Origin of the sequence: Photorhabdus kleinii, assembly GCF_025384885.1 — a bacterium.
Lineage (GTDB): Bacteria > Pseudomonadota > Gammaproteobacteria > Enterobacterales > Enterobacteriaceae > Photorhabdus > Photorhabdus kayaii.
Map to the genome: position 1 here is coordinate 1 of NZ_JAJAFY010000031.1, position 57,671 is coordinate 57,671.

Genomic DNA, 57,671 nt, shown 5'->3' on the forward strand with positions numbered 1-57,671 from the left:
ACGGTCAGCACCCCAGAGTTCATCTTGTTTTGTCATTTCTGACAGAACATTGTTCATTGCGCGCGTAGTTGAATAGTCAGTCATTTTTAACCCCTTAGCTCATCAAAATATTTTCTTTCGGCCTCTTCAGCCATGGCAGAGTAATGCCCTCCGGGATCATGAAAAATATCGTTAAGATTAATAGGGTTACCCAATTTATCATTTAACCTGTTCATGATTGCTTTTACGCTTTTTCTATGTTGTTTGGTTTCTTTCTGCAAATAACCAAACATAGATAAGCAATAACGTTCGTCATTGACGATAATATTTCCTCCATCAAGTAATGAGCGAGCTAAAAAATCGTCCATGTCGATGTTATTGAGTGCTGCCGACTCATAAATCCGTTTCACTTTTTCATCAAAATGCATTGTCGGGTAGTTTTGATGAAACTCATTCACCAACAAATCATCGTAATGTCTGTCAATTTCTCTCCTGTTGTTGTTTGAATTTTGAACCACCGGAGAGTTATTGACAGAACTCCAAGAAGAGATTAAACGCTTGTTGGATGCCTGCGATGATTCCAAAAATAAAGACCTAGGTCATGTTGTACGTATATGTCTTGCAACCGGGGCCCGATGGGGAGAGGCACAAAAATTAACTCAATCCCAAGTAATGAAATACAAAGTAACATTCACAAAAACAAAAAGTAGCAAAAATCGTACAGTGCCAATATCAAAACGCTTATACGATAGATTACCGAAGCGCCGAGGAATTCTGTTTTCGAACTGTTACGACGCCTTTGAAGGAGCATTATCAAGAGCGGGAATAAGCCTCCCGGATGGACAATTAACTCATGTGCTCCGTCATACATTTGCATCACATTTTATGACGCGGGGCGGTAATATTTTAGTGCTACAACAAATATTGGGTCACAGCACTATAAATATGACAATGCGCTATGCACACTTTGCTCCAGAGCATCTCGATTTGGCACTAACTCTCAACCCTTATGATCAGATTGAAGATGACTGATTTCAAGTGGCGACAACATCATATATAGCTCTACATTAATGCACATATATAAAATATAACTAACTGATTTAACTTAACTTATTGTTTCTTAAAATGCTGTGATGGTTTTTAAAATCCCTCGGCCTTAAGGCTGTGCGGGTTCAAGTCCCGCCCTGGGCACCAAATAAAAATTTGCTGTAAAACAGTGAGTTAGGGAAAAGAAAAGGCCACCGCAAGGTGGCTTTTTTTCGTGATGGAAATCACTATTCACTATATCCTTTCATTATACTCTTTACCTCGGCAGTTCCGGCCATTCAATATCGGGAGACAGCGAAATATTTACTCTATTGAGCATTACCCTGTATTTTTTCCATGTCAGTAAAGCGGATTTTTCTACTTCGGTAGCGATATTTAAATCAACAGCATCTTGCAGTAATGCAATGGATTCATTCGCGTGTCGCAACAGAATTACACGCTGCTGCCCCGCTTGTTCAATCTGATTTGCTTTTAGAGCTACATTATCAGTGACCCATTTTGTGCCATCCCATTTATCAAAATCGGTGGTCGGTTGCTTGAAGGTCAGAGTTTCAGGCAATTCACCCAGTTCAGTGATTTTCTGTTGAATTCGTGTTAACGTGCCGTAAGCTATTTTCCCCCGATAATCAGGGACGATTTCCCAACACTTACCGTCTTCACTGCGACAAACAGCCACATCATCAGAATCGGGAAAGTCTGGTGCATCTAAATAAGAATTCGCTGACAAACTGACACCGAGCATGACATATTCAATATCAGCGTGAGTAAATTCTCTTGTTATTTGATCCGTGTGATAAACTTTTATCCAGCCAGCTTGAATTGCTAATCCGTCTTCACCCAATACGGCGGTTTCATGTTCTAAAGCGTATTTTTGTTCTGTCATTATGCTGCATGCTGCTGCTCTCACTATGTAGTTAAATGCTATATTACGGGGCCTCGATACCCCTATAAATGCGGAATTTGCAATCCAATCTGCCTGAGCTTTATAATATACAGCTTTTACCGAAGTATTTTTATTTTGGGGAATATCCCACTGCAATTTTGCAAACTCATTACGTGAGAGAGTAATCATAAAATTATTAGCCCGATCAACATTCTGTAGCAAATAAGCCCCTTCCTGCCATGACAATATTGAACGAGATGGATCCACATTTCGACCACTGTCCCAGCCACGGATAAATTCTCCCCTTAGATCGGGCAATCTGCCGTCAGGATAAGCTTCTGCTAACTTTGGGTACTGTAATTTATTGAAAAATGCACCGTTACAAACGAGATAGTTGATAGGTGGATAGGGTAACGGCCACGGAATGGGGGAACCCACAGGGATATTAATTTCTTCACGTAATGAATTTATTATTTCCTGAGCAAGTTTTTGTGTAACAGCCAATGTATTGCTATTGCCAACCTCATTTGTAAGTTGAACAATACCTTTCTGTGTTAATGAGGCATCAGGAACCTTTGTTTTTTGTTCCAGTGCTCTATTTAATTGAGCGTTGAGTTTCTCTATATTCCCATCATCCAGAACATCATTGCCAGAGTGTGTGGCGATAAAATTAGCGACTACAGAAGATATCGTGGACGACTGACGTAATGCCTTATTTAGCATATCAGTAGTAATACCATCTTGTGGAAACCCAGTCTGCAAATTCTGATTTTCTTCATATTTTTCTTGGCTAATTACATTAGCATTATCACCAATAGAAAAAGCTTTAAAATCATTTTTTTTACTCATGTATTTACTCCTTAAACAAAAAATATCTTTTATAATCAATATACTTAATTACTGTAAAAATAATCTGTCTGCAATTCATTTAAATTAAAGTCTAGTTCAGAAAGGAGAGTAATACAGCATTCCTATTTATTAGGAGATTGACTGTTTTTATATAATTAGCAACAATAAGTAATTAAATATTTTAGAATGAAAAACATGCCCAAACCATTTATATTTAACATCTGAAAACCATTTTGTTCTTATAATATTAATCAACATTGACCTTCCTTATTCTATGACAATTAGTCTATTATTGATGCATACTCCCAAAAATTATCCATAATTAATATTATATTTCTACTCGGAAAAACTCTTAATACAACGCTTCAATTCTATAGCCCATTTCCTGATCATTGGCAGTTTTTAATAATATTTAAAATTTCCTCTAATACATTATTAACCTTGCTAACTATTAGCATTGTTATTTTTCAAAACCAGTATGCTCATAAAGGTTTTCTTTTTTTACTAAAAACAACAAACAAAATACAATAAATACTTTAAAAATAAAGTTTTGCTTGCTATAAAAATAAAAGCCTCGCTTATATATTTAAGGCATGAAAACAATGCACGAAAGAATCAAGCAAGCTCGGCTTGCAAAAAAATTAACTCAAGCTGAACTAGCAGATATGCTTGGCGTTACTCCACAGTCTGTACAACAGTGGGAATCAAACACAGAACCAAGAAAATCGAGGCTAACAACATTAGCATCTATCCTTGGCGCTGATGTGAACTGGCTTTTATTTGGCGAAACACTCAAAAAGGGTGCGGACCAAGTTCCACCTGATAGCGAGGCGCAATGGGACAACAACATGCTACTAGATGGCGATGAGGTGAAGGTGCCGTTCTTAAAGGATATTGAATTCTCATGCAGCAATGGTGGGTGTATTGATGCGGATTATAACAGCTTTAAGTTAAGATTTTCCAAAGCAACATTAAGAAAAATTGGCGCCCCAACTGACGGCTCTACAATTATTTGTTTTCCTGCCAAGGGCGACAGCATGGAGCCAGTTATCCCGGATGGAACAACAATAGCAGTAGATATCTCTAATAAGAAAATTATTGATGGAAAAGTGTATGCGATTGAACAGGATGGATTAAAGCGTCTTAAATGTCTTTACAGACGCCCGAGAGGAAAATTACTTATCAGAAGTTATAACCGTGATGAATACGAAGATGAAGTTGCAGATGAAGATCAAGTGAACATCATCGGGAGAATGTTCTGGTATTCCGTTTTAGATTATTAAGGTTATGGAATGGACAATTTTAAGATAAAAATAAAACATCATGTTGACCACGTTAAGAGTGCGGGCCAACACTGCACCACCGAAGAAACAACTAAGCAAGCATTAATATTACCTTTTTTAGATATTCTTGGGTTCAGTCCGTATGACCCTCAAAAAGTTAAAGCCGAATACGGAGCGGATTTCCCCGGGTTAAAAGCAAATGAGCGGGTTGATTATGCCTTGTTTTGCCAAGGTGTCCCAGTTATGTTTATTGAAGCAAAGGGATACAGCGAAAAGCTAGATAACCACTGTCCTCAGTTATCCAGATACTTTAATTCTACTCCAGAAGTGACTATTTCAGCAATTACAAATGGATTAGAGTGGCGTTTCTTTACCGATTTAAAACAAAAAAACGTAATGGACCCTACCCCATTCTTACGCATTAAAATGGATGAAGTTAGCGATGCGGATGTAGGCCAGCTCTATCGATTTAGACACGATAAATTCAAACCGGAAGCACTAAGAACGCTTGCAGAGGAAAGTGTTTACTTATCCGCTTTTACTAAAACCATCAGCACTAGCTTAAGAGATGTTGATAGTGAATTTGTGAGATACGTTGCCAATCGATCTAATGTCGAACGCCAACTAAATCAGCGCTTTATTGAATCAATCACCCCGTTGGTAAAACAAGCTGTTGAGAAATCTGTCAGCGCAATGGTGGTTTCCGGTCTTTCAAATAAACATGTTCCAATTGATGGAGTTCAAGACGAGATAGAACCTCAAGAGAATCCGAAAGAACCAGATGAGATAGTAGATCTAGATAACCCTAATATTGTCACCACTAAAAACGAATTAACTCTATATGAAAAAGCAAAATCAATAGTCGGGGATTCTGTTGATTTGCAATACAAGGATACAGAATCTTACTTTGGTATCCTTTATCAAGGAAAATCAAATAGATGGATAATAAGATACTTTGACAAGAAGAATAAACCTTATATCCAAATACCTATTGAGCTAACTGATATATTAGCCAACGAAGTTAATAGAGCTGGATTATCTGCTAATAACTCAAGAATATTTATAGAAGCTCCAGAAGATATATTGAGGATAACAGGTATTATCCTTGATGCTTTTGAGTTTGTTAAAAACGACGATAACTTTAGAAAGAAAGCATAATAATTATACCAGCCACCACTCGGTGGCTTTTCTGTCCCATATCCTTCACTATCATCTAAGAATGTCTAAGCAGTCACATTTCTAACAATCAATAAAAATAAACCCACCTTAAAAACAAGTATTACTTGTTTTCATAAACCAATACTTGTATACCCTAATCATCTTAATGACTCGCCACCATTTAGAAGAGCATATCCACAAGTCTGAGGAAAACAACGTAGCATTGTTTTTCTAAGCTGCCTGTATGGCAGTGCACTGTTACATATTAACTCCAACTCACTGACTATCAAAGAATATATTTATCAAAAGCAAAAAAACCCTTTTTTATGAGAGAAATTAAATTTCATTAAAAATCAATGAATTATAGTTGGTCATTAAAAAAGGGTAAAATTTAGGTTCGGGGAAATATCATTTTTTCAGTTACATTTTACCCTTTGCAGCCAACATGCTTGTCCATCAACAAGCAAAATTCCCATATCCTAGGATGCTTCTATATTCTGGCTATCAAGCGTATTTTCAGCCATTACTCTGCTCTCACTATGTAGCTAAATGCGATATTGCGAGGTCTTGATACCCCTATATAAGTTGCAGTGGTGGTCCAAGTCCCAGGGCCTGCTGTAGCAGCCCTAGCCCTTAATGAAATGGTTTTATTTTGCGGAATATCCCACTGTAATGCCACACGATCATTACGTGAAAAATTAACAACATTATCAGCTCCACCAGCTTCCTGTAGTAAATAAGACCCCTCCTGCAACTTCAATAATGAACGTTCTGGATCTATCCCTCGACCATCATCCCATCCGCGGATAAATTCGCCCCTTAAATCAGGTAATCTACCGTCAGGATAAGCTTCCGCCAACTTCGGATACTGCAATCTATTAAATGCTGAACCATTACAAGCGAAATAACCAAACGGTGGATGAGGTAACGGCCACGGAATAGGAGAACCAACAGGAATTTCATTGGCTGTTTTAATCCGATTATCTATCTCTTCGCGGGTATATTCACGTAATGAATTTATGACTTCCTGAACAAGCTTTTGTGTAACCGCCAATGTGTTGCTATCGCCAATCACATTTGTAAGCTGAACAACGCCCTTTTGTGTTAATGAAGCACTGGGAATGTCTGTTGTAATTTTTTGCTCTAGCGCTTTATTTAATTGATCGGTGAGTTTGGCTATATTTCCATCATCCAGAACATCATTGCCAGATCGTGTCGCGATAAAATCAGCCACGACAGATGATATGGTTGACGCTTGACGTAATACCTTATTTAACAAGTGAGTGGGAACATTATCTGGTGTAAATCCACTCTTCAAACTTTGGTTTTCTTCATATTTTCCTTGATTTACCACATTCGCATTATCACCAATAGAAAAAGCCTTAAAATCATTCTTATAACTCATGTACTTTCTCCTAAAATTAAATAATATTATTTTATAATCAATATATTAAATTATTGTAAAAGCAATCCCTCTTGCAATTCGCGCCAATCAAGTCTAGTTCAGAAAAATAATAATGCAGTGTTTTTATTACTTACAAGGTTAATTATTTTTATATAATTGCTAGCAATCAGTAATTCAACATTAGAAACTACATCCAGAAATTTATCTATTAATACCAATTCAGTATCACTATTGACACTTTAATTACTGATAATTTAAAAAATTTCCAACTTTAATTAATACGATTTGAGCAAGAGCAATACCAAACTTATGATCTTTCCAGTACGTTGCTGTTCCTACCGCAATATCAGCGTTGGCAACAATTGAAATTGTGCCTGTGTTTACTGAATTTACGTCATTTGCACTTGACGGTGGTTTTTTCTTGGGATTCACTTGTATTTCGTCAACAAAAATTCACATAGCTAGGTTTGCCAAATCGATTTATTTGGCTAAATTCAACATTTTTAATATAATCCATGTCTGAAAAATGATACGGCTAATCAGTGCAAGGTATTGATAAAAAAATGAACACGGTGTTATCACATAAAGAAGAGCTAAGCCATTTAAAAGCATGTTTACTCAGCGAAGTTATCTGTTCACGGACATCGTTTTCATGGTTCAAAACAATCCATCGAGTCCTTAAATGCCCAGACCGCAGGTTCTATTTCTGGTGGAGAATTGCTAATTATTTATACAGGACAAATAAAGCCAAGAAAATCTCAATTCGTATCAATAGAAATTTAAGAAATAAATATGGATGTGATTTAGGATTAGGCTCCTATATAGGAAAAAATTTACGTATATCTCATTATGTTGGCATTGTTATTTCCCGCACTTGCGTTATTGGTGATAACTTTCATATTTTACAAAATACAACCATTGGCGTTCTTAATGAAGATACTCAAGGGAAAATAAGTATAGGTGATAATGTAAAAATAGGTGCAAACTCTTGTATTATAAGTGATAATATAACAATTGGAGATAATGTCTACATAGGCGCAATGTCATTTGTTAATAAAGATATCCCTGCTAATTGTATTGCATATACACCTAAATCTCAAAATGAGATAAAGATAAAAAAGCAAAAAATAAATAATTGAATATTCCAATTTAAAATGAACAATGGGACTACAATATGTTTTTTAAATATAAATATCTTTTAAAACTAGGTATGCTCTGTAAGCAGAATATAACAAAATCAATATACAGAAATGTATCCAGTAAAAAAATGAAACACAATATGAACTTTTGGCCTCACATAAAGATCTCAAGAAACATTAATGGCAAAATCGACTCCGTTTCATTCAATAAGAAAAATATAAACATCAATGAATTCCCAAAAAAATCAGAAAAACCCTTAATCATTATTGCATCTGGACCGTCGGTATCTACCATCAAAACAGATTTTTTTGATGATACCACATTTGATATTATGGGTGTTAACGGCTCGTATGAATTATCACCAGAAGTGAAATTCAAATACCATGTTATAATTGACCGCACATTCATTCTAAATAGGAAGAATATCGTTTTAAATATATTAAAAGACGATGAATTGATACTCTTCACAACAATGGATTGTCTCAATGATATCTTAATTCATTACGGCTATCTTAAATTAACATGTAAAGTCATTATTATTGAGAACATTGACCAGCCAGTTTATCAAGAGGAAAAAGAACTTTTTGAAATAAAGAGTGATGAAATAATAATACAGAATAGTGTAGCATTCTCATTAAACTTAAATCTCGGATTCTACAACGGAACAACAGTTGCATATTCCGCTCTGCAAATAGCATTGTTTTTGGACTATAAAAAAATATATTTCGCAGGTCTAGATATGAACAATTTTTCGAAACCAAGATTTTATGAAGCCCAAAATGATCAGCTAGATACCAAATTAAATAATAACTTACATGATTTCATCATTCCTTGTTTCAACCTAGCTCATGAAATAGCAATAAAAAGAGGAGTTAAAATTTATAATCTATCGAAAAATAGCGCTATAAATTCATTTGAAAAGTTAGATTATAGGGAAATTTAAGTAATTATACCCGTCATCTTTCAAGTTGCCTCTTTGTTGGCTGCATTCACTCACCCCGGTCACATAGTTTGCTATGCTCCCGGGGATTCACTCCCTTGCCGTCGCGATGCATCTTGAAATCCATAGGGTATATAACCATTCATCAATAATTACCATCGAAAAAAAATAAGTATTACCAGCTATCATTGAACATTCATAAAAAACACCCTTATTAAATAATTTTTCTGTAAAATAATACCCATAAATATATTTTTTTATTTAAAGTTTTTCTATTAAATAATAAAGAATTTAATTAATAGTTATTTTCCCTTGAAAAACAAATTGTTGTTCTATGCTATAGAATCAAATCATGTTAAGTAGAGTTATTACTTAAATCATTCAGATAATGTCTTAAGTAATCACCAAGGATTTACTATGCAAAATATAAAAAGTAAACTAAACAGTATCACTTTAATCTTAACTTGTACGAAGAATAAAAATAGAGTCATTTAAACATATAAATTATATTTGATAATCTTAAAATATGAACAAGAATTCCTCCACTAAGATAAAACATACTTTGAAACGATGCAGAGTCACTTTGCTAGAAACTCACTCATTTGGAGACCACTACAAGAAAAATAACTACCCTCTTTTACACCCTATATACCCAATGGATTTCAAGATGCATCGCGACGGCAAGGGAGTGAATCCCCGGGAGCATAGCAAACTATGTGACCGGGGTGAGCGAGTGCAGCCAACAAAAAGGCAACTTGAAGGATAACGGGTATAAATATTGATCACTTAGGGTTGCCGAGTATTATAAATTTATCATCACTATAATAGGTCTTAATCATGAAAAAAATTAATGGAACATATATTTCATCACAAATAATAAACACGATGGAAGCAAGCAATGAACCGTGGGGAATCAAAGATAAAAATTCACGCTTTATTTATGCTAACCTGGCCCTAAGATCTATTCAAAACATTCCAACGTCATTTGATTATGAAGGGCTTTTTGATGACGAACTTCCCTGGAGTGGAGCGGAGTTTGCGAAAGAATTTATTGATCATGATAAAATTGTAATAACAAAAGGGAAAAGAATCTGTTCACTTGAAACATATACATATGGAAAAGGAAAAATCTTATCGTCTTACTTCCAAGAAAAATTACCACTATATAACGATGCAAAGGAATGTATAGGCATATTTTTTCATGGATGGAAAGCCAAAGATTTTTCATTAATTAACTTACATCAATATTATAACGAGCTGCCCACTTCTATTATATTTCACCCACCAACAGATTCTTTTACCCAACGTGAATGGGATATTATTTTCTTCTTTTTACAAAAATACACCAGGAAACAGATTGGAAAAATATTAAATATCTCTTATCATACAGTTGAATCCCATATGACCAATATATATCACAAGATAGGTGTTGACTCCAACCAACAACTGGAAGAATACTGTCTCATCAACAATTTTAAACGCTATGTACCCGAAAAATTTTTACTATCTTAATGATTTTATTTACTATTTTTTAATCATAAAAAACATGATTAAATAGTTTATCGCTGTCGGTATAATACAATCTTACCATCAATGGATGGTAAGATTATTTCAAATTATACCGGCATAATTTTCATATATTAAAAATATCAGTTACATAAACAGCTTAATGCCTATTTAATTTTTAGAAAAAATAATTATTTCCTGTTACATTTCCTCATATTTGAAATTCACATCTTAAATAAATTTAAATTTAATTAAAAGAAAGAATTAGCCATTTCTCTCTATTATAAAACACAGCTATTTTAAATATCATAAACAAATAAATCATTTAAATAATCACCTAAATAATAAAATGTCATATTAACTATAAATTACAACAAAAATAATACCATTATTGAACTAATTTACCTGTGTAAAAAAGGCAATAATTTCCAATAAAAATAATTATTTATCAAAAATCCCCCTCCCTATTCTCTACCAATATCACAATTTTCCTAAGAATTAGGATATTGAAAGATTTTTAACTGGTAAATTACCTTCATCTATTGTAGAAAACACAGTTAATTATAGTAAGAAAATTTACCCAAAATTAAATCTACAATGTCATATACAACTAAACAATTCTCGTAATAAAAACAACCATAATAATTATTTTATGAAAAAGCCTGTTATTGCTGGTAATAAAGTATTAAACTGACAATATGATTCAAACATATCACGACTTAAACCCAAAATAGGTAAAAAGGAACTATAATATGAGTAATCACATAACTATATCATCTCAAGTTATTAATACACTGGCAGTAAGCAACGAGCCTTGGGGAATTAAAGATAAAAATTCATGCTTTATTTACGGTAATCTAGCATTAAAATCTCTTCAGAACTTTTCAAATTCATTTGAATTTGAAGGGGTCTATGAAAATGAACTTCCTTGGGATAGCGCTAAATTTTCGGAACAATTTATTAATCATGACAAAAAGGTAATAGAAAAACAGCAGAGAATATGCTCAATCGAAACCCATATATTTGGCAAAGAGAAAATCCTATCGTCTTACTTTTTCGAAAAATCACCTTTTTACCATAAAGATGGAGATTGCATCGGAGTCATATATCATGGTTGGAAAGCACAAAACTATTCATTATCCTATTTACATCAATACCACAACAAACTTCCCGCCTCAATTATGCTGCAACCACCAACTGATCTTTTTACTCAACGTGAATGGGATGTCATTTTCCTCTTTTTACAGAAAAATACCAGAAAGCAGATTGGACGGATACTGAATCTGGCCTATCGCACTGTTGAATCTTATATGACTCGGATATACCGTAAGATAGGGGTTAATTCCAGCCAACAACTGGAAGCGTATTGTCGAGCCAATAATTTCAATCACTATATACCGGAAAAGTTTTTATTGTCTTAGATTACGTATTTATTCCTAGTTTTTTCATGTTGTTCTTATTCATTATTAATGGAGAAAATAACCCGCCCTGTTGGAATATTTTATTTAAAAATATTATATACCCTATGGATTTCAAGATACATCGCGACGGCAAGGGAGCGAGTCCCCGGGAGCATAGCGAACTATGTGACCGGGGTGAGCGAGTGCAGCCAACAAAGAGGCAACTTGAAAGATGACGGGTATATAGCAAACAGAATCTTACCATCCCTCTTAAAAGCCAAATACATCCCTTCTTTAATCATATCCAAAGTGATATCAGGATCTCCTGGGTATCCTGTTGGCTTGGTCTTATAAGGAATTAACCCTTTATCAAAAATTTCCTGATAAGACTTACCCAAGAAATTAATCAATGCTTCAATGTTGGCCGCCATTATTTGTATAACTCCTGTTCCTGATTAAGTTTGTGCGTTCATAATTACCGGTAGTCGGATTCAATCTCATCATACGAACTGGCACTTTATCCAAACCACTTTCCGGGCTGACGTGATAGCCCTGAACCGTCATCCTTCCGCTTTTTTCATCTCTGATCCAACGAAAGCGAACACGAGTCGGCGCTTTACCGGACCGTTCCGCAATTTCACTCAGGTGATACCGATCTAAATAGTCCTCTTCGCCTTGATTTAGCTCCGATGAATAAAACAGTCCCATTAATCCGACTGTCAACGGATTCGGTGCCGCCAGCCAGCGCCCAGCACTGGTAACGCCACCACCAACGTAACGCATCACCAATGCTTCACCGTCCGCTACCGCACCGCGAGCAATGGCGGCCACAGCGGTAACGGCGGCTTCGGCCTTATCTTTGCTACCGCTAAACCACCGCTTATACCACGGTAATTTTTTATCCTGCGGCTTATCCGGTTTGGCGGGTATTTCTTGCCCTGTGGAGGCTGTTCAGGCTCTTGTGCCGTGACCGGCGCAGGAGATGACGGCACCTGATATATCGCTATCCTGCCAAAATTATTTGCCGGTTCAGTCTCCGTACCGGCATCAGTACAACCTTTGGCCCGTTGGCGGGATTTGGCAAATACCGGGATCGGAGGCGGAAGCTCCTGCGTTACTGGTGGAGGACTGGGCTGAATATCCCTCACTTCCTTCACCGGTGATGAGAAGTTCTGCGCCGCCATTACCGCTTGTTGACGAGGCTGATCCTGCTTCTCATAGCTGTCCATCTCAGAATTAATAAACCGGGTCCGACAGGGGAAAGTGCTGACACTATCCAGTGTACCGGCCAACTTTCGCCCCATGTCAAACATATCGGATACACCACCGACAATGATGTAAGTACCGGGATGCTTACCACAGGTAACCTTATCCCCTTCGCGAGCCGTTGCGCGTCCATTAAATGTCATGGTGTGGTCACCAGTAATAATCTGTCCGCCACAGGTGGTTTTGTCACCAACCAGCAGGAAATATCCTATTGCCATCTATTCACTTCTCCATTGACTTACCACATGAAGCATGGGTTTAACTAAAATCATTGCCATATTATTACCACTTAAGTGTTAAGTGATGACCAATAATGCAACAAATTTAAGTTAAAAAATATAGGAATATTCTGAAGTTAATGAAAATCAGGTCAAATTTTTACCTCCGGCGTTACCTCGCCGGCACTGTCAAAGCAGAAAATCATTGATACAAACTGCGGGATATGGGGTAAGAACGTGATTGTAACAAACATCTAAGTGGAACTTGAAATGCAACTTTATATCTCGGACTATACCATTTTAAGTAAGTTTTTTATTTAATTATTCTTCGATAATTTAATTTTATAGAATTTACCTAACCTTAATTTTATTTAAGAATAGCCATTGTCCGCAGTAGGCAAATTCAAACTCGGTTTTTAGATTGAAAACTCTATTTAGTTGATTATTCTGATAATTCCAAAATATGGTTTATCTAATTACAATGCTCTACATACGCCGTTTAAAAAGCATTCTTTAATTGATCGAATATTATTCCGATTAAATGCCATTTTTTCGCCATTATTCCGCTCCAAAAATAACACCTTCTTTTTCATCCTATTACCTATCATCGTTATAACAACCACTCCCTCACGCTTTGGTTAATGACAGAAAATTTTTGATCTACGTCACTTAATTACTCATGATTTAAAAAGCTTATTCATTAATTTTGCTGTTTAGTAAGTAAACTAAAATGTTTTTATACAAAATAGTATTTTTAGTTATATTCGTTAATGTTAAAAGTATCATTATATAACAATAAAAGGCTTAATTAATAAATATATGTATTTTGACGAGCAAGTTATTATATTCTATTATATTACCAAGGCATTTTGAGTATAATTAGTTAACAAACATGTCAGATAACAACTGAAATAATCGTTCAGGAGTCACCAATGCAACATATAAAAAACAGACCTAATAATATCACCCCACAATTAATTCATATGTGGGAAAACAGCGATGAACCTTGGGGGGCCAAAGATCTCCAATCAAGATTTATTTACGCCAATTCCGCTTTTTATCAACTACACAATTTGCCTGAAGATTTCGATATTACCGGGCTTACAACAGGTGAATTACCCTCACCTATTGCAGAATATGAAAAAGAATTCCACCGTCAGGATCAAAAAGTTCTTCAAACTATGCAACGCGTTAGTTCACTAGAAACGCATCCATTTGAAGAATATAAGATTAAGCAAATCTATCTTTGTAATAAATACCCACTTTGTGATGAAGATGGCAATTGTATTGGGCTCACTTTTCATATGTGCAAAACCCAAAACTTTTCTACTGCTTACTATTATGATAAAACCCCTCCGGCAACGTTGGAATTTATCGCCCCTAATGACAAATTGACACAAACTGAATGGGAAGTTCTCTTTCTAACTCTGCGCTCATTAGATGAAGAGAAAATCGGTGAAGAGTTAATGATAAGTGCCGAAGATGTGGTTAATCATATTCAGTCAATTTACCAAAAATTCAATTTATCATTACACGAAGAATTGAAAGATTTCTGCAAAGAAAATAAACTTGACGTTTATATTCCCGCAAGATTTGTCACTATAGGTAGTATGGAATTAAATTGATTATAAAATTAAAAATCTAATTTTAAGGTTAGAAAAATAGGGGTAATAACATGGACAATAAACTAATTATTTCATCTCAAGTTATTAATACATTGAAGCAAAGTAATGACCCGTGGGGAATAAAGGATAAAAACTCATGCTTTATTTATGGTAATTTGGCATTAAAATCTCTTAAGAATTTTTCAAGTTCATTTGAATTTGAAGGGCTTTATGAGCATGAATTACCTTGGGATGGGGCCGAATTTGCCAAAGAATACATCGCTCATGATCAAAAGGTGATGGAAAAAGAAGAAAGAGTATGTTTGCTTTTAACACATACTTTTGGAAAAGAACAAATCCTTTCGTCTTATTTTTTTGAAAAATACCCTCTTTATCATGAAGACGGAAGCTGTATGGGAACGATATATCATGGTTGGCAAGCCCAAGATTTCTCATTCACCCGGCTATTTCATGGAAAATTGCCAGCCAATATTATGTTTCAACCACCGACCGATCTCTTTACTCAACGGGAATGGGATGTTATTTTTCTGATGTTACATAAATATACCAGTAAGCAAATCGGTAGAATGTTAAATATTTCCTATCGTACGGTTGAAACCCATATCTCACGCATATATAAACGACTTGGTCTTCATTCTACTCGTCAATTAGAAGATTATTGTCGCACCAATGATTATGATCTCTATGTACCAGAAAGGTTTGTGCATCCAGAAAGCAGAATATTTCCTTAATCCTTAGATTAAAAGGAGTTATCACTAGTATGAAGAAGAACTATGTCATCTCTCCTCAGATTATTAATACAATGGCGATGAACAATGACCCGTTGGGAATAAAGGATAGTTCTTCAAACTTTATCTACGGCAATGCAGCTAAAAAAAATTTATTCATAATTTTAAAAAATTATTTGATTATGAAGGGTTTTATGATCATGAACTATCTTAGGGTTTGGGGTAGTCGTGAGTTAAATTGATTATAAGATTAAAAATCTAATTTTAAGGCTAGAAAGAGGAATGATAACATGGAAAATGAATTAATTATTTCATCTCAAGTTATTAATATAATGGAACAGAGTAATGATCCTTGGGGAATAAAAGATGAAAATTCATGCCTTATTTATGTTAATTTGGCATTAAAATCTCTTCATAATGTTTCAAATTCTTTTAACTATGAAGGGCTTTTCGATTATGAAATTCCTTGGAATGGTGCTGAATTTGCTAAAGAACACGTGACTCAAGATAAAATAGTGATGGAAGAAGAAGAAAGAATATGTTCACTCGAAACACATCTATTTGGGAAAGAACAAATTCTGTCATCCTATTTTTGTGAAAAATATCCTCTTTACCACGAAGACGGAAGCTGTATGGGAACGATATTTCATGGTTGGCAAGTCCAGGATTTCTCATTCACCCGGCTATTTCATGGAAAACTTCCGGCGTCTATATTATTTCAACCACCGACCGATCTCTTTACTCAACGGGAATGGGATGTTATTTTTCTCCTATTACACAAATATACCAGTAAGCAAATCGGTAGGATATTAAATATTTCCTATCGTACGGTTGAAACCCATATCTCACGCATATATAAACGAATGGGTCTTCATTCTAGTCGTCAATTAGAAGAATTTTGTCGCACTAATGATTATGATCTCTATGTACCAGAAAGGTTTGTGCATCCAGAAAGCAGAATGTTTCCTTAATTCTTAGATTAAAAGGAGTTCTCACTGATATGAAGAAGAACTATGCAATATCACCTCAGATTATTAATACAATGGCGATGAACAATGACCCGTTGGGAATAAAGGATAGTTCTTCAAACTTTATCTACGGCAATGCAGCTAAAAAAAAATTTATTCATAATTTTAAACAATTATTTGATTATGAAGGGTTTTATGATCATGAACTACCCTAGGGTTTGAGGTAGTCGTGAGTTAAATTGATTATAAGATTAAAAATCTAATTTTAAAGCTAGAAAGAGGAATGATAACATGGAAAATGAATTAATTATTTCATCTCAAGTTATTAACACCATGCAGCAAAGTAATGAACCTTGGGCAATCAAAGACAAAAACTCATGTTGGATTTTTGGTAATTTGGCATTCAGACAAATCCAAAATCTCCCAGATTTATTTGATTATGAAGGGAAATATGATACTGAACTCCCTTGGAGCGGAGCTGAATTTGCAAAAGAATTCGTTATTCACGATAAAAATGTTATGAAACAAGAGAAAAGAATATGTTCACTTGAAACACATACATATGGGAAAGATAAATTTCTATCATCTTATTTTTCGGAAAAATATCCAATATATAATGATGAAAATGAATGTATCGGTCTCTTTCTCCATGCATGGAAAGCCCAAGATTTCTCAATTACTCGACTATTTCATGGAAAACTTCCCGCATCTATATTATTTCAACCACCGACCGATCTCTTTACCCAACGGGAATGGGATGTTATTTTCCTCCTATTACACAAATATACCAGTAAGCAAATCGGTAGGATGTTAAATATTTCCTACCGTACGGTTGAAACCCATATCTCACGCATATATAAACGAATTGGTCTTCATTCTAGTCGTCAATTAGAAGAATATTGTCGCACTAATGATTATGATCTCTATGTACCAGAAAGGTTTGTGCATCCAGAAAGCAGAATGTTTCCTTAATCCTTAGATTAAAAGGAGTTATCACTAATATGAAGAAGAACTATGTCATCTCCCCTCAGATTATTAATACAATGGAGCAGAGTAATGAGCCTTGGGGAATAAAAGATAAAAACTCATGCTTTATTTATGTCAATCAGGCATGTAAACGTCTTCAAAATATTTCAAGTTCTTTTGACTATGAAGGGATTTATGAACATGAATTACCCTGGGATGGCGCCGAATTTGCCAAAGAATACATGGTTCATGATCAAAAAGTCATGGAACAAGAAAAGAGAATATGTTCACTCGAAACACATTTATTCGGAAAAGAACAAATTCTGTCATCCTACTTTCTTGCAAAATATCCTCTCTATCATGAAGATGGTAACTGTATGGGCGTGATATATCATGGTTGGCAAGCTCAGGATTTTTCATTTACCCGACTATTTCGTGGAAAACTTCCAGCATCTATTATGTTCCAGCCACCGACTGACCTTTTTACTCAACGGGAATGGGATGTTATTTTCCTTATGTTACACAAGTATACCAGCAAGCAAATCGGTACAATGTTAAATATTTCCTATCGTACGGTTGAAAACCATATCTCACGCATATGTAAACGAATTGGTCTTCATTCTAGTCGTCAATTGGAAGAATATTGTCGCACCAATGATTATGATCTCTATGTACCAGAAAGATTTGTGCATCCAGAAAGCAGAATGTTTCTTTAACCCTTAGATTAAAAAGGAGTTCTCACTAATATGAAGAAGAACTATGCCATCTCCCCTCAGATTATTAATACAATGGAGCAGAGTAATGAGCCTTGGGGAATAAAAGATAAAAACTCATGCTTTATTTATGCTAATCAAGCTAATTATCGCGTTCAAAATATTTCACGTTCCTTTGATTATGAGGGGCATTATGATTATGATCTTCCCTGGGATGGAGCTGAATTTGCTGAAGAGTACATGACCAATGATAAAATAGTAATGGAAAAAGAAGAAAGAATATGTTCACTTGTAACACATAAATTCTTCAAAGAGCAAATTCTGTCGTCTTACTTCTTTGAAAAATACCCTCTCTATCATGAAGACGGAAGCTGTATAGGAACAATATATCATGGTTGGCAAGTTCAGGATTTCTCATTCACCCGGCTATTTCGTGGAAAATTGCCAGCCAATATTATGTTCCAACCACCGACTGATCTTTTTACCCAACGGGAATGGGATGTTATTTTCCTTATGTTACACAAGTATACCAGTAAGCAAATCGGTATGATGTTAAATATTTCCTACCGTACGGTTGAAAACCATATTTCACGCATATGTAAACGACTTGGTCTTCATTCTAGTCGTCAATTAGAAGAATATTGTCGCACCAATGATTATGATCTCTATGTGCCAAAAAGATTTGTGCAACCTGGAAGCAGAATGCTCCCTTAACCCTTAGATTAAAAGGAGTTCTCACTAATATGAAGAAGAACTATGTCATCTCCCCTCAGGTTATTAACACAATGGAGCAAAGTAATGCCCCTTGGGCAATAAAGGATAAAAACTCATGCCACATTTATGTCAATCAAGCATGTAAACGTCTTCTCAATATTTCATGTTCTTTTGACTTTGAAGGGCTTTATGATGATGAATTACCCTGGGATGGGGCCGAATTTGCCAAAGAATACATCGCTCATGATCAAAAGGTGATGGAAAAAGAAGAAAGAGTATGTTTGCTTGTAACACATACTTTTGGAAAAGAACAAATTCTGTCATCCTATTTTTTTGAAAAACATCCTCTTTATCATGAAGACGGAAGTAGTATAGGAACAATATATCATGGTTGGCAAGCTCAGGATTTCTCATCCACCCGGCTATTTCATGGAAAATTGCCAGCCAATATTATGTTCCAGCCACCGACTGATCTCTTTACCCAACGGGAATGGGATGTTATTTTCCTCCTATTACACAAATATACCAGTAAGCAAATCGGTAGGATGTTAAATATTTCCTACCGTACGGTTGAAACCCATATCTCACGCATATATAAACGAATGGGTCTTCATTCTAGTCGTCAATTGGAAGAATATTGTCGCACCAATGATTATGATCTCTATGTGCCAGAAAGGTTTGTGCATCCAGAAAGCAGAATGTTTCCTTAATTCTTAGATTAAAAGGAGTTCTCACTGATATGAAGAAGAACTATGCAATATCACCTCAGGTTATTAATACAATGGAGCAGAGTAATGAGCCTTGGGGAATAAAAGATAAAAACTCATGCTTTATTTATGCTAATCAAGCATGTAAACATGTTCAAAATATTTCAAGCTCTTTTGATTATGAGGGGCATTATGATTATGATCTTCCCTGGGATGGAGCTGAATTTGCTGAAGAGTACATGACCAATGATAAAATAGTAATGGAAAAAGAAGAAAGAATATGTTCACTTGTAACACATAAATTCTTCAAAGAGCAAATTCTGTCGTCTTACTTCTTTGAAAAATACCCTCTCTATCATGAAGACGGAAGCTGTATAGGAACAATATATCATGGTTGGCAAGTTCAGGATTTCTCATTCACCCGGCTATTTCGTGGAAAATTGCCAGCCAATATTATGTTCCAGCCACCGACTGACCTTTTTACCCAACGGGAATGGGATGTTATTTTCCTGATGTTACACAAGTATACCAGTAAGCAAATCGGTATGATGTTAAATATTTCCTACCGTACGGTTGAAAACCATATTTCACGCATATGTAAACGAATGGGTCTTCATTCTAGTCGTCAATTAGAAGAATATTGTCGCACCAATGATTATGATCTCTATGTGCCAAAAAGATTTGTGCAACCTGGAAGCAGAATGCTCCCTTAACCCTTAGATTAAAAGGAGTTCTCACTAATATGAAGAAGAACTATGTCATCTCCCCTCAGGTTATTAATACAATGGAGCAGAGTAATGAGCCATGGGGAATAAAGGATGAAAATACACGCTATATTTATGTCAATCAGGCATGTAAACGTCTTCAAAATATTTCAAGCTCTTTTGACTATGAAGGGCTTTATGAGTATGAATTACCCTGGGATGGCGCCGAATTTGCCAAAGAATACATGGCCCATGACAAAAAAGTGGTAGAACAGGAAAAAAGAATATGTTCACTTGAGACACATATACATGGAAAAGAACAAATTCTATCATCCTACTTTTTTGCAAAATATCCTCTTTATCATGAAGACGGAAGCTGTGTAGGCATTATATATCATGGTTGGCAAGCCCAAGATTTCTCATTCACTCGCCTATTTCATGGAAAACTCCCGGCGTCTATATTATTTCAACCACCGACCGATCTCTTTACTCAACGGGAATGGGATGTTATTTTCCTGATGTTACACAAATATACCAATAAGCAAATCGGTATGATGTTAAATATTTCCTACCGTACGGTTGAAAACCATATCTCACGCATATGTAAACGAATTGGTCTTCATTCTAGTCGTCAATTGGAAGAATATTGTCGCACCAATGACTATGATCTCTATGTGCCAAAAAGATTTGTGCAACCTGGAAGCAGAATGCTCCCTTAACCCTTAGATTAAAAGGAGTTCTCACTAATATGAAGAAGAACTATGTCATCTCCCCTCAGATTATTAATACAATGGAGCAGAGTAATGAGCCTTGGGGAATAAAAGATAAAAACTCATGCTTTATTTATGTCAATCAGACATGTAAACGTCTTCAAAATATTTCAAGTTCTTTTGACTATGAAGGGATTTATGAACATGAATTACCCTGGGATGGCGCCGAATTTGCCAAAGAATACATGGTTCATGATCAAAAAGTCATGGAACAGGAAAAGAGAATATGTTCACTCGAAACACATTTATTTGGAAAAGAACAAATTCTGTCATCCTACTTTCTTGCAAAATATCCTCTCTATCATGAAGATGGTAACTGTATGGGCGTGATATATCATGGTTGGCAAGCTCAGGATTTTTCATTTACCCGACTATTTCGTGAAAAACTTCCAGCATCTATTATGTTCCAGCCACCGACTGACCTTTTTACTCAACGGGAATGGGATGTTATTTTCCTGATGTTACACAAATATACCAGTAAGCAAATCGGTATAATGTTAAATATTTCCTACCGTACGGTTGAAACCCATATCTCACGCATATATAAACGAATGGGTCTTCATTCTAGTCGTCAATTAGAAGAATATTGTCGCACCAATGATTATGATCTCTATGTGCCAGAAAGGTTTGTGCGCCCAGAAAGCAGAATGTTTCTTTAACCACTAGATGAATAAGAATTCTCATTAAATATGAAAAAGAACTATGTAATATCACCTCAGATTATTAATACAATGAAGCAAAGCAATGAGCCTTGGGGAATAAAGGATAGAAATGCATGTTTTATTTATGCCAACCAAGCATGTAAACATGTTCAAAATATTTCAAGCTCTTTTGATTATGAGGGGCTTTATGATTATGACCTTCCTTGGGATGGAGCCGAATTTGCTAAAGAATATATGATTCATGATAAGATAGTGATGGAAAAAGAAGAAAGGATGTGTTCACTCATAACACATGTACATGGAAAAGAACAAATTCTATCATCCTATTTTTTTGAAAAATATCCTCTTTATCATGAAGACAGAAGCTGTATGGGGACTATATATCATGGTTGGCAAGTTCAGGATTTTTCATTCACCCGGCTATTTCATGGAAAATTGCCAGCCAATATTATGTTCCAGCCACCGACTGATCGCTTTACTCAACGGGAATGGGATGTTATTTTCCTGATGTTACACAAGTATACCAGCAAGCAAATTGGTAGAATGTTAAATATTTCTTATCGTACGGTTGAAACTCATATCTCACGAATATATGGAAGAATTGGGGTTCATTCTAGTTATCAATTGGAAGAATATTGTCGCACCAATGATTATGATCTCTATATGCCCAAAAAATTTATCCATCCAAAAAACAGAGTTTTTCTTTAACCTTTAGAATAAAGGAGTTTTGCTAATATGAAAAATAACTATGCAATATCACCTCAAGTTATTAATACAATGGAAATAAGTAATGAACCGTGGGGAATAAAGGATAGTTCTTCAAACTTTATTTACGGTAATTCAGCCACAAAGAGGTTTATTCATAATTTTAAAGAGTCATTTGATTATGAAGGGCTTTATGATCATGAACTGCCCTGGGATGGTGCTGAATTCGCCAAGGAGTTTATTCTCCACGATAAAAATGTCATGGTTAAAGGCGAAAGAGTCTGTTCACTTGAAACCCATGTTTTTGGGCAAGAGCAAATTTTATCATCCTATTTTTGTGAAAAGTTGCCTCTTTATCATGACAATGGTAATTGTATGGGAGTTATGTACCATATGTGGAAGGCTAAAGAGTATTCATTAACCTACCTATATCAATATTATGATAAATTACCGTCATCCATGCTACTCCAACCCCCCTCCGATCTTTTTACTCATCGGGAGTGGGATATTATCTTTCTCTTCTTACAGAAACAGCCCAAAAAACAGATTGGGAAAATATTGAATATCGCCTATCATGAGGTTGAGGAACATATGTCAAGGATATATCGTAAAATCGGGATTCACTCCAGTCAACAGTTGGAAGAGTATTGTCGAGCCAATAATTTTGATCACTATATCCCAGAAAGGTTTTTATTGTCTTAGATTACGTATTATTTCCCAGTTTCTACATACTACCTTTGTTAGTTATTTATTGATAAAATAGACAACCCTATGGAAATATGCTTTGCTTTCAATGATATATTTACATTCAATAATTCAAAAAAGCAATAATTATCTTAAAGGATATTTATGAATAAATCAGGATTTAAAGAAGTCCCTTTTATTACTCGGCAATTAACACATATATGGGACAGAAGCCCCGATCCTTGGTTTGTAAAAGATAAGGAATCCCGCTTTATTTATGCAAATACCAAGTTTATTAAAGTCATTAAGTTACCGGAAAACTTTAATATCATAGGGTATACCGTTGACGAATTACCAATACCTGTTAATGGTTTTGCTCATCACTTTAAAGAACATGATCGCAGGGTCTTAGAATGCATGCAGAAAGTATGCTCTGTCGGCACTTATCCTCAAGGTAATGGTCGGCCACCTAAATCCTATTTTTGCGAAAAATATCCATTGATGGGTGAGGATAATCACTGTATTGGCATTATCTCTCACGCCAGAGAATTAGAGCACTTTACGGTTTATCATTATATTAAAGACAATATACCAACGTCAGCCAGTCTCAGACCACCTAATGATTTGTTAAATGAGAAAGAGTGGATGGTTATTTTTCTATTTTGCTGCGGTATGAATAATAATGAAACATCCATTGAAATGAATGTTTCATGCCACACGGTGGAAAAACATTTTGAAAGTATTTACCAAAAACTATCCGTCAGCTCATTGACTGAGTTACGATTACTTTGCAAAGAAAAGGGGTATGATCTCTATGTTCCACCAAGGTATTTTCTATCAATAGGTCATTTTATATTATAAATAATCGATTTTACTGTTAATTATTAATAATTCTATTAACCATTCAGGTAATAATTAGGGATACAATTAATGACATCGCCGACCTTTACATTAATTCAGGATTTATAAGCCTTGAGCCTTGATATCGATTTCCCCATCTTTTCCTTTAAGAGGGTACTCTCGCCGACACAAGGCGGGAAGGGAGTTTCGACGGGACGTTAGTCCCGTATAGTGTTTCACAACTTCGAGCATCGTCACACGCGCCGGCAAAATGAAAACGAGACCCAAGAACGGGCTTGTTGTCTGCCTCTCATACTGATGGAAAGCGGTATATCGGGAGTGGTTGAGGGTGTAGCAAGGAAGCGGCCTGTGCACAGCTTTGACTCAGGAGCCTTATTACTGTCTCCGCACCACTTCGATTAGGATTTATCCTTATCATCCGTCTCTCTAACGTGGGATCAGATTGACGGAATGTACCAGATAACCGGTAAAACAGTGGCGGAATGTCAAACTTTGATTCAGCGCCCACCGGATATGGCAGTGCACCAAGCTTATGAGCAACATGAAGTACCTGTTCGGCAATCTCATCATAAAACTCCACCAGCAATACTTTCGATTGTGCATTGGCGATAAACGCCTGTTTCACCTGCGGTATGATTCCCTGATTAAGCCGGGCCACTAATGTTTCACTCACCTGTGCCTGCACAGCATGCATCACCGGAGCAAATACTAATCCACGCAATACTTCCAATGCCTGAAATCCCTGTACTTGACTGCCACCGGAATACATACTACGCCGGATGCGCTCTATTGCCGCTTGTTGACCTACCACAACACCGATACCTTGCGGGCCAAACAGTTTAAAGCTGGAGAAAGCCGATAACATAGCCCCCCATTCACAACCGATACGTTCCACTTTCATGGCAGCATAGTTATCGTCAACCAGAACCGGTAGTGATGCAGCATTCAACAGTGATATAACGTCTGCCAGCTCATAAGCATCATCAATTTTCTGCCGCGTGTGTTGTACCAACCCCGCGACCGGTAAATGTTGCAAAATCGCAGCCCGTATTTGTTCGGATTGATTGAAATCGGCCCGCACCAGATGCAAGCCCATTTGCTCGGCAGTAACCGCTGTCGAAGGATATAACGGCGCATCATGAATCAGCAGGCTATCGCCCGCATTAAGTAATGCCGACAACCCACAACGTATTGCCCCAGTTCCCGCCCCTTGTACTAACACAGCAGCCTCAGCAGAAAAGAAATCGGCAATGACCTGTTCAACGCGTTGCGTTATCTGTGGCCGGTTCAATCCCGGCACCAGCCCTAAATCTCCTGTAGTGAGAAAATCCGCACCTGGAAAATAGCGGCAGATAATATCAACTAAACGAAACTGCTTGTGCTGCGCCTGCTCCATATTCAGACTAGGTAATGGATAGGTGTTCAATATCGGCTCTCCCGCATTAATCTATTTTCTCGTGCTTCCCCTCTATTTTTATCATCACAAAATAAAGGGGGAAATTTATACCCTATGGATTTCAAGATGCATCACGACGGCAAGGGAGCAAATCCCCGGAAGCATAGAGAACTATGTGACCGGGGTGAGTAAGTGCCGCCAACAAAGAGGCAGCTTGAAAGATGACGGGTATATTCAATTAGCTGATGCCCAACAGATAGATGACGTTAGCTAGCACACCAACCACAATCGTTGCAATCGGCCCAATCGCCATTTCAACCAAAGGACGTTTAGCCGTACGGTTGAGTAGATAAATACCCGCCACCACCATAAATCCCATGCCCGGCAGAATGGCGTTGGCAGCCATCATTCCCCCCACCAATAAGGCAACTTCTAACATGCGGGTAATAACAGTACGAATATGCTCACCACAAGCTTTGACTCCGGGATATTTATCCAACCAGATAGCAATTCTCGCCAGCAGTTTGATTTCTATAAACATAATCAAACTACCGGCAATGAAGGCAATCCACAGATTATTGGTGACTAACCCGGCGACAAACACGAACTTCATGCCGACCGGGCTATAAACCCCAGTCGCAATGGCTGTCATACCGACTAACGGCACAAAGCTGATCGCTCTGGCAAGCGCCACCAACATGGCGTTAGCCCCTTCCCCCTGCGCCATCAGTTGCAGTGATACCGGACCTTCCGCCAGCAGACTGAGTGACATCGAAGCCGCTACCGCAGTCAAACCACCACTTAATACCAGCAACCAGATGTTATTTTGAATGCGCTGTATCCGCGTGGAGAATAGTCCAACCAGCGTCTCATTCGCACCTTTAGCCGGAGCAGCTCCCTCGCCGGCTTTGGGAGCACGCTGTTTCATAGCAAAGTAGAACATCACAATCATTGATATCAGCAGAGCTATCCCGTTAGGATCCAATTGCACCGGTTTGCTCAGAACCCCACCAAAACTCAATGATCCTACCGCTTTCGTCGCGATATATCCCACCAATGTCGCAATCAGTACCCATATTCCTTTGCCATATCCGTATTGATAGGCCACAACAATCGCAGGAAACAGTGCAAAGCAGGCTACGATAGGATCGCCAACTTTACTCAGGTTACCCATGAAATTAACCGGCAAATGGGCAAAGATATCGACAACAGATCGTAAACCGGTCATCAAGGCAACGGCATATAGCGCTCCCAAGACAGCGGAAAGTATGAAACCTTTTTTACTGTTTGCACACCAGGTACCAATGACATCGGTTCCCAATAATAAGCTATGCACCAGAATAATCGGGGCGGTCAGCGAGAACGGAATACCAAAGCCGATAACCAACCCAAAACTTAGGGCAAAACTGGTGGCAGCCAGGGTTTTACGATTCATACGCCCTTCCAGATGCTCCGGCATTAAAGGACGTAGCCCATCATGAAATACAGCAATACCGCGGTTAGCCATCATGGCAGATATCCCACCAATCACCGCTAACAAACCCGCTTTAAACGGATCAATTTCCATTAAGCGAGTGAAAAATTCATATTCCATTTTCCTGTCCTCATGAAGAAAGAATAGCCTTGATAACCACCGGAATAACCGCGTCTATATCCTGACCAGTAAAACCAAATGCCGTTTTCCCGGCGTTAACATGGGCAATAATTTCTTCATCAGGCAGGATCTTCCCTGGCATACTGATGGTGGCGCATTTGTCAATACCAACAATCGCAATTGCCATTGCCAAAGCGCCTCCACCGGTATTACAGGCTCCCAAGTAGTAATCCGCATCACCACTCTTAAGCGCCATAGCGGCATCTATGTCACCCATCACGGTAATGGATAAGGTTTTATCCCCGGCCAGACGGCGTAAAGTTTCAGCAATTTTTTCTTTCTCAATTTGTCCTCCAATAACAAATCTCATATGTTTTTCCTTTAGTTGAAAAATAGCATTGGGTTATCACGTAACATCAAATCAATATCGGTTTGCGTTAATCCAGCCCGGTTTAGCATCGGCACAAAGGTGGTAATTAAATAAGCAAATCCATTGCCACCATTGGCTTTTAAGTGAGAACGACGGGTAATATCCATCGATAACATGACGCGGTTAAGCAAGCCACGTTGGGCCAGAGTCTGTAACATAGCGATCCGCTTTTCATCCGGGTAGTAATCGTTTTTGCCAATCGTGTCGAACTGGATGTAGGCCCCCTGTTCAATGATGCGCAAGATGTTGTCCAGATTATCTTTAAGATCACAGTGACCAATCACTACGCGTTCAGCATCTACACCGTGCTTTTTCAGTAATGCCAGTTGCTCAAGACCCATTGTGCTTAATGTCGTATGGGTCGAAACAGGACGCCCGGTCTCCAAATGGGCTATCGCCGCCGCATAAAATACTTTCTCTTCATCAGGCGTAATTACCCCCTTGCTGGAACCAATTTCCCCAATGACTCCGGCTTTCAGCGTCGTAGCGTCGATACCCTGTTCAATCTCAGCGATCATTTCATCCGCCAGTTGTCGAGCTGTGGTATGTGCTACATGTTCAGGAAAAAAGGCAGATTGGTAATAGCCAGTTGAAACTATTACATTAATGCCGGAGTCCCGCATCAAATCCAGCATAAACTGTGGGTTACGTCCCATGTAACGATTGGTCATCTCCACAATATTGTGTACACCCAGGCTGACCAGCGTTTTCATCTCTTCACAAATCAGGTCGTACTGATCCAGCCGGCAGTCAATGCTGTTTTTAAATGACGATAAATCGAGATGCAGGTGCTCATGTGCATAGGTATAGCCAGATGCATCAATTCTGTTTTTCTGGGTCATGAGTAAGAGAGTCCTCAGACGAAGAGAGTGGAACTGCGTCTGTTCACAGGCCATTTTCTCCATTAATCGGGATAGGGTTTCCCTGGCTGTCATAAAGCCCTTCCAAGACCGGATGCCCTGACTGGATACCGCTAACCAACGCCACATCACTGCGAGTAGCAAATATCTGGGTGCGAAAGCACAGCACGACAACACAGCCGACCGGAAATTCACCGTTCAGAGGAAAATGGTAATCAATGCTGGTGTCATCCATCGGTAACAGGTGCGTGGCGGTAATCTGGCCGTTTGGCAGGAATATCAGCGCGTTATGCGCCCGTCCACGACGGTAATAACCGCCTCCATAACAGTAACTGTTACCGTTAAATCGGTGGGATATTTCCGTCAGATAGAGCATAGCGATGCGCTCTGGCTGCTCTCCCCGAAAATTGGCAAGGATTGTTCCTGTTAGCGCATGTCCAGGCTCGGTATGGGTAACGCCATACTTTGCCAGTAGCGGCAGTGTGCTACAGCTTGACGCCGACGGCGCATTTATCTGCGTCACCTCAATCCCAGTTTGTCGTAAAATGTCTGTTGCTTTCAGTAAAGTAAATAAGTTTGGCGCTGGCAGTGTCTGCTGCTGATCCTCTTGCCACAACAAGCAAGGAAAATGTGTCAACCCCGTCAGTTTTACACCGGGCATTGCCATGATGCGCTGAACGATGGTGTGCAATTCCGACAAGTGAAAACCCGCTTCCTGACCTGGATATAAATGATCATGATCATCATAGATTTTCAGCATAATGCGTTGCACATTTCCCTCATGCTGCGCCAAACTGGAAATTTCCTCCGCTTTTTCTAAAGAATATACTGTGATCACTTCCGGATGTTGCTGCATCACTGAGGAGACCATATTACGAGGGATCTGTACCAGATGGCCTGCATGAGTCACCGGGATTTTCCCACTCATCAAGACTCTGGCCTCTTTAAAATCCACTGCGGTGACACCCTGATAACCCAGTTCCATCAGTTTACGAGCCAACCAAGGGTTACGCCCAACCTGTTTGGTCATCAGATAGAGAGCAATACCATAATGCTCCGCTACCGCAAGCAATCGTCTGGCATTTTCTAAAACCTGATCAACGTCAATAACATAAGTATCAGGCAGTAAGACCCCTCGCGCCCATAATGTCTGAGCTGCCTCAATCAGTGCCGGATTTTGTTTGTTCAGCGCATGTATAAACATGCTGTACCTCCTGTACTCCTTCGGCGATCAATGCCACTGCAATAAGTTAGATGTTAAATCATCATTTTTTTGAATATTTGATGGAAAAAAAAATCCTTCATCTCTGTTGTCGTGTTATCACTGCCCCTTTGCCGCCCAAAGGCTAAACAAGTTTGCCAGCAGATACCCCTCCTCACAGGGATGTAATTGCACGTCAAAATGTACTAATAGCGAAGCATTAATCGCTTGCAAATGAGAAAAGATTCTCGATTGACGCACTTCCATCAGCAGTTCAGTATCCATTGAACTGATTTGTTCTCCCCGGCGTGAGCGCATTAACGCGTTGGCCATATGTGTTATTACTATTTCTCCTAACGCATTCCTGACAGGAATTTCCCAATCGTTTTCAAGCTGAGCCACAACTTGTAACATGCCATCATGAATATCCTGATCAATGACATTTCCCTGATAGAGCAAATTCAGTCGATTTTCCATTCGTTAACGCCATCTATGCCAAATTAATAGCTTGGGTCCTGCTGACCTGCCAGTACACGTTGTTGATGAACTAATAACTCTGTTGTATTTACCATCGTACGTAAAAGTTGTTGCATCAGAATGTCATCAGCTCTGGTTAAAATCACCGCTTCAGAGGCTCGGATAAAACATGCACTTCCATGGAGCGGTACTGCAATAAGCTCCCTGGAACTGAGTTCAACTTCTCTGCTGACGTTCCAGATCACGGCATCAATGTCACCTTTCGCTACCTTATACAGGCTCTCGTGGTAAGAAATATCCACCAACGTGATATCCTGCCCGGCAAAGTACACTTCAGTCATGATTTTCTGGTCGGCAGAACGATGATCCAGCCCAACACGACGGATATTATGTTCACCTCCTTTGCGATAAATCAGTTGGTGTGCACCAACATAGGTATGTGGTCCCAATTCAAGTACAGTACAAACATCACCTTGTTCCAAATAAGTTTGCGCCGCCAAATGTGATACCACCGCCAAGTCATAAATACCCTTACGCAAGCATTCCACCCTAGCATCTGAACCTCTCATGTGGGCGAAGTAAAATGGAATGCCCTCAAATTGCGCTTTCAGACCGCTTGCCAGCCCCTCATACAATCGGGTATAAGGCAGCGGCATTGCACAAACCACGTTACTAATATCAGCATGGGCTAACAGTGCTTTGTGATCCATACTGACCAAATAGCTACCATTGCGCCCCCGTCGTTCCACATAAACCGCACCAGAACTCTCCAGTTTTTTTAATGCAAACTGAACTAACCCAACAGATAACCCATAGTCAGATGACAGCTCTTCAATCGTTTTCAACCGATTACCACAGCGCTCACCTAGCAGATAACGTGCCAGGCACGCTTGTGCAACCCCCTCTTTTTTAAGCAGCCCATGACTCATAATAATTCTTCATTTTTTTGAATATATTTATATCTAATTTAAGGAGGCAAATAACAATCGGAAAATAGCAAAAATGCGAATGAGGTCACGAATAAATAGGTAATTTTCTTAAATTTCAATGATTTTAATTTGATAACTAATAATTTCTGTTTTTATGTTTTAGTTGTGGTCGTTTCTGGACGCTTAAGCAGTGCATAGATCAATCCTGCCAACAAAGTACCAGCAATAATCGACATCAAATAACCCAGTATTGGTGTGATAGCACCTGGAATCAACAGCACAAACAGGCCACCGTGCGGTGCCATTAATTGCGCACTTATTGCCATAGAGATGGCTCCCGTCACCGCACCACCAACGATACAACATGGGAGCACACGTATCGGATCACGGACAGCAAAGGGAATCGCGCCTTCGGAAATAAAACATAAACCTAACACCAATGCGGCTTTACCACTTTCCCGCTGAACGTTATCGAACTTCTGCCGGGCAATCAGTGTCGCCACTCCCATAGCCAGCGGGGGAACCATCCCCGCAGCCATAATGGCAGCCATTGGCGCGTAGGTTTGCGAGCTAAGCAAGCCGACACCAAACGCATAGGCAGCTTTGTTTATCGCTCCCCCCATATCAGCACACATCATCCCGCCTAAAATGGCTCCTAGCAGGAGTGCGTTGGTTGTCTCCATATGAGAAAGCCAATACGTTAGCCCCGCCATGATACCGGCGACAGGTTTACCAATAACGTAAATCATAATCAGGCCAGTGATCAGGCTAGCAAATAGCGGAATGATCAAGATCGGTTTCAATGCTGCCATACTCTGCGGCAATTTCACTTTGGTGTTAAGCAACTTCGCTACGTAACCGGCGAGGAAACCCGCAATAATACCGCCAATAAATCCCGCGTTCGTGCTAGTTGCCAACATGCCGCCAATTAAACCGGGTGTCAGACCTGGGCGATCAGCGATCGAGAAAGCAATGTAACCAGCCAGTACAGGGACCATCAGAGCAAAAGCTGAGCTACCACCGATTTGCATTAACGCCGCCGCCAATGTACCCGATTCTTTAAATGCAGTGATGCCAAAAGCAAATGACAATGCAATGCACAGGCCACCCGCCACCACCATCGGTAACATATAAGAGACGCCCGTCAACAAGTGACGATAGATACCGGTATTCTCTTCCCTCCGGTCAGTTTTAACATTTTGCCCTTCCGGTTCGAAAAGCCTGGCTTCGGCTAGCGCTCTATCAAATTCTTGCGCTGTTTTCTTCAACGCCAGCCCGGTGGAGGTACGGTACATCGGTTTTCCGGCAAATTTCGCCAGATCTACGTCAATATCGGCAACGACTAGCACCAGATCCGCTTTTTCCACCTCTTCCGGCGTAATAACATTGCCCGCACCTACTGAGCCGCGCGTTTCCACCTTTACCCACCAACCGCGCTTTTTGGCTTCGGTTTCGATGGCCTCCGCGGCCATAAAGGTGTGCGCTACCCCTGTAGGACAAGCAGTCACCGCAACAATCCGTTTTGTATCACAACTGATGTCAGTTGCCGGTATCTGATACGGCTTCGCGTCAGCTTTTGCCTGCTGAAAGAAATTTTTCGGCGCATGCAATGCCTGTTCCGTGTCGCCGAGATAAACAAGCTTACCGTTCAATGTGTTATCGGTGGGGATGCGACTGCCGGTCACGACCACCAAATCGGCCTCTGCTGGATTTTCTGTTAGTATCAGTCCGTTTTCCGCCGCAGCGGCACTGAGGATTGTTTTCACCAGATAACTTCCGGCAAGTCCGAGTGAAGGATCAACGATAATCAGCATTTTCATTATGCTTCTCCTGCTGTTAGCTAAAAGGGTTGTAGATCGACGCGCCCCATTATCACGGCAAATTGGGGATTTCTACTCTCGCGGTCCCTCCCCCAAACCGGAAGTAATCGCTTCGCCAATGGCCGCTATCGCCTGCTGCGCATCATCACCATTGGCAGTAACATGAAGCCGATGGCCTTTTTTAGCGCCCAATGCCATGATTTTCATCAGACTACGGCCGTTTACCGGTTGACCGGCACCATCAAGATTGATGATGGTAATTTCACTGGAAAATTGCCGGATAACATTAACCAACAGAGCACCTGGGCGAGTATGTAAGCCATGTTCGTTGCACAGGACAAATTCCCCGCTGGATATGGCGCTCTGCGCCAGTACGCCACTGGTCAGTAATGTCAGCACTGTCGGCGCATCAGCTTTCAGCAAACATTCCGCTTTTTGTGCTAATAGCAAGTTACTTAGGTGGTGCAACACATTTAGCGGTTGGTCGTCAGCAACCGCAACCGTCAGCAACATCACCACCGGCTCGTTATCCCGCGTGAATAATCGGCTCACTGCCACAGCGCTGGTTAAGTTACCGGCGGGGCTATCACTGAGCCAAATGCCCTGCCCAAGATCCAGTGGTTTGCTGTTAATCACTTTGCTGACAAAGGTCGTATCTACGGCCCCCACTTGCTGTAACCGCCCGGCATTCAATGCCTGTAATGTCATCAGATCGCGGGCATTAACATCTAACGTGATCAAGCTGGTATCGAATTTAAACTCAGCCTGCTGAACTTCTCCCATTAGCAAGCTATGCAGTACCTGTGCTGACTCAATCGTTTTTAGCTGCTCTGCAATACGATCATCACTCAGTAAGTGTGTTAACTGACGCAGTAGTGCCAAATGCTCATCGGAACGCGCGGCGATACCAATAACCACATAACACATCGCTCCTTGATCCCATTCAATACCCTGTGAAAAGTGAAATACCTGTACATCGGTTTTCATGACCAGATCACGGGTATCTAGCGTGCCATGCGGAATGGCGATACCGTTGCCAAGGTAGGTGGAAATTTGCTTTTCACGTTGCAACATGCCGTCAACATAGGCATCACTGACGTTACCACTCGCGGCTAACATGGCCGCCACTTGGCGAATGGCATCCTCTTTACTGGTTGCAATTGCGCCAGTATGGATATTTTGCAGAGCCAACTGGAACATAATTTTCTCCCTATTACCAAAAATAGAATCGTTTCAGTTTATACGTAGAGAAAAAAGCATTAAGTCCAATAAAAGAAAAAAGAGATAAAAAACTGAAACGTTTCAACGAGTGTGGGACATGACTAATTTTCATTCAATACTTATGTGAAATAAAATCGCAATTTTTTGAGATTACTCACATTTTTTCTGCCATCGTTTTTTGTCTATCTTCGGTTTAACAGATTTGGTAAACCAATAACTCACTTGCCATTCACCAACCTTCCCAAGATGAGTGTGCTTGCCTATGCTGGCAGAGATGTCGATGTTGAGGGTTCTGTGAAACATTTTTTTCATCGACAGATGGAACAGGTTTAACCGCATTTATCAATGAGGCAATCCAAACAAGTCTCAGCGAAACTGCGGCATTAAATACCCTAGATTTTAGACCGGTTATTTACCCTATTCTGGAAATAGTTGAAGGGTTTCCGAAACGCTTATTTTTACGGGGTGAAGAAGAAGAAAAGCGAGTTCTACAGATGGTTTTTATGTATGCGCCTTAACAGGCGCATACATCAGAATCGCTTATTCAATTGAACAAGCATTTTCCTGTGGGACATAATCAAAGTGTAATTCCCGATGCCGATTCCTTTTTACACCCCAAACACCGTGGAAACGCTCTGCATTACTGGCAGTATACCGCACAGTATGGCGAATATTGCTGTGCCCAAGATAATCTTGTATCAACCGCGTATCTATTCCCCTATCTGCAAGTGCAAAACCGCAGGCATGGCGCAACATGTGCGGATGAGAACCTACGGAAATATTAGCCAATCTCCCTAACTGACTAATAATTTGATAAATGCGCTGGCGAGTTAGTGGTTTTCCGGTACGCGACAGAAACAACCAATCACTTTCTGCCCCTCGGAAGGTTTTACGGACTTTTAGCCACTCCCTGATCGCCTGGATTTCATAGCCCAAAAGAGGATGAATAGTAGAAAATCCGCCTTTTAAACGCCGGATATATAAACTTCCATCTTCCAAATCCAGATCAGATATCCGTAGATACCTAGCTTCACTAACACGTAAGCCATGAACAAAACTCATGTATACCAGACAATAGTCGCGCTCCCCATTAGGGCTCTTTTTCGCCATTTCCAGCATACTTTCCACTTCGTGTTGCGTTAGATGTCTTCGCTGACCCATTATGGTCTATCCCAAATATTCTTTGTTTCAACGCATTTAACATGCTGCGTTATCTGTAACTGATTAAGACCCGGAACCAACCCTAAATCCCCCATAGTAATTAAACCTGCACCGAAATGGCGGCAGATGACTGTATGAAAGCTCTGTTTCTGTACTTGATCTATGCTCAAGCTGCGTAATGGATAGATATTCAATGTCTGTTCTCCGGTAATCCCCCCCCTATTCTTACCATCACAAGGCCAAAAGAAAAATAGTGATTCAATTAACCGATCCCCACCAAATAAGACTTTTTGGCTAGAATTACCAACAAAAATCGCTGCGATAGGCCCAATAACCATTTTAACAAAAGGACATGTCCGTCAGATTGATATCTGGTTCAAATCACTAAGGAAGGATGTTGATGCAGCAATGTTTGCCGGCTTCCAATAAACATTTAATCTCTCTATCTTTGCTAGAGGAACCCGGCAGACAGCAAATCTAACAAACTGGTAACACAGGTAGACGATTCTCTATGCAGAATGATCTGGTATATCAGCTAGATACAATATCCAGCTTTTCAGATCACTACCAGATTTTATCCATGTCGTCATCAATGATGCCTTTTATAAATTTTTTAAACCTCAATATTATGACCCATTATTGCCCTCCTCCGCCAATCATTTGCAACAAAATTTGGTTTGCGAGTGTACTCACACGTTTAAAAGTTACATGTTACTTTTCCCGTTAATTGACGTTGAGGGGTGATCCGCATCCTCTACCCGCTCATCTGCTAATCCATTGGCGTCACTAGCTGATGTGCACTTTGCACTGTATGACGAGGCAATTTATTTCGATGCAGAAATCAACGAAATAACTTCATTCGAGTCTAATCTGATCATGTTCATTGATTTACTATTATTACAAGCAACGTCTTAATTCATTGAGTACAAGCTATACAATATGATCTCGACAGCCAAGGAAAATAAAAACAGAGAAAGAGATGTTAAGGATTAAATCAAACCTGTATAAAGACGATTTAAATAATTTCAGAACTAAACAATATTAATACTTATATTTTTTACATAGAGGTATTTTTTACACAGAATAATAAACTATTTAATTAACAGATATGTGTAAAAATCAATAAATTTTATTTCTTTACGAATTAATCATTGCAATCTCTTATATATTCAGGTTATTTTAAGTGTAATCATTAAAAAAACGCTTCAGATAATGATTTAAAGACTCATTAAGGAGTTGCCATGTTAAATATAAAAAATAAACAAAATAATATTACTCCGCAATTAGTTTACATGTGGGAAAATAGTCATGATTTTTGGGAAACTAAACATTGCCGGTCAAAATTTATCTATGCAAATCCGCTTTTTTGCCAACGACTCAACTTATCTGAAAATTCTGATATTACCGAACTTTCAGCAAGTGAGTTACCCTCGCCTATTGCAAAATATGAAAATTCAGGAAGTTGTATTAATACTCTCTTTGATGCCAATAAAGAAAAAGATTTCTCTCTAACCTGTCTGTGTTTTACAAAAATACATCGACCAAAAACAAAAAGAATATTGTTGTCTTAACGATGTTGATCTCGACACACCAGAAAAATTTTTGCAACAAGAAAGCATTATGTTTTCCTAAATCAAAATATTACACAAATATGACTAGAAAAAATTCAACCACTTCGTTACAAATAATCAACACATTGGAAGCAAGCAATGAACCGTGGGGAGTAAAAGATAAATCTTCCTGTTTTCTCTATGGTAATAGTGCATTAATTAAACTCCAAAATATAAATGCCAACTATGATTATGAAGGTAAATATGATAGTGATATTCCCTGGAGAGGCAATGAATTTGCCAAAGATTTTATTACACATGATTTGCAGGTAATAAAAAATAGAGAAAGTATTTTATCATTAGAGACACATGTCTTTGGGCGAGATAAAGTTTTATCATCTTATTTCCAGGAAAAATTTCCACTCGATGATGATAAAGGTGAATGCATCGGTATTCTTTTCCATGCCTGGAAAGTTCAGGATAATTCACTGGCTCGGCTATTTCACAGTAAACTACCTACTTCTATTATGTTTCAATCGCCGACTCATCTCCTTACTGAACAGGAATGGGAAATTGTCTTTCTTTTTCTACAAAAATATAGTAGGACACAAATCTGTCAATTACTCAAAATCTCAGATAAAACCATAGAGGAATATATAAGAAAGATTTATAATAAATTGAAAGTTAACTCAGACTCACAACTGGAGGAATATTGCCGACTAAATAGTTTTGATCTCTATGCACCAAAAAGGTTCTTATTGTCTTACTTATAAATATCGTCTATTTATTCAAATTTTTTATAAGGTAATAATGTTATAAAGGTCAAATATGAGTCAATCAGGATGTAAAAAAGTCCCTTTTATTACTCCTCAATTAACTAATATGTGGGATAAAAGCTCAGAACCGTGGTTTGTAAAAGATAAGGAGTTCCGCTTTATTTATGCAAATAAAATGTTTATCAAAGCTAATAAGCTACCTGAAAATATTGATATTATTGGGTATACCGATAAAGAATTACCTTCACCAGTGAATCAATTCTCTCATCTTTTTGAGGAACATGATCATAAGGTGTTACAGGGTATGCAACGAATATCATCTCTTAGCACTTACCCTCAAGCAAAAAATGAACAAGCCACATCCTATTTCTGTGATAAATATCCGTTAATGGATGAAAATAAACAGTGTATTGGTATAATTGCTCACGCAAGAGAAATACATAATTTTACTGTATCTCATTATATGGAGAACAATATTCCTATATCAATTCGATTTCAACAACCTAACAATCTATTAAAAGAGAAAGAATGGATAATCATTTTTTTATTCTGCCGTGGCGTTAGTAATAGATATATCGCTGACGAAATGAAAATTTCATATCGCACTGTGGAAAAATATTTCGAAAGTATCTATGAGAAACTATCAGTTAGCTCAGCAATTGAGTTAAGAACACTTTGCAAAGAGAATAGTTATGATCTTTATATTCCCCCCCAATACCTTCAATCTATAGGCCATATTTTGCTATAAATAATCGATTTCATTATTACATATTTCTCTCTGACCTGTTTAATTAACCTGAATTTTGCTTAAATTTCCCCTAACTGATATATGGATAACAATTTGATAAATCAAAATAAAGGGCTAAAAACGTGACTAAATAATCATTTTTTTGAAAATTTACTTTTCTATTTCTGTTGAAGACTTTATATAAAAAACGATGAAACCAAGAAATTCTCATGAGCACTGACGGGTGCTTTATCATGGTCGAATGGTTTACATCAACATTTTGACAAGAGACAGGGTGTTTATAGCCCTGTTTCAATTCCAAGATCCAGATACTCCACAATCAACGAACAATAATACCTAACAGAATGCCCAATGCGCCAAAGTCAGCATCACTGAATGTCGTGTTGGCAATACCGATATCCCCCAAAACGGGTAACAGAAATACGGGTAAGAAGGTAATCAGAAAGCCCTGAGTAAAAGCCCCAAGAATAGCGCCTCTACGCCCCCCTGTCGCATTACCAAAAACCCCGGCCGCCGCACCAACAAAAAAGTGCGGCACAACACCGGGAATAATGACCGTCATACCGAGTGCATACAGTACAAACATACCGATAACACCAGCCACAAAACTGCTCAAGAATCCTACCAATACTGCATTAGGGGCGTAAGGAAAGACAACCGGGCAATCTAACGCAGGTTTAGCATTTGGGACCAGTTTGTCAGAAATTCCTTTAAATGCAGGAACAATTTCTGCAATAACCATTCTCACACCTTGCAGAATAATATATACACCTGCGGCAAAGGTAATAGATTGCATTAGCGAGAATATAAATCCATTTTTCCCACCACTGACTTCCCTCACAAAATCACCACCAGCAAATAAGCAACTGATCATGAAAATAATCGCCATCGTAAAAGAGATGGCAACCGGTGTATCACGCAGAAACAGCAAGCTTTTCGGAACATTCATCTCTTCGGTTGAATGGGCCTTATTTCCTAGTTTGCTGCCAATAAAACCAGCGAGAACATAGGAAAGCGAGGAAAAATGCCCAATGGCAACGTCGTCAGAACCTGTTACTTTCTTCATATATGGATGGACAATCGCCGGGAAGAAAACCATAGCAACGCCAACAACCACAGAACCAATAGCCACCAACATCGCGCCTTTGATCCCTGCTGTTGCCAGAATCACCGCGACCATCATGGACATAAATAATGTGTGGTGCCCAGTCAGAAAGATAAATTTCCACGGTGTAAAACGTGCAATCAAGATATTGATCACCATAGCAAAGAACATGATCATTGCCATTTCTTTACCAAAACTCTTTTGCGCAATGGAAACAATTGCTTCGTTGTTTGGTACGACTCCCTGAATACCAAAAGCGTGTTGGAAAATTTCAGCAAAACCCCCCAGTGAAGAGACGACTAATCCAGCACCCGCCCCCAAGATCAAAAACCCCATAATGGTTTTTATAGTACCTTTGATACATTCAGTCACCGGTTTCCTTTGCACGATCAAACCAACAAGCGCGATAAACCCCACCAAAATCGCCGGTTCTGACAGAACATCACTCATCAGAAAATGAAAAAATTCCATGACAATCCCCCGGTTACAGTGCACCAAGTTCAACTAATGCCACGGACAGACGTATTTTCATTGCCGATTTATCCACCATATTGTCCAGCGCAACAATTTTGCCATCGACTGCCTGAATAACCAGTTGTTCTGCAATATCTTTAGTACCGACAAAAATGTCGCTTTGAGTTGCTTTTGCTGACCCCAGATCGACGTGATCAACACTGGCATCTATTCCCATCTCTTTCAGAATATTTTTGATACTCATTTCCATCATCAAGCTGGTACCTAACCCATGTCCGCAAACGACAGTGATTTTCATACTGTTACCCCATAGCAAAAATAACGACTTAATACTTGTTAATCACGGCAAGAATCTCTTCTTTACTTTTGGCACTCATCAGTAATGCAATATCTTGTTGATTATCAAATAGTTCGGCAAGTTTAGCGATCACTTCGATATGGCTGTTGCTATCAGTTGCTGCCAAGACAATCAACAAATTAACCGGATCATTTTCTTCAGAACCAAACTCCACTCCTTTGCTAATCACAGTTAACGCTAAAGCTAATTTGTTAACCCCTTGTTCCGGTCTGGCATGTGGCATAGCAATTCCCGGCCCAACAACATAATAGGGACCAATTACCTCATGCGAACGATAAATAGCATCAATATAACAAGAAGAAATGGCACCATTTTCCACCAGAGGCTGACAAGCAATCGCGATTGCTTCGCGCCAATTTTTAGCATCCGGTATCACTTGGATCACATCTTGGGTGAGTAACGTCTTTAGCATCAATCTCCCCTAATTAAAATCTCATTCCGCTCTACCTACCCTCTTACCCTCTATCTTCTGTTTTCTGTTTTCTATCTTTATCTTCTGCTAGTGATATTAGTCACAAATGATAGCGCTATCTATGATCGTAACTCATAATTGTGATACCGCTATCATTTGTTATTTGATTAATTCACCATAAAGCGAAAGTACATCATGGTTTTTTCCCCACGGCTTGCTTGAGATCAGGTAGAATCCCATCGTCAAATTCATAGCCGTTAATTAAAAAAATAGAAAAATATTTTGATGAAAAAGACACGAAAACGCCGTAATACAGGGCGAGTAACATTACAAGATGTTGCTAAGTATGCTGGTGTCGGTTCAATGACAGTTTCACGCGCATTGAGAACACCAGAAGTGGTATCGGATAAATTGCGAGAAAAAATTGAACACGCTATACAAGAATTGGGATATATCCCAAATGGCGCTGCCGGCGTACTTGCTTCGGGCCAAAGTAATATTATTGCAGTACTTGTGCCCTCACTGACAGATAAAGCTAGCGCTACATTTATACAGTCACTGCAACAAGTGCTGAATAAACATGCCTTTCAAGTTTTGCTTGGATGTCATGAATATAACCATAATAAAGAAACCGAAATTATCATGACACTACTGCAAAGCAATGCAGCAGCACTGGTGATTTTCAGTTCGCAATTGGCAGATAAAACCCACAGCAATATTTCTCATATCAATATTCCCATTATTAATGTTGCAAGCTCTCATCAACAGCAGACGACGATTAATATAGAAACCGATTTTTCCGCAGCTACCTATACGTTGACTGAACATATGTTGAATAATGGCCGCAAGCATATCGGTTATATTGGCGCCCAAATGGACAGCCGTTTACGCAATCAGCAAATTAATGGCTGGCATAAAGCCATGCTGCATCACTATCAGAATGCTGACCAAAATATCACTACTTCGGATACGGCTAGCATGCAATTTGGTCGCCAGGCAATTACTGAAATGTTATTACGTCAACCTGAACTGGAAGGTGTGATTTGTAGTCATGAAGTGATTGCTTTAGGAGTCATGTTTGAATGTCAGCGGCGTCTACTTAAAATACCCGCTGATTTGGCTGTTGCTTGTCTGGATGGTTCAGATAATTGTGACCACACACAGCCAACACTGACATCAATTCGCATTGATTATCCCCAAATAGGCAGGGACACCGGAAAATTGCTGATAAAACTGCTCAAACAACAAGGTGAAGATAAAACAAAATATCAAAATAACCAATATCACCTATTTTCGTATAAGTTCGAGCCTGGACAAAGTGCTTAGCAAAATTGATCACCCTATGCTATTGTTTGGCTCAGTTAATATTGCTGGCATAATAACCGATGTCACCGAATAGCATAATCTGTATGAGCACGCTCAATTTGAAGCGTATCGGCAGTTTGTTGTAATTTAACTAACCGCCCATCCCGCACTGTCCATATATGAACGAAACGAGAAATAAACCGTTTGCCACGCTTCACCCGTCCCAAATAATTACCCAGAACAATGATATGATCATCTGACTCAAAATATTCAGAACTGTCCACCACAAACTCATCAATATCATTTAAAAACGGCACAAAAAAATTATTTAATACATCCTCAATTCCTTCATAAACCCCACCATACCGAGATCCTTCGGTAACATCCCAAATAATATCACTCGCCATGATCTGGCGAAGAACATCAATATCACCCATAGAGTCGTAAAAACGACGAACAATAGATACATTTAATGAATCTGACATTATCATTCTCCTTCAAATTATCCTGCAATGAAATATGACCGGCTCTTATAAAAGGAGCCAGCCGGATATCTTGGGACGTTCAACCAAAAAGCGCCATTAAAGCTTTAAATTAACATCCCCGAAAAACAATTCGAATATCTTTCATGTTAGGCTATCCATTGTGGGTAAGATATCCCCTTACCTAGGTAAGCGCTGGATAATCAGTATAGCCTATAGCCCCAGGAACCATAAAAGTTTCCGGTTGTTGTTCATTAAATGACGCTTTAACCAAAAACCGGTGAGGTAAGTCTGGATTGGAGATGAATAATTGACCAAAAGCCACTGCATCAGCCCGGCCGTCAGCAAGAACTTGCTCGGCACTTTCTTGAGTAAGTTCCTCGTTAGCAATATAGATTGACCCAAAAGCCTCTTTTATCACCTTACTTAAGTCACCATCAACCACAGCATCACGTGAGAAAATAAAAGCAATACCTCGTTTACCAAGTTCACGTGCTACATATCCAAACGTCGCCACAGGATTGGAATCCGCCATAGAGTAATAACCACCACGTGGGGACAAATGCATGCCAACACGTGATGAGCCCCAAACTGAAATACAAGCGTCTGTCACTTCCAGCAGTAATCGAGCCCGATTTTCGACTGAACCTCCGTACTGATCTGTGCGCAGATTAGCATTATCTTGCAAGAATTGATCGAGCAAATATCCATTGGCGCCATGTATTTCTACTCCATCAAACCCTGCCGTTTTCGCATTTTCCGCTCCGCGCCTGAATGCTTCGACAATACCGGGAATCTCCTCAAACTCAAGTGGCCGTGGAACCACGAAAGGACGTTTTGGGCGTAATAAGCTAACATGACCATCAGCCGCAATTGCACTTGGCGCCACTGGCCGTTCTCCATTAAGGAAAACAGGGTCCGATATCCGCCCCACATGCCAAAGCTGTATAAAAATACGCCCACCAGCAGCATGCACAGCATCCGTGACCAATCGCCAACCAGCAACTTGCTCATCTGACCAAATACCCGGCGTATTCTCGTAGCCAACTCCTTGCGGAGTTACTGAAGTCGCTTCGCTGATAATCAAACCAGCAGAAACGCGCTGAGCATAGTATTCCGCCATCAGCGCATTAGGGACACGCCCTTCTCCTTCTGCACGATTACGTGTCAGAGGAGCCATAATGATGCGATTTGGCAAATCGAGATCACCAATGCGAATTGGGTCAAAAAGTGTAGGCATATTTTTTCTCTCATATAGATTAATAAATGCACTTCGTTGCAAATCATCAATAGCTGCATAGCCAGGTCATACCAGAAACAAACTAATAATGTTATAACACAACAATGACTTTGCTTGAGAATGATATATACCTGTTATCTTTCAAGTTGCCTCTTTGTTGGCTGCACTCACTCACCCCGGTCACATAGTTCTCTATGCTCCCGGGGATTCGCTCCCTTGCCGTCGCGATGCATCTTGAAATCCATAGGGTATAGGCCGCTTGTAGCCTTTGATTTAAGTGAATAGGGGTCTATTGAATGAGTGGTGTAAAAAAGGCCACGCAATACGCAGCCTTGAAACGCGCTTTATTGGATAGAACCCCTATCCAATGAGCTTTAAATCTGCTTTTCTGTGTCGCTTTTGTTCCTGATAAAAATTTTCATGAGAGCCAAAGTTCAGCAGGTATAACTCTATTTTCTCTTCAACCCAACAGTAACCAAGCAATGTTAACTGGTTATTTAACTTAAATTTATGGACTCGAAGGAAACTTAAATCACCTTTCTTCTGCTCACCGATTTCAGGATTATCAATTATTCTATCAATCTCATCTTCTACTATCGTAAGAAGATCCTCAGATAACTTAGATAATGCCTTAGAGAAACGTCTTGTTTCATAAACTTCAATCTTTGGATCTTTTTGTCCTTCTGACATAACGCGACACCTTACCGCTATTGACTTCGCTTTTTGCCAGTAAAGAATCAAGGATAAAAGAGTACGGCAAATCAGGGTTATCCTCCGCAATGCGGCCAATCTTAGCCCAATGCTCGATTTGCTTAGGTACACTTCTGCTTGAAGCTGCTGCATGAATTTTTACATCATTCACGAAATCATCATCCAAACGTATACTGATAGCCATAGTTTAGTTTACCCCTCTGGGATTTTGTACTACATGTGTTATAAAATGCACGTGTATAAAATGCAACATTTTATCGCATTATGCAATTATTAATTACAATTTTGATATCTCTATCCCCATGATATAAAAGGGAATCTCTCAAAATCTCCCGCTCAACGCAATAAGACACAGCAAGGCCAATTTTATTCTCATCCTCAATAAAACTGGCTTCATTGAATTGTTGATATCGCCTGAATTACGGACCTATGACTCAGAAAAATCGATTTATCTCCCCTTTAAAAATGCGAAGTCGGTTCTATCTTTTTTAACTTCCCCCCCTCAAAAATTGATTATGATTATAAATAGCTTGCCTGATGCTGGCAGGCTGTTGGTTGATATGTAAAAAAATTGTTGCTTGGAGGATGTATATATGAATTTATTGGATGGTTTACAAAAAAAACTGGACGGTTACTTTAATAAAACAAGTGAAATCAACTATGTAAAAATATTTGATACTCCCAAAATATGGGGGCTTCCTTTTGGAAAAGAGATAATGCCACAGGCGGTTAAAAGAGCAGTGGAATTTGAAGAGGCTATTGTCAGCATTCTGGAAAACATGCGTTATCGCTGCGATATTTCCTCCTTGAATGCCCCGGATGCAGAGTGGAGAAAAGTTATCCTATCAGCTATCGATCGCGCATTTACCAAAAAAATAGACAGGAAGGACAGAACTCAGATAAGGTTCTTATTCGCTCAAACACCGACATCTTTGTTAAACGGTGTGAATTCATACTTTGAAGGTACTCCTGAATATCTGGCATTGAAGGATGATATTATTAAATTAATTCAAGAAAGGAGAGATAATTGGGAGTGTATACCTGAAATATGGATTGGTCGGTTTTACAGGATAGTAGACGGACTCAAAGTATCATTAGAGAAGAAAGTGCTGCCAGAGGAAATGTTTCCAGAAGCTGATACCAGAATGACATGGAATCATACAAAAATTATCGCAGTTGATGGAATTGAATCATTTGTCGGGGGCCATAATTTAAATATGGATCTTTTTAAAAACTACCCTCCAGTTCATGATGTCTCTGTTAAAGTTATAGGAACGGCATCATTAAGCTCACAATTATTTTTAAATAACATGTGGGAGGCTGATACAGACCTCTTAACTAAAGAATTCTTTGATATAGATGAAAATCGATGGGTTAATGCAAATGGTATTGTGGGAAAGCCGGCAGATCCATTAAAAAAAGAGCACATTACTGAATATATAGACAGAAAAAAAGAAGAATGCCTAAAAAATCCACCTAAGGACCCAGAATATAAGAAAACAAGCAGGATATTATCCGTAGGTAAATATTGGTCTGGGCCTGATATGCGAACGGATTATAAAAAAGGCTCCGAAATAATGAAAGAGTTTATAATAAAGAATGCAAAGAAAAAAATCCGCATGTCCCAACAGGATCTTGTCAGTGCATGGAAAAAACAATGGCGAGATCACCATGTGTGCCGATGGTTGATAGAAGCATTGCTTGCTAACCCCGAGCTGGAAGTTCAAATTGTTGTATCGCCACTTGATGCAGCCGCAGGTGCTTCTGGTGATCAATATTCTTTTGGTTCTGGAGCCAAAAGAACGTTTGAATTATTTAAATACTATTTGACACATGATGAGCATACCAATGAGAAGCTGAAAGATCCGGATGGAATCAGGCAAGCCGCACTGAAAAGAATAGAGGTTGCCCCTTTTTTCTTTACAGACAAAGTACCTGAAGATCTTTTGATTGAAGGTAATACATACAAATGGCCAAGCGCGGACGAAAGTTCTTATACTGCTACGCTAAAAGAACCGTCTCTTTCTGAAAGACTTCCACAGGAAGGTGCTATAGGACGCCCATTCCGGTCCTTAATTAAAGCGAGTGGTCCGGTATATCCCAAAGTTCCCCCTGCTCCTGGGAATCATGCAAAAGTAACAATAATTGATGATGAACTCTACGTGGTTGGTTCTGATAATCTCTATCCAGGGTATCTTTCGGAGTTCAACTATCTTATTGAGGGAGAAGATGCGGTGAAAGCTTTCATAGAATCCTACTGGGAACCGTTGTGGAAATATTCAGGAACACATTCATTTAATTACAAAAATGTTTGATGTAAGTAACAAATATACTGATATATTCCCGCCAACTGCTGGCGGGAATATCACTTGAAAAACATTAAGAAGATGACTTTTCAGGGTAGGAAACCAAATCAACGCGTTTTTCAGTAATAACCTGGAGACCAGCAGGATATTGAACCTGAGAAACCAGATGCTGGCAACCGGATTGCCCCTGTGAAAGATACCAATTAGATTTTGGCTGTCGCCAAGTACTTTGTCATTTCATCATCGGGCACCATACCACCACCGGTTGCCCAAACCAAATGCGTAGCCTGTTTCATCTTTTCTGCTGAAAGGTTCTTATTATTCAGATAATCACGGTTTCCACTCACACGGGCAGGACCCGCCATCCCAACTAACGCCGAAGGCTCTAACCGGATACCCTCATCACGATTCAGTAAGCCCAACAGATTATACATTTCCTGATCTTGAACAGTATAAAACCCATCCAGCAAACGTTCCATCGCGCGCCCAACAAAGCCAGAAGCCCTGCCTACCGCAAGACCATCAGCAGCAGTGATATTGTCGATTCCGATATCCTGCACGCAAATATTGTCATGCAAACCAGTATATACCCCCAACAACATACTGGGAGAATGGGTCGGCTCAGCAAAAATGCAGTGCACATGATCACCAAAAGCCAGTTTCAATCCAAATGCAACACCACCAGGACCGCCACCGACACCACACGGCAAATAAACGAATAGTGGGTGATCTTCATCAACCACAATATTCATCTGCTCAAACTGCGCCTTTACCCGTCCACCTGCGACAGAATATCCCAGAAACAACGTTTGGGAGTTTTCGTCATCAATAAAGAAACAGTTAGGATCAGATTCGGCTTCTTTACGCCCTCTGGCTACGGCTACCCCATAATCTTGTTCATGTTCTACGACATTGACCCCATGTGAACGTAGCTTCTGCTTTTTCCATTCACGAGCATCGGCAGACATATGCACACTGACATTAAAGCCCAGTTTTGCACTGACAATACCAATGGATAGCCCCAAATTGCCGGTAGAACCTACAGCAATGCTGTATTGATTAAAGAACTGTCTAAACTCTTCTGAAAACAGTTTGCTGTAATCATCGTTTTCAGAAAGCAACCCCGCCTGTAATGCCAATTTTTCCGCGTGAGTTAACACTTCATAAATTCCACCACGGGCTTTAATCGAACCGGAAATGGGCAAGTGGCTGTCTTTTTTAAGCAAAATTCTCCCGGTGATACCCACACCATAATGTTGCTCCAGTGTTTTTTGCATCGTAGGTATAGCCACTATTTCTGATTCAATAATGCCATGTGTGACGGCTGTTTCCGGAAAAGCTTTACATAAATAAGACGCAAAACGATCCAAGCGTGCTTCAGCATCCTCAACATCATCAGCGCCCAAACCGACAAAAGGCAATCCCTCTTTCAAGGTGGTATTACAAGGGTTAAGCCAGAAGATTTCCTCTAATTCCATCAAATTTTTTACTAACGGATGTTCATTTAGTAATTGTTGAATTTCAGTACTTTTCATATATGTATTAACCCAAGATGAGTGTTTCCCTGGTATATACCCGTTATCTTTCAAGTTGCCTCTTTGTTGGCTACACTCGCTCCCCCCGGTCACATAGTTATCTATGCTCCCGGGGATCGCTCCCTTGCCGTCACGATGCATCTTGAAATCCATAGGGTATATAAAAACAACTGTTGCTTTTTCGATTATTAGAATTTTATTATATTCAATATGTTATGTTTACTACAACTTCTTACCAATATCAGCACATCATATTTTATTTATTTTTTATCTTCCCCTTATTTCGATTACTACGTTAATGTTTATTTTGTTTATTATTTTAGCTATAAAAGCTGCCTATTTTATAGGCTTCCCTGGTATTGACACTTCGCACTTCTTATTCTTATTTTTCAAACTGAGCTGTTGCTTCTTTCCATTACACAATGGTAGAAAGAAGAAACGTCCCAATCAACGCAACCACAGACGCAATAAGTGTTGCGGTTGTATAGTACTTAAAAGTTTCACTGAGCGTTGTCCCACAATATTGCTTAACCAACCAAAACAGTGAATCAGTCACAATAGTACAGCCGATAGCACCGGAACCAATAGCCAATGTAATGATTTCAGGACTAATATCTGGATATAACGGCAACATAGGCGAAACAATCGCTGTTGCTCCCATCATTGCGACTGTTGCAGAACCAACCGCCGCATGCAAAATAATGGCAACCAACCAAGACAAAAGAATTGGGTGCATATCCAGACTCGACAAAATAACAGCCAACGATTCACTAAGGCCACTGACTTTTAAAATACTATTAAATGCTCCGCCCGCGCCGATAATTAATAAAATATTGGCGATAGAAGAGAAACAATCTTCTGTTTTCGTCAACAGCATACTCATTCCCATACTTTGCTTGATGCCCAAGGTGTAATAGGCAACAAACGCGGCAATGAACATAGCTGTAATAGGATTACCAATAAATTCCAGCACCATATAAAACGTGGTGCCTTTTTCCATATTTAATTCAGTAACCGTTTTAACCAACATTAACCCAATTGGTAATAACACAGTAAACAATGTCATGCCTAAAGAGGGTAAATTCTCTTCTTTACGAACTGCAATTTCAGAAAATTCTGCCGGAACCGATTTAAAAGGCAGACGGCTACCGAGAAGTTTCTGAAATAATGGACCACCCACCAAAGCTGCACACAGGCCAACAATCAGCCCATAAACAATCACCGAACCAATATCTGCACCCAGTTTATTCGTCACAAATAATGCAGCCGGGTGTGGAGGAACAATACAGTGAACCGCCATCAACGCTGTACATAACGGGATCGCTAATTTCAGCAGTGACGTATTGGTTTTCCTGGCAATAGAAAATGCCAATGGAATTAACAATACCACCCCTACTTCGACAAACAGCGTAATACCACAAACCAGACCAATTAGTACCATAATGATATCGGGTGACAGCCATCGGCATTTTTGCAATGTGATACCAATACGCTCTGCCGCGCCGGATATCTCCATCATCTTACCAAGAATGGTCCCCAGACCAATCACTACGGCCAAAAAACCTAACGTATCCCCGATTCCCCCTTGAATGGCGCTCACCATTTCAACAGGGTTCATTCCCATTAAGGCACCGACATAAAAACTGGCTAATAATAACGCAAGAAAAGGGTGAATTTTTAATTTAATTATCGTAAATACAATTAACACAATACTTGTGAGTAACGTACCAATCACCCAAGGTTGTGAATCCACTTAATCATTCCCCACAGTTAGCCTCTGTTCGTCACACGAATTTTCATTATTGAATATGAATATTCAATTTTTGACAAATGATTAATACATAGTCATGCATGAATCAAATTGAGTCAATTCAGTGATACCGATCAAAATTTTCACTTTATTTGCGATTTAAATCACTAAAACTATCTGAAACATACCGCCTTAATGATACGGTTGTATTATCCGTCGTCGATGAACTAGAAACACGATAAATATGTACACAGATGATAATTTCATGGTTGTAAATAAATTACTCAATGGAAGCCAGTTATCAAAGCTGCATACATTTGAGATAGCTGCTCGCCACTGCTCTTTTGTTTTGGCTGCTGACGAATTAGCTATCACTGCCAGTGCGGTCAGCCATCGAATCAGTTCTCTGGAACAAGAGTTAGGATTCAAACTTTTCCAACGTTTTCACAGAAAAATTGAATTAACTAGTGAAGGCAAGCGTTTATTTTGGACAATTAAATCAACGCTGGAACACCTAAATCAGGAAATTCTGGAAATAAAAAATCAGGAGTTATCGGGTAACCTGACTATTTACTCCCGTCCGACCTTTACTCAATGCTGGCTAGTGCCTAAATTGGCTGATTTTAATCAGCTATATCCATCCATTAACCTGAACATCTTAGTCGGTAATGAAAATGTGAATTTCCGCGGTTATGGTATCGATCTTGCGATCTATTTTGATGATATTATATCCAACGAATTATCACATCAATATCTGATGAGTGAATATATTACCCCGGTCTGTAGCCCGCAGTATGCCGAACAACATAATCTAATGGGAAATATTGATAATTTACGATACTGCACACTATTGCATGATAAACAAGCATGGAGCTACGATTCTGATACCAAAGAGTGGAATACTTGGGCAGAACACTTTGACATGACACTGGAGCCATCACAAAAGTGTATTGTCTTTGATCGTTCCGACTTAGCTGCCGTTGCTGCAATACACCATGCAGGTGTTGCAATGGGAAGAAAAAATATGATTTGGGAAAAAATTGAAAACAATGAATTAATCGCCCCCTTTCCCAACACTGAAGTATTATGTCAACAATATTACTATACCTGTACCCTTCCTCAACAACAGAATGAGAAAGTCAATGCCTTTATCCAATGGCTAAAATCAACTATAGACAAATAAAAATATAGCCAACCATTAACGGATATAACAAATCTGCTCTATTTTAAGTGGCGACAGTTAGTCGCCACAGAATTTAACAACGGATTCTACCGTACTTTCAATCCCATCATTTATACCCGTTATCTTTCAAGTTGCCTCTTTGTTGGCTGCACTCACTCACCCCGGTCACATAGTTACCTATGCTCCCGGGGATTCGCTCCCTTGCCGTCGCGATGCATCTTGAAATCCATGGGGTATATTAGCTCTAGGAAAATATTGCTTACCACCGTCTCAAATACTGTTCTACCTTTAATACATGATGATTTTAATACTAGCTTTATTATTTATATCTTTATCACTATTTCTATCCTTAAAAAGTCAGTAATAATGTAATTATTTGAAAATAACATCTAAATTTAATCAAAAAATATATACTAATGGTGTAAGTTATGATACTTGTCACAACTGCTAGTAAGCAAATCGTTTAAATGAGTTATAAAGTCGTTTATTTTAGAAGTATATAGAGTGTAATGAAATGCAAAAATTGTTATTAAGCTGTGGAGTTATCTTTTCTGTATCTGCGATAACTTTACCTGCTCAAGCAGAACAACATACAGCTTCAATCGGATACGCCTATGTGAAACCACAAGATGCGAGTGCGCTAAATGGCGCAATATTGAGTTATCGATACGAATTGGATGACCAATGGGGGCTATTATCATCATTTACCTTTGCTAAAGGAGATGATAAAGAGACGACAAAAGATTATCACTCAAAAAGTGATGTTAAGTACTATTCCCTAATGGCGGGCCCAACCTATAGGATTAATAACTATATTAGCTTATATGGTCAACTGGGATTATCCAGGATTAATGCAGAATCTTCCACCCACTATAAACCTTCTCCACACTATAGTGGTGGATATATTGAAAAGGAAGCAGTAAGCAAAAACACTTTAGGTTGGGGCGCGGGTTTTATTATCAACCCAACTACCAACACCTCAATTACTGCCGGTTATGAAGGTAGCCGTTTTAGTATTAAAGACGGAAACGAGAAAGATCACTTATCTACTAACGGTTTTAATATAACTGTCGGCTATCGTTTCTAATTTAATTAATGAGCAATGTATCATCACCGGGGTTGAATATTCCACAAAATTGACAATCTTGGTGATTTATCGAAATAATCTTAACTCAATTCTGCATGCCAGAAAGCCTGACCCTCGCTTAAGAAAGCTTATCAACCATGAGTAGCCGCCAATAATTAACGCGTTTGATTGGCCTTAACTTGGTGGGTTGTCGGGGACTCGAACCCCGGACCAATTGATTAAGAGTCAACTGCTCTGCCGACTGAGCTAACAACCCAATACAAGTAATTATTCCTCTACACAAAGCTGTCGTCAATATATTATGACTATTTTTTTCTAAAAGAATAATTCACATTCAATTCCAACAGCATTGACAAGTTAAATTGCAACCAATTTGTTTTTAAAGTGAGATCAGACTGTTATTACTATAGTAATCTGTGTCACAATATTTTTCGCAAACATCATCATATATAAGGCCACTTAAAGAGCCGTAACAATTTACCTAAGAAAATATTGGATACTATATACTATGGCAGAAAATATACACACTTCACTTTCCGCTAAAACCGGGGAAACGCAGTTGCAACGTAATCTAAGCAACCGGCATATACAACTTATCGCTATTGGCGGCGCCATCGGCACGGGTCTGTTTATGGGATCAGGGAAAACAATCTCTCTCGCCGGACCATCGATCATATTCGTTTATATGATTATCGGTTTCATGCTGTTCTTCGTGATGCGCGCAATGGGTGAACTATTGCTTTCAAACCTGAATTATAAATCATTCAGTGATTTCTCCGCCGATTTGCTCGGGCCCTGGGCAGGTTTTTTCGTCGGCTGGACTTATTGGTTTTGTTGGGTCATTACCGGTATCGCCGATGTAGTCGCAATCACTTCCTATATCAGCTATTGGCAACCAGATTTTCCACAATGGCTTACTTCCCTACTCTGTGTTTCACTACTGCTCTCCCTTAATCTGGCTACAGTGAAATTATTCGGGGAAATGGAATTCTGGTTCGCTATGATAAAAATCGTTGCCATTATCGCTTTAATCGTGACAGGCGCTGTTCTGATTGGCATGCATTTTCAATCTCCAGCCGGTCATACCGCTTCACTGGCAAATATATGGAATGATGGTGGATTCTTTCCCAAAGGGTTAAGTGGATTTTTTGCCGGATTTCAGATAGCTATATTTGCCTTTGTGGGCATTGAATTAGTAGGCACAGCGGCCGCAGAAACTAAAGATCCAATGAAATCGCTGCCCAGAGCCATTAATGCCATCCCGATTCGTATTATCACCTTCTACGTACTGGCGCTGATAATTATTATGTCAGTCACACCGTGGCGTTCAATCATTGCAGATAAAAGTCCTTTTGTTGAGCTGTTTGTTCTAATCGGTTTACCCGCTGCCGCCAGTATCGTGAACTTTGTGGTATTAACCTCCGCCGCCTCTTCAGCAAACAGTGGGGTTTTCTCCACCAGTCGCATGCTATTTGGATTAGCAAAAGAAGGCGATGCGCCACAGCAATTCAGCCGCCTTTCACGCCGTTCTGTGCCTGCATCAGGGTTAATCTTCACCTGTTTATGTTTATCCTGTGGTGTGGTGCTGATTTATTTAATTCCTGATGTTATGCATGTATTTACCCTAGTCACTACCGTTTCAGCCATTCTATTTATGTTTATTTGGAGCATGATCCTGTGCTCATATTTGGTTTACCGGAAACGTCGCCCAACATTACATAAGGCTTCAACCTATAAAATGCCATTGGGTATTATCATGTCATGGGTCTGTCTGGCATTTTTTGCATTTGTTCTGATATTACTCACTTTACGGGATGATACCCGCCAAGCATTAATCATCACACCTATCTGGTTTATGGTTTTAATTATCGGTTTTCAAGTTGTAAAAAAACGTAGAACACGTTTGTACAGTTAACTTATTCAAATCCTTAATATCTATACCCTATGGATTTCAAGATGCATCGCGGCGGCAAGGGAGTGAATCCCCGGGAGCATAGATAACTATGTGACCGGGGTGAGCGAGTGCAGCCAACAAAGAGGCAACTTGAAAGATAACGGGTATATATGACCTGTTGGAATAATACTCCACAGGTCTTTTCTATTGCTGCAAGCCGAAAAATCACCACTACACTTACTCTATCGGTTAAGAAAATCTTTCTTGCAAAATAAGGTCATTCCACCTTATTCCATCAATAATATTGATGAATTTAAATAACAGGCTGCCGTTATTGTAAACTTCGCAGCCACTTTTTAACCTTATAGGAGAAAGCAATATGACTAAAATTCTTGTGCTTTATTATTCCATGTACGGTCATATTGAAGCGCTGGCATCCACAGTGGCAGAAAGTCTCTGACGTAGAAGTCACGATTAAACGCGTGCCAGAAACCATTCCACCAGAAGCATTTACCAAAGCAGGTGGTAAAGTAGATCAATCTGCTCCGATTGCATCCGTACAAGAGCTGGTTGATTATGATGCCGCCGCATGCGATAAATTTCCCCTATCTGCTCGATAAATGAAGCGACAATTGTGTTTCATCTATTGAAAAATTTTTACACAACTAACGTCATAAATATGACTGTAATTTATTCAATTTACCCATTTTTCCTTTAAATCTGTAGCAAGGTAACCAATTCCGCACAGCTAGGCGGTATATTCTGCACTCATTAAAATAGGGTTAACACCTCTATCATAATGCACAGTACAGAATGAAATGCCTAACCAAATGAAAATGATTGGAATGCATTCAGCTATGATGATAGGCAATCTAACTTTTAAATACATGACCATATTATTAAATTTTTTTTACTTTAATCTCATTAAAGTCAAATTTCAGTTTGAGAAATGTTTTCTGTAAAGAAACAAAAAAATAAACTAAAATAAATTTTTGGATGAAAATATTTACTTTTGTCATTAAAGTCCATGTAAGCAAACCTATTTTAATTGTAATTAAATAAAAAGGTTTTCATAACATTAAATATGTAGTTAAATTTAATTTGATAAATCATCAACACTAATGGATAACAATATGTTATTAAATCAATCTTTAGAAGAAAATAAATTACCTGAATCAGAAGTTCCTGCTGCTACTTTAAACATATTAACCGGCCAAGCACAAGGAGCAGCCCGTTCAGCGGGAATCTTTACTAAAGAAGACCTCATTAATATCAAATTATATGTTAAAAATGGCTTGGAACTTCCTTTTACTTTGCCGGCGGTAAAGGAATATATTCATTACAATGATACTGATATTGATGGTTTGAAACCTGAAAATATTAAGACTTTATTTGAAGAAATTCATAACCATGCGCTTAGCTGGAGTGAGGTAGAAGATAAAGTCCAACGACAGAGTATCGATCTGGAAAATGCAGGAAAACAAATTACCCAAAAGGGAGAGTCAATAATCAAAATCATTGAAAAAATGCCGATTACAGATAGTATAGAGACATTAAAAAACACATACAATAATCGCAAACCAACCAATGAGCAATTATTTAAAATAACTTATACCGATGTTGATAAAAAAGTAGCAGTCGGATTGAAAAGTATCCTAGAAAGCATGGAGAAAGATATAAAAGAACATAAGGAGAATAGCCAGCGAGTTAAAGATGCAATAACCGACTTTAAAATCACACTGTTTGGTGGAACTTTATCAGATGGCAAAAAAGCTGATGGATTACTGCCACAGGTTGATATCAAGCAAAAACTGATGGATGATAATAATCTTTCTGCAACTATCAAAGAGCTGCAAGATGAGATCAATGAGAAGAAAAAAGATATTGAGCAACTCCAAAAAGACTATAATAAATATGTTGAATTGTCATTTTCTGGCGCGGCTAGTCTTATTGGCTGGGCGATTACCGGTGGTATTTTTGGTCCTAAAGCAGAAAATGCGCGTAAACGGAAAAATGAATTGATTGAGGAAGTCAAAGAGTTACAAAAGAAAATTAAAGGTAAAAGTGCATTACAAACGGCAATCCAAAATTTATCCTTACACTGCCTTAGTATTCAGACCTGTATGCAAGATGCAGAAGTTGCCCTAAAACACTTGGATTTCATGTGGAGTACAATGCTAATGCAAATTAAGCTCTCCAAAAAATCGTTTGCTGAAATTGATAATGCATCGATGCTTTTAGTGTTTGAGGAAACATTTAAGCAAGCTATTAGCCCCTGGAAAGAAGTTCAAGGTTCTGCTGAAAAATTGGTTAAAATTTTTGATGAAGCATTGGCGGAATATAAAAAACTCTCTAGATAATTTCTTAAATTAATTTATAAAGTGAAAAAGGAATATTAAAAAATGTCTGAGAGTATCATCTCACAAAAAGAAATCCAGTATCCAAAAGTTAATATCAAATCCTTGGATGAGACTGTAAATAAAATTTGGCTTTTGGCAGAACGACAAACATCCGGTATTACAGCTATTGGAGAGAAAACCGAGCGAATCAGGTTCTATAGCCGTGAACTCAGTGAATTGGTAAGTGAATCTTTATCACAATTATCACCAATATTAAGTCAATTTTTAGCAGGAGATATTTTCCGATCAATCCGTAAAATTGATAAAGCCCTGGAAGCTCATGATTTGAGTGATGAGAATCGCAATGCCATACTAAAAGGACGCGATCAATTGATTCAGAAATTATCGAAAGATATTCACAATGTGATTGCTAATTTCGATGACAGAATCAACAAACTGACTGGAAAAATTAATGATATTAACGATATAGTGATTGCAGAGCGTTTTAAAAATGTGTTGGCGAAAACAAAAAAACAAAAGGCAGAATTGCAGAGTGATATTGAACAGAAAACCAAAGAAAGAAATAATTTAGATGCAGAACGGAATAAAATTATCGAAAGTCAGGATGTTATTCGCGCAAAAAATATTGCGGATATGTTTAAAGATTATCTCCCAAATACCAATGATATCGATGGCCTGAATTTCGCTCAACCTGAAAAAGAAATTATTAAACAAAGTATTGAGATAGTAAAAAAAGTATTGGGCAAGGTTTCTGAAGGATTGAAATACATCGATTTGGAAAATGCCAGAATGAAGCTCACTGAGCAAATTGATCATACCATGCAAGAATCTAAGGCACTGAAAGCGACATTAGAGGAAACAGAGCTGAGGCTTTCTGGTTTAAATGATGTGATGCAAATCGATACAGAACGCACCACTATGCTTAACGAAGTGGGTAAACTAGAAAAAGCGTGGCGTTTATTCTCCAGTCAATTACACGAATTATCAGATAAGGATATTAATCAGGACTATCTAACCAATCTGATAAACGGACAATTAAATTTCTTGGATAATTTGTAATATCAATATAATATGTTGAAATAGAAATAAATATATTGGTAACGTCAACTTCGTTTAAGAATAGCGATATCATAATCCCGTAAATTCAAGCTCGGTTTTTTTAGGTTGGAACGTATAAGCGATTAGGCCTACGGCGACTTCCAATAAAAAGCCGAGCTGATTGCGGTGCCCTGAATGCCCATCTAAGAAATATTTTTGAGCTGATCCACGACCGGTTGAATATACCTTTTGCCAAAAAAGCTATTGTTTTTTCAATATACAGTTGCTTGCTCATACTCATAATATTGATATCATTATATTGTCAATATACATGTCAAAATAGTGATCAAGTGGGCAGTTCCTTTCTCAATATCGACGATAAAATAC

Annotated in this window: 55 protein-coding genes, 1 tRNA gene and 7 pseudogenes; 34 read left to right on the forward strand and 29 right to left on the reverse strand. The window is 38.7% G+C overall.

Annotated elements, in window-relative coordinates; genetic code table 11:
* Nucleotides 1–86: 86 nt before the first annotated feature.
* Nucleotides 87–437: a hypothetical protein gene (locus LG003_RS14730; RefSeq protein ID WP_262981046.1), complete on the reverse strand. Its 351-nt coding sequence runs from the start codon at nt 435–437 to the stop codon at nt 87–89.
* Between the two features lie 85 nt (nt 438–522).
* Between LG003_RS14730 and LG003_RS14735 the strand changes: the two are divergent.
* Nucleotides 523–1,011: pseudogene (locus tag LG003_RS14735) on the forward strand (tyrosine-type recombinase/integrase); the annotation flags it as partial.
* A gap of 271 nt (nt 1,012–1,282) precedes the next feature.
* On the opposite strand, the gene LG003_RS14740 reads toward LG003_RS14735, so the two are convergent.
* Nucleotides 1,283–1,909 carry a tail fiber assembly protein gene (locus tag LG003_RS14740; RefSeq protein ID WP_262981077.1) on the reverse strand — a complete coding sequence of 209 codons (627 nt, stop codon included), beginning with the start codon at nt 1,907–1,909 and terminating at the stop codon, nt 1,283–1,285.
* Nucleotides 1,910–2,139: 230 nt separating this feature from the next.
* A pseudogene (locus LG003_RS14745) lies at nt 2,140–2,758 on the reverse strand (tail fiber protein); the annotation flags it as partial.
* Nucleotides 2,759–3,351: 593 nt separating this feature from the next.
* On the opposite strand from LG003_RS14745, the gene LG003_RS14750 reads away from it, so the two are divergent.
* Both LG003_RS14750 and LG003_RS14755 read left to right on the forward strand, forming a co-directional pair.
* The gene (locus tag LG003_RS14750) at nt 3,352–4,041 is read left to right on the forward strand and encodes an XRE family transcriptional regulator (RefSeq protein WP_262981047.1); all 690 of its coding nucleotides are present in this window, start codon (nt 3,352–3,354) and stop codon (nt 4,039–4,041) included.
* Nucleotides 4,042–4,050: 9 nt separating this feature from the next.
* The gene (locus LG003_RS14755) at nt 4,051–5,199 is read left to right on the forward strand and encodes a type I restriction endonuclease (RefSeq protein ID WP_262981048.1); all 1,149 of its coding nucleotides are present in this window, start codon (nt 4,051–4,053) and stop codon (nt 5,197–5,199) included.
* A 523-nt stretch (nt 5,200–5,722) separates the two neighbouring features.
* Here LG003_RS14755 and LG003_RS14760 read toward each other — a convergent pair.
* Both LG003_RS14760 and LG003_RS14765 read right to left on the reverse strand, forming a co-directional pair.
* Entirely contained in the window at nt 5,723–6,604 is an 882-nt protein-coding gene (locus LG003_RS14760; RefSeq protein WP_112876943.1) for a phage tail protein, read from the reverse strand.
* Nucleotides 6,605–6,847: 243 nt separating this feature from the next.
* A complete protein-coding gene (locus LG003_RS14765; protein ID WP_113048417.1) occupies nt 6,848–7,036 on the reverse strand; it encodes a hypothetical protein in 189 nt (62 codons plus the stop codon).
* A 110-nt stretch (nt 7,037–7,146) separates the two neighbouring features.
* On the opposite strand from LG003_RS14765, the gene LG003_RS14770 reads away from it, so the two are divergent.
* The 4 genes from LG003_RS14770 (at nt 7,147) to LG003_RS14785 (ending at nt 11,611) form a co-directional block, all read left to right on the forward strand.
* Nucleotides 7,147–7,743, forward strand: coding sequence for a serine acetyltransferase (locus LG003_RS14770; RefSeq protein ID WP_262981049.1), 597 nt, complete (start codon nt 7,147–7,149; stop codon nt 7,741–7,743).
* A 35-nt stretch (nt 7,744–7,778) separates the two neighbouring features.
* Entirely contained in the window at nt 7,779–8,687 is a 909-nt protein-coding gene (locus LG003_RS14775; protein WP_262981050.1) for a lipopolysaccharide core biosynthesis protein RfaZ, read from the forward strand.
* A gap of 834 nt (nt 8,688–9,521) precedes the next feature.
* A complete protein-coding gene (locus tag LG003_RS14780) occupies nt 9,522–10,196 on the forward strand; it encodes a helix-turn-helix transcriptional regulator (protein WP_262981051.1) in 675 nt (224 codons plus the stop codon).
* Nucleotides 10,197–10,942: 746 nt separating this feature from the next.
* The gene (locus LG003_RS14785; protein ID WP_112876939.1) at nt 10,943–11,611 is read left to right on the forward strand and encodes a LuxR C-terminal-related transcriptional regulator; all 669 of its coding nucleotides are present in this window, start codon (nt 10,943–10,945) and stop codon (nt 11,609–11,611) included.
* Nucleotides 11,612–11,832: 221 nt separating this feature from the next.
* On the opposite strand, the pseudogene LG003_RS14790 reads toward LG003_RS14785, so the two are convergent.
* A pseudogene (locus LG003_RS14790) lies at nt 11,833–12,021 on the reverse strand (DUF6392 family protein); the annotation flags it as partial.
* A gap of 37 nt (nt 12,022–12,058) precedes the next feature.
* Nucleotides 12,059–13,074 (reverse strand): annotated as a pseudogene (locus LG003_RS14795) (PAAR domain-containing protein); the annotation flags it as partial.
* 932 nt (nt 13,075–14,006) lie between these two features.
* On the opposite strand from LG003_RS14795, the gene LG003_RS14800 reads away from it, so the two are divergent.
* The 15 genes from LG003_RS14800 (at nt 14,007) to LG003_RS14870 (ending at nt 23,881) form a co-directional block, all read left to right on the forward strand.
* The gene (locus LG003_RS14800; protein ID WP_262981052.1) at nt 14,007–14,699 is read left to right on the forward strand and encodes a PAS domain-containing protein; all 693 of its coding nucleotides are present in this window, start codon (nt 14,007–14,009) and stop codon (nt 14,697–14,699) included.
* Between the two features lie 50 nt (nt 14,700–14,749).
* Nucleotides 14,750–15,430, forward strand: a complete 681-nt coding sequence (locus LG003_RS14805; protein ID WP_262981053.1) for a helix-turn-helix transcriptional regulator — start codon at nt 14,750–14,752, stop codon at nt 15,428–15,430.
* A gap of 29 nt (nt 15,431–15,459) precedes the next feature.
* Nucleotides 15,460–15,669: a hypothetical protein gene (locus tag LG003_RS14810; protein WP_315903389.1), complete on the forward strand. Its 210-nt coding sequence runs from the start codon at nt 15,460–15,462 to the stop codon at nt 15,667–15,669.
* Nucleotides 15,670–15,717: 48 nt separating this feature from the next.
* Nucleotides 15,718–16,398, forward strand: a complete 681-nt coding sequence (locus LG003_RS14815) for a helix-turn-helix transcriptional regulator (RefSeq protein WP_262981054.1) — start codon at nt 15,718–15,720, stop codon at nt 16,396–16,398.
* A gap of 29 nt (nt 16,399–16,427) precedes the next feature.
* The gene (locus LG003_RS14820) at nt 16,428–16,610 is read left to right on the forward strand and encodes a hypothetical protein (RefSeq protein WP_315903390.1); all 183 of its coding nucleotides are present in this window, start codon (nt 16,428–16,430) and stop codon (nt 16,608–16,610) included.
* A gap of 76 nt (nt 16,611–16,686) precedes the next feature.
* A complete protein-coding gene (locus LG003_RS14825) occupies nt 16,687–17,367 on the forward strand; it encodes a helix-turn-helix transcriptional regulator (RefSeq protein WP_262981055.1) in 681 nt (226 codons plus the stop codon).
* A gap of 29 nt (nt 17,368–17,396) precedes the next feature.
* Nucleotides 17,397–18,077, forward strand: a complete 681-nt coding sequence (locus LG003_RS14830; protein WP_262981056.1) for a helix-turn-helix transcriptional regulator — start codon at nt 17,397–17,399, stop codon at nt 18,075–18,077.
* 30 nt (nt 18,078–18,107) lie between these two features.
* Entirely contained in the window at nt 18,108–18,788 is a 681-nt protein-coding gene (locus tag LG003_RS14835; protein WP_262981057.1) for a helix-turn-helix transcriptional regulator, read from the forward strand.
* Nucleotides 18,789–18,817: 29 nt separating this feature from the next.
* Nucleotides 18,818–19,498 carry a helix-turn-helix transcriptional regulator gene (locus LG003_RS14840; RefSeq protein ID WP_112876934.1) on the forward strand — a complete coding sequence of 227 codons (681 nt, stop codon included), beginning with the start codon at nt 18,818–18,820 and terminating at the stop codon, nt 19,496–19,498.
* Nucleotides 19,499–19,527: 29 nt separating this feature from the next.
* Nucleotides 19,528–20,208, forward strand: a complete 681-nt coding sequence (locus LG003_RS14845; protein ID WP_112876933.1) for a helix-turn-helix transcriptional regulator — start codon at nt 19,528–19,530, stop codon at nt 20,206–20,208.
* 29 nt (nt 20,209–20,237) lie between these two features.
* Complete coding sequence (locus LG003_RS14850; protein WP_112876932.1) at nt 20,238–20,918, forward strand: helix-turn-helix transcriptional regulator; 681 nt, start codon at nt 20,238–20,240, stop codon at nt 20,916–20,918.
* A 29-nt stretch (nt 20,919–20,947) separates the two neighbouring features.
* A complete protein-coding gene (locus tag LG003_RS14855; protein WP_112876931.1) occupies nt 20,948–21,628 on the forward strand; it encodes a helix-turn-helix transcriptional regulator in 681 nt (226 codons plus the stop codon).
* Between the two features lie 30 nt (nt 21,629–21,658).
* On the forward strand, nt 21,659–22,339 hold the full coding sequence (locus LG003_RS14860; protein WP_112876930.1) for a helix-turn-helix transcriptional regulator: 681 nt from the start codon (nt 21,659–21,661) through the stop codon (nt 22,337–22,339).
* Nucleotides 22,340–22,366: 27 nt separating this feature from the next.
* Nucleotides 22,367–23,038: a helix-turn-helix transcriptional regulator gene (locus LG003_RS14865; protein ID WP_112876929.1), complete on the forward strand. Its 672-nt coding sequence runs from the start codon at nt 22,367–22,369 to the stop codon at nt 23,036–23,038.
* 147 nt (nt 23,039–23,185) lie between these two features.
* Nucleotides 23,186–23,881, forward strand: coding sequence for a helix-turn-helix transcriptional regulator (locus LG003_RS14870; protein ID WP_112876928.1), 696 nt, complete (start codon nt 23,186–23,188; stop codon nt 23,879–23,881).
* Between the two features lie 289 nt (nt 23,882–24,170).
* On the opposite strand, the gene LG003_RS14875 is transcribed toward LG003_RS14870, so the two are convergent.
* The 11 genes from LG003_RS14875 to LG003_RS14925 form a co-directional block, all read right to left on the reverse strand.
* On the reverse strand, nt 24,171–25,307 hold the full coding sequence (locus tag LG003_RS14875; protein ID WP_262981058.1) for an aminotransferase class V-fold PLP-dependent enzyme: 1,137 nt from the start codon (nt 25,305–25,307) through the stop codon (nt 24,171–24,173).
* Nucleotides 25,308–25,515: 208 nt separating this feature from the next.
* The gene (locus tag LG003_RS14880) at nt 25,516–26,871 is read right to left on the reverse strand and encodes a YhfT family protein (protein WP_262981059.1); all 1,356 of its coding nucleotides are present in this window, start codon (nt 26,869–26,871) and stop codon (nt 25,516–25,518) included.
* A gap of 10 nt (nt 26,872–26,881) precedes the next feature.
* Nucleotides 26,882–27,241 (reverse strand): DUF2620 domain-containing protein, encoded by a 360-nt coding sequence (locus LG003_RS14885; protein ID WP_112876925.1) that lies wholly within the window; start codon nt 27,239–27,241, stop codon nt 26,882–26,884.
* Nucleotides 27,242–27,252: 11 nt separating this feature from the next.
* On the reverse strand, nt 27,253–28,143 hold the full coding sequence (locus LG003_RS14890; protein ID WP_112877007.1) for a phosphotriesterase-related protein: 891 nt from the start codon (nt 28,141–28,143) through the stop codon (nt 27,253–27,255).
* Nucleotides 28,144–28,186: 43 nt separating this feature from the next.
* Nucleotides 28,187–29,365 carry a YhfX family PLP-dependent enzyme gene (locus tag LG003_RS14895; RefSeq protein ID WP_262981060.1) on the reverse strand — a complete coding sequence of 393 codons (1,179 nt, stop codon included), beginning with the start codon at nt 29,363–29,365 and terminating at the stop codon, nt 28,187–28,189.
* Between the two features lie 117 nt (nt 29,366–29,482).
* Nucleotides 29,483–29,839 carry a PRD domain-containing protein gene (locus LG003_RS14900; RefSeq protein ID WP_112876923.1) on the reverse strand — a complete coding sequence of 119 codons (357 nt, stop codon included), beginning with the start codon at nt 29,837–29,839 and terminating at the stop codon, nt 29,483–29,485.
* 23 nt (nt 29,840–29,862) lie between these two features.
* Entirely contained in the window at nt 29,863–30,768 is a 906-nt protein-coding gene (gene yhfZ, locus LG003_RS14905; RefSeq protein ID WP_112876922.1) for a GntR family transcriptional regulator YhfZ, read from the reverse strand.
* A gap of 152 nt (nt 30,769–30,920) precedes the next feature.
* Nucleotides 30,921–32,588 (reverse strand): PTS fructose transporter subunit IIBC, encoded by a 1,668-nt coding sequence (gene fruA / locus LG003_RS14910; RefSeq protein WP_112876921.1) that lies wholly within the window; start codon nt 32,586–32,588, stop codon nt 30,921–30,923.
* A 72-nt stretch (nt 32,589–32,660) separates the two neighbouring features.
* A complete protein-coding gene (fruB, locus tag LG003_RS14915; RefSeq protein WP_262981061.1) occupies nt 32,661–33,788 on the reverse strand; it encodes a fused PTS fructose transporter subunit IIA/HPr protein in 1,128 nt (375 codons plus the stop codon).
* 561 nt (nt 33,789–34,349) lie between these two features.
* On the reverse strand, nt 34,350–34,970 hold the full coding sequence (locus LG003_RS14920; RefSeq protein ID WP_112876918.1) for a tyrosine-type DNA invertase: 621 nt from the start codon (nt 34,968–34,970) through the stop codon (nt 34,350–34,352).
* The gene (locus tag LG003_RS14925) at nt 34,970–35,308 is read right to left on the reverse strand and encodes a hypothetical protein (RefSeq protein WP_262981062.1); all 339 of its coding nucleotides are present in this window, start codon (nt 35,306–35,308) and stop codon (nt 34,970–34,972) included. The genes LG003_RS14920 and LG003_RS14925 overlap by 1 nt, the downstream gene beginning before the upstream one ends.
* 418 nt (nt 35,309–35,726) lie before the next feature.
* Here LG003_RS14925 and LG003_RS14930 point away from each other — a divergent pair.
* From LG003_RS14930 to LG003_RS14945, 4 genes and pseudogenes are all read left to right on the forward strand, one after another.
* Nucleotides 35,727–35,885: pseudogene (locus LG003_RS14930) on the forward strand (MurR/RpiR family transcriptional regulator); the annotation flags it as partial.
* Between the two features lie 326 nt (nt 35,886–36,211).
* On the forward strand, nt 36,212–36,541 hold the full coding sequence (locus LG003_RS14935; protein ID WP_262981063.1) for a hypothetical protein: 330 nt from the start codon (nt 36,212–36,214) through the stop codon (nt 36,539–36,541).
* Nucleotides 36,542–36,621: 80 nt separating this feature from the next.
* Nucleotides 36,622–37,293 carry a helix-turn-helix transcriptional regulator gene (locus LG003_RS14940; protein WP_112877006.1) on the forward strand — a complete coding sequence of 224 codons (672 nt, stop codon included), beginning with the start codon at nt 36,622–36,624 and terminating at the stop codon, nt 37,291–37,293.
* Between the two features lie 55 nt (nt 37,294–37,348).
* A complete protein-coding gene (locus LG003_RS14945; protein ID WP_112896016.1) occupies nt 37,349–38,044 on the forward strand; it encodes a helix-turn-helix transcriptional regulator in 696 nt (231 codons plus the stop codon).
* A gap of 319 nt (nt 38,045–38,363) precedes the next feature.
* Here the strand turns inward: LG003_RS14945 and LG003_RS14950 are convergent, their stop codons facing one another.
* The 3 genes from LG003_RS14950 to LG003_RS14960 are packed head-to-tail and all read right to left on the reverse strand — an operon-like array spanning nt 38,364 to nt 40,393.
* Nucleotides 38,364–39,620, reverse strand: a complete 1,257-nt coding sequence (locus LG003_RS14950; protein ID WP_262981064.1) for a PTS ascorbate transporter subunit IIC — start codon at nt 39,618–39,620, stop codon at nt 38,364–38,366.
* A gap of 13 nt (nt 39,621–39,633) precedes the next feature.
* Nucleotides 39,634–39,921 (reverse strand): PTS sugar transporter subunit IIB, encoded by a 288-nt coding sequence (locus LG003_RS14955; RefSeq protein WP_262981065.1) that lies wholly within the window; start codon nt 39,919–39,921, stop codon nt 39,634–39,636.
* 28 nt (nt 39,922–39,949) lie between these two features.
* Entirely contained in the window at nt 39,950–40,393 is a 444-nt protein-coding gene (locus LG003_RS14960; protein WP_262981066.1) for a PTS sugar transporter subunit IIA, read from the reverse strand.
* Nucleotides 40,394–40,678: 285 nt separating this feature from the next.
* On the opposite strand from LG003_RS14960, the gene LG003_RS14965 reads away from it, so the two are divergent.
* Entirely contained in the window at nt 40,679–41,719 is a 1,041-nt protein-coding gene (locus LG003_RS14965; protein WP_262981067.1) for a LacI family DNA-binding transcriptional regulator, read from the forward strand.
* Between the two features lie 62 nt (nt 41,720–41,781).
* On the opposite strand, the gene LG003_RS14970 is transcribed toward LG003_RS14965, so the two are convergent.
* The 4 genes from LG003_RS14970 to LG003_RS14985 all read right to left on the reverse strand — a co-directional run bounded on the left by LG003_RS14970 (nt 41,782) and on the right by LG003_RS14985 (nt 44,315).
* A complete protein-coding gene (locus tag LG003_RS14970) occupies nt 41,782–42,183 on the reverse strand; it encodes a nuclear transport factor 2 family protein (protein ID WP_262981068.1) in 402 nt (133 codons plus the stop codon).
* A 181-nt stretch (nt 42,184–42,364) separates the two neighbouring features.
* Nucleotides 42,365–43,420 (reverse strand): alkene reductase, encoded by a 1,056-nt coding sequence (locus tag LG003_RS14975; RefSeq protein WP_112876909.1) that lies wholly within the window; start codon nt 43,418–43,420, stop codon nt 42,365–42,367.
* A gap of 360 nt (nt 43,421–43,780) precedes the next feature.
* Entirely contained in the window at nt 43,781–44,110 is a 330-nt protein-coding gene (locus LG003_RS14980) for a type II toxin-antitoxin system RelE/ParE family toxin (RefSeq protein WP_262981069.1), read from the reverse strand.
* Entirely contained in the window at nt 44,079–44,315 is a 237-nt protein-coding gene (locus tag LG003_RS14985; protein ID WP_112876907.1) for a TA system antitoxin ParD family protein, read from the reverse strand. The genes LG003_RS14980 and LG003_RS14985 overlap by 32 nt, the downstream gene beginning before the upstream one ends.
* A 409-nt stretch (nt 44,316–44,724) precedes the next feature.
* On the opposite strand from LG003_RS14985, the gene LG003_RS14990 reads away from it, so the two are divergent.
* Nucleotides 44,725–46,446: a phospholipase gene (locus tag LG003_RS14990; RefSeq protein ID WP_112876906.1), complete on the forward strand. Its 1,722-nt coding sequence runs from the start codon at nt 44,725–44,727 to the stop codon at nt 46,444–46,446.
* Between the two features lie 194 nt (nt 46,447–46,640).
* Here LG003_RS14990 and LG003_RS14995 read toward each other — a convergent pair whose 3' ends face one another.
* Entirely contained in the window at nt 46,641–47,972 is a 1,332-nt protein-coding gene (locus tag LG003_RS14995; RefSeq protein ID WP_262981070.1) for a D-serine ammonia-lyase, read from the reverse strand.
* Between the two features lie 415 nt (nt 47,973–48,387).
* On the reverse strand, nt 48,388–49,725 hold the full coding sequence (gene dsdX, locus LG003_RS15000) for a D-serine transporter DsdX (protein ID WP_262981071.1): 1,338 nt from the start codon (nt 49,723–49,725) through the stop codon (nt 48,388–48,390).
* 241 nt (nt 49,726–49,966) lie between these two features.
* Here dsdX and dsdC point away from each other — a divergent pair, with 241 nt between their 5' ends.
* Both dsdC and LG003_RS15010 read left to right on the forward strand, forming a co-directional pair.
* Nucleotides 49,967–50,905 (forward strand): DNA-binding transcriptional regulator DsdC, encoded by a 939-nt coding sequence (gene dsdC, locus LG003_RS15005; protein ID WP_112876903.1) that lies wholly within the window; start codon nt 49,967–49,969, stop codon nt 50,903–50,905.
* Between the two features lie 514 nt (nt 50,906–51,419).
* Nucleotides 51,420–51,992 carry an Ail/Lom family outer membrane beta-barrel protein gene (locus tag LG003_RS15010; protein ID WP_112876902.1) on the forward strand — a complete coding sequence of 191 codons (573 nt, stop codon included), beginning with the start codon at nt 51,420–51,422 and terminating at the stop codon, nt 51,990–51,992.
* Nucleotides 51,993–52,172: 180 nt separating this feature from the next.
* Here LG003_RS15010 and LG003_RS15015 read toward each other — a convergent pair.
* A tRNA-Lys gene (locus tag LG003_RS15015) sits at nt 52,173–52,248 on the reverse strand.
* A 252-nt stretch (nt 52,249–52,500) separates the two neighbouring features.
* On the opposite strand from LG003_RS15015, the gene cycA reads away from it, so the two are divergent.
* The 4 genes and pseudogenes from cycA to LG003_RS15035 all read left to right on the forward strand — a co-directional run bounded on the left by cycA (nt 52,501) and on the right by LG003_RS15035 (nt 57,305).
* Complete coding sequence (gene cycA, locus LG003_RS15020; protein ID WP_262981072.1) at nt 52,501–53,907, forward strand: D-serine/D-alanine/glycine transporter; 1,407 nt, start codon at nt 52,501–52,503, stop codon at nt 53,905–53,907.
* 358 nt (nt 53,908–54,265) lie between these two features.
* Nucleotides 54,266–54,467: pseudogene (locus LG003_RS15025) on the forward strand (NAD(P)H:quinone oxidoreductase); the annotation flags it as partial.
* Between the two features lie 552 nt (nt 54,468–55,019).
* Nucleotides 55,020–56,246 carry an alpha-xenorhabdolysin family binary toxin subunit A gene (locus tag LG003_RS15030; RefSeq protein ID WP_315903391.1) on the forward strand — a complete coding sequence of 409 codons (1,227 nt, stop codon included), beginning with the start codon at nt 55,020–55,022 and terminating at the stop codon, nt 56,244–56,246.
* 42 nt (nt 56,247–56,288) lie between these two features.
* On the forward strand, nt 56,289–57,305 hold the full coding sequence (locus tag LG003_RS15035; RefSeq protein WP_262981074.1) for an alpha-xenorhabdolysin family binary toxin subunit B: 1,017 nt from the start codon (nt 56,289–56,291) through the stop codon (nt 57,303–57,305).
* Between the two features lie 44 nt (nt 57,306–57,349).
* On the opposite strand, the pseudogene LG003_RS23635 reads toward LG003_RS15035, so the two are convergent.
* Nucleotides 57,350–57,535: pseudogene (locus tag LG003_RS23635) on the reverse strand (IS982 family transposase); the annotation flags it as partial.
* Nucleotides 57,536–57,671 lie beyond the last annotated feature (136 nt).

Coding starts and splice junctions, on each gene's coding strand:
- dsdC (WP_112876903.1), top strand. CDS start 49,967: ATGTACACAGATGATAATTTCATGGTTGTAAATAAATTACTCAATGGA.
- LG003_RS14775 (WP_262981050.1), top strand. CDS start 7,779: ATGTTTTTTAAATATAAATATCTTTTAAAACTAGGTATGCTCTGTAAG.
- LG003_RS14945 (WP_112896016.1), top strand. CDS start 37,349: ATGAGTCAATCAGGATGTAAAAAAGTCCCTTTTATTACTCCTCAATTA.
- LG003_RS14880 (WP_262981059.1), bottom strand. CDS start 26,871: ATGGAATATGAATTTTTCACTCGCTTAATGGAAATTGATCCGTTTAAA.
- LG003_RS14900 (WP_112876923.1), bottom strand. CDS start 29,839: ATGGAAAATCGACTGAATTTGCTCTATCAGGGAAATGTCATTGATCAG.
- LG003_RS14850 (WP_112876932.1), top strand. CDS start 20,238: ATGAAGAAGAACTATGTCATCTCCCCTCAGGTTATTAATACAATGGAG.
- LG003_RS14750 (WP_262981047.1), top strand. CDS start 3,352: ATGAAAACAATGCACGAAAGAATCAAGCAAGCTCGGCTTGCAAAAAAA.
- LG003_RS14755 (WP_262981048.1), top strand. CDS start 4,051: ATGGACAATTTTAAGATAAAAATAAAACATCATGTTGACCACGTTAAG.
- LG003_RS15035 (WP_262981074.1), top strand. CDS start 56,289: ATGTCTGAGAGTATCATCTCACAAAAAGAAATCCAGTATCCAAAAGTT.
- LG003_RS15010 (WP_112876902.1), top strand. CDS start 51,420: ATGCAAAAATTGTTATTAAGCTGTGGAGTTATCTTTTCTGTATCTGCG.
- LG003_RS14825 (WP_262981055.1), top strand. CDS start 16,687: ATGGAAAATGAATTAATTATTTCATCTCAAGTTATTAACACCATGCAG.
- LG003_RS14845 (WP_112876933.1), top strand. CDS start 19,528: ATGAAGAAGAACTATGCAATATCACCTCAGGTTATTAATACAATGGAG.
- LG003_RS14955 (WP_262981065.1), bottom strand. CDS start 39,921: ATGAAAATCACTGTCGTTTGCGGACATGGGTTAGGTACCAGCTTGATG.
- LG003_RS14975 (WP_112876909.1), bottom strand. CDS start 43,420: ATGCCTACACTTTTTGACCCAATTCGCATTGGTGATCTCGATTTGCCA.
- cycA (WP_262981072.1), top strand. CDS start 52,501: ATGGCAGAAAATATACACACTTCACTTTCCGCTAAAACCGGGGAAACG.
- LG003_RS14950 (WP_262981064.1), bottom strand. CDS start 39,620: ATGGAATTTTTTCATTTTCTGATGAGTGATGTTCTGTCAGAACCGGCG.
- LG003_RS14810 (WP_315903389.1), top strand. CDS start 15,460: ATGAAGAAGAACTATGTCATCTCTCCTCAGATTATTAATACAATGGCG.
- LG003_RS14940 (WP_112877006.1), top strand. CDS start 36,622: ATGACTAGAAAAAATTCAACCACTTCGTTACAAATAATCAACACATTG.
- LG003_RS14865 (WP_112876929.1), top strand. CDS start 22,367: ATGAAAAATAACTATGCAATATCACCTCAAGTTATTAATACAATGGAA.
- LG003_RS14830 (WP_262981056.1), top strand. CDS start 17,397: ATGAAGAAGAACTATGTCATCTCCCCTCAGATTATTAATACAATGGAG.
- LG003_RS14970 (WP_262981068.1), bottom strand. CDS start 42,183: ATGTCAGATTCATTAAATGTATCTATTGTTCGTCGTTTTTACGACTCT.
- LG003_RS14760 (WP_112876943.1), bottom strand. CDS start 6,604: ATGAGTTATAAGAATGATTTTAAGGCTTTTTCTATTGGTGATAATGCG.
- LG003_RS14855 (WP_112876931.1), top strand. CDS start 20,948: ATGAAGAAGAACTATGTCATCTCCCCTCAGATTATTAATACAATGGAG.
- LG003_RS14895 (WP_262981060.1), bottom strand. CDS start 29,365: ATGTTTATACATGCGCTGAACAAACAAAATCCGGCACTGATTGAGGCA.
- LG003_RS15030 (WP_315903391.1), top strand. CDS start 55,020: ATGTTATTAAATCAATCTTTAGAAGAAAATAAATTACCTGAATCAGAA.
- LG003_RS14800 (WP_262981052.1), top strand. CDS start 14,007: ATGCAACATATAAAAAACAGACCTAATAATATCACCCCACAATTAATT.
- LG003_RS14885 (WP_112876925.1), bottom strand. CDS start 27,241: ATGAGATTTGTTATTGGAGGACAAATTGAGAAAGAAAAAATTGCTGAA.
- LG003_RS14920 (WP_112876918.1), bottom strand. CDS start 34,970: ATGGGTCAGCGAAGACATCTAACGCAACACGAAGTGGAAAGTATGCTG.
- LG003_RS14960 (WP_262981066.1), bottom strand. CDS start 40,393: ATGCTAAAGACGTTACTCACCCAAGATGTGATCCAAGTGATACCGGAT.
- LG003_RS14985 (WP_112876907.1), bottom strand. CDS start 44,315: ATGGCTATCAGTATACGTTTGGATGATGATTTCGTGAATGATGTAAAA.
- LG003_RS14965 (WP_262981067.1), top strand. CDS start 40,679: ATGAAAAAGACACGAAAACGCCGTAATACAGGGCGAGTAACATTACAA.
- fruB (WP_262981061.1), bottom strand. CDS start 33,788: ATGTTCCAGTTGGCTCTGCAAAATATCCATACTGGCGCAATTGCAACC.
- LG003_RS14820 (WP_315903390.1), top strand. CDS start 16,428: ATGAAGAAGAACTATGCAATATCACCTCAGATTATTAATACAATGGCG.
- yhfZ (WP_112876922.1), bottom strand. CDS start 30,768: ATGAGTCATGGGCTGCTTAAAAAAGAGGGGGTTGCACAAGCGTGCCTG.
- fruA (WP_112876921.1), bottom strand. CDS start 32,588: ATGAAAATGCTGATTATCGTTGATCCTTCACTCGGACTTGCCGGAAGT.
- LG003_RS14935 (WP_262981063.1), top strand. CDS start 36,212: ATGTTAAATATAAAAAATAAACAAAATAATATTACTCCGCAATTAGTT.
- LG003_RS14995 (WP_262981070.1), bottom strand. CDS start 47,972: ATGAAAAGTACTGAAATTCAACAATTACTAAATGAACATCCGTTAGTA.
- LG003_RS14860 (WP_112876930.1), top strand. CDS start 21,659: ATGAAAAAGAACTATGTAATATCACCTCAGATTATTAATACAATGAAG.
- LG003_RS14840 (WP_112876934.1), top strand. CDS start 18,818: ATGAAGAAGAACTATGTCATCTCCCCTCAGGTTATTAACACAATGGAG.
- LG003_RS14785 (WP_112876939.1), top strand. CDS start 10,943: ATGAGTAATCACATAACTATATCATCTCAAGTTATTAATACACTGGCA.
- LG003_RS14890 (WP_112877007.1), bottom strand. CDS start 28,143: ATGACCCAGAAAAACAGAATTGATGCATCTGGCTATACCTATGCACAT.
- LG003_RS14980 (WP_262981069.1), bottom strand. CDS start 44,110: ATGTCAGAAGGACAAAAAGATCCAAAGATTGAAGTTTATGAAACAAGA.
- LG003_RS14805 (WP_262981053.1), top strand. CDS start 14,750: ATGGACAATAAACTAATTATTTCATCTCAAGTTATTAATACATTGAAG.
- LG003_RS14740 (WP_262981077.1), bottom strand. CDS start 1,909: ATGACAGAACAAAAATACGCTTTAGAACATGAAACCGCCGTATTGGGT.
- LG003_RS14990 (WP_112876906.1), top strand. CDS start 44,725: ATGAATTTATTGGATGGTTTACAAAAAAAACTGGACGGTTACTTTAAT.
- LG003_RS14870 (WP_112876928.1), top strand. CDS start 23,186: ATGAATAAATCAGGATTTAAAGAAGTCCCTTTTATTACTCGGCAATTA.
- LG003_RS14925 (WP_262981062.1), bottom strand. CDS start 35,308: ATGGTTATTGGGCCTATCGCAGCGATTTTTGTTGGTAATTCTAGCCAA.
- LG003_RS14835 (WP_262981057.1), top strand. CDS start 18,108: ATGAAGAAGAACTATGCCATCTCCCCTCAGATTATTAATACAATGGAG.
- LG003_RS14815 (WP_262981054.1), top strand. CDS start 15,718: ATGGAAAATGAATTAATTATTTCATCTCAAGTTATTAATATAATGGAA.
- LG003_RS14780 (WP_262981051.1), top strand. CDS start 9,522: ATGAAAAAAATTAATGGAACATATATTTCATCACAAATAATAAACACG.